This is a genomic window from Aeromonas sp. HMWF016 (genome assembly GCF_963878195.1).
GTDB lineage: Bacteria > Pseudomonadota > Gammaproteobacteria > Enterobacterales > Aeromonadaceae > Aeromonas > Aeromonas lacus.
On record NZ_CAWNWX010000065.1, the window covers coordinates 54,055 to 94,750 of the forward strand.

At 58.6% G+C, this 40,696-nt stretch carries 40 protein-coding genes; 22 read left to right on the plus strand and 18 right to left on the minus strand.

Features of this window, described 5'->3' with window-relative positions; genetic code table 11:
- Nucleotides 1-71: 71 nt before the first annotated feature.
- The 3 genes from AACS24_RS09565 to AACS24_RS09575 all read right to left on the minus strand — a co-directional run bounded on the left by AACS24_RS09565 (nt 72) and on the right by AACS24_RS09575 (nt 2,531).
- The gene (locus AACS24_RS09565) at nt 72-242 is read right to left on the minus strand and encodes a hypothetical protein (protein ID WP_005341999.1); all 171 of its coding nucleotides are present in this window, start codon (nt 240-242) and stop codon (nt 72-74) included.
- 125 nt (nt 243-367) lie between these two features.
- Nucleotides 368-1,864: an aldehyde dehydrogenase gene (locus tag AACS24_RS09570; RefSeq protein ID WP_108573371.1), complete on the minus strand. Its 1,497-nt coding sequence runs from the start codon at nt 1,862-1,864 to the stop codon at nt 368-370.
- A 124-nt stretch (nt 1,865-1,988) separates the two neighbouring features.
- Nucleotides 1,989-2,531 carry a cupin domain-containing protein gene (locus AACS24_RS09575; RefSeq protein WP_041209486.1) on the minus strand — a complete coding sequence of 181 codons (543 nt, stop codon included), beginning with the start codon at nt 2,529-2,531 and terminating at the stop codon, nt 1,989-1,991.
- A gap of 186 nt (nt 2,532-2,717) precedes the next feature.
- Between AACS24_RS09575 and AACS24_RS09580 the strand changes: the two genes are divergently transcribed.
- The 6 genes from AACS24_RS09580 to AACS24_RS09605 all read left to right on the plus strand — a co-directional run bounded on the left by AACS24_RS09580 (nt 2,718) and on the right by AACS24_RS09605 (nt 9,308).
- Nucleotides 2,718-4,049, plus strand: coding sequence for an aspartate aminotransferase family protein (locus AACS24_RS09580; RefSeq protein ID WP_108573373.1), 1,332 nt, complete (start codon nt 2,718-2,720; stop codon nt 4,047-4,049).
- Nucleotides 4,050-4,140: 91 nt separating this feature from the next.
- Nucleotides 4,141-5,637, plus strand: a complete 1,497-nt coding sequence (locus AACS24_RS09585; protein WP_108573375.1) for a CoA-acylating methylmalonate-semialdehyde dehydrogenase — start codon at nt 4,141-4,143, stop codon at nt 5,635-5,637.
- 83 nt (nt 5,638-5,720) lie between these two features.
- Nucleotides 5,721-6,449 carry a glutamine amidotransferase-related protein gene (locus tag AACS24_RS09590; RefSeq protein ID WP_108573377.1) on the plus strand — a complete coding sequence of 243 codons (729 nt, stop codon included), beginning with the start codon at nt 5,721-5,723 and terminating at the stop codon, nt 6,447-6,449.
- Nucleotides 6,450-6,604: 155 nt separating this feature from the next.
- Nucleotides 6,605-7,576, plus strand: a complete 972-nt coding sequence (locus AACS24_RS09595; protein WP_033114758.1) for a LysR substrate-binding domain-containing protein — start codon at nt 6,605-6,607, stop codon at nt 7,574-7,576.
- A 106-nt stretch (nt 7,577-7,682) separates the two neighbouring features.
- Nucleotides 7,683-8,522, plus strand: coding sequence for a PfkB family carbohydrate kinase (locus AACS24_RS09600; RefSeq protein WP_108573378.1), 840 nt, complete (start codon nt 7,683-7,685; stop codon nt 8,520-8,522).
- Nucleotides 8,523-8,855: 333 nt separating this feature from the next.
- The gene (locus AACS24_RS09605) at nt 8,856-9,308 is read left to right on the plus strand and encodes an Rrf2 family transcriptional regulator (RefSeq protein ID WP_033114760.1); all 453 of its coding nucleotides are present in this window, start codon (nt 8,856-8,858) and stop codon (nt 9,306-9,308) included.
- Between the two features lie 53 nt (nt 9,309-9,361).
- Here AACS24_RS09605 and AACS24_RS09610 read toward each other — a convergent pair whose 3' ends face one another.
- Complete coding sequence (locus tag AACS24_RS09610) at nt 9,362-9,883, minus strand: ferredoxin-type protein NapF (RefSeq protein ID WP_033114761.1); 522 nt, start codon at nt 9,881-9,883, stop codon at nt 9,362-9,364.
- Between the two features lie 141 nt (nt 9,884-10,024).
- Between AACS24_RS09610 and AACS24_RS09615 the strand changes: the two genes are divergently transcribed.
- Nucleotides 10,025-10,240, plus strand: coding sequence for a hypothetical protein (locus AACS24_RS09615; protein WP_033114762.1), 216 nt, complete (start codon nt 10,025-10,027; stop codon nt 10,238-10,240).
- Nucleotides 10,237-11,577: a DNA recombination protein RmuC gene (gene rmuC, locus AACS24_RS09620; protein ID WP_108573380.1), complete on the plus strand. Its 1,341-nt coding sequence runs from the start codon at nt 10,237-10,239 to the stop codon at nt 11,575-11,577. Before AACS24_RS09615 ends, rmuC begins: the two co-directional genes overlap by 4 nt.
- 149 nt (nt 11,578-11,726) lie before the next feature.
- Here rmuC and add read toward each other — a convergent pair whose 3' ends face one another.
- The 5 genes from add to glnA all read right to left on the minus strand — a co-directional run bounded on the left by add (nt 11,727) and on the right by glnA (nt 17,539).
- On the minus strand, nt 11,727-12,728 hold the full coding sequence (gene add, locus AACS24_RS09625; protein WP_108573428.1) for an adenosine deaminase: 1,002 nt from the start codon (nt 12,726-12,728) through the stop codon (nt 11,727-11,729).
- A 141-nt stretch (nt 12,729-12,869) separates the two neighbouring features.
- The gene (gene glnG / locus AACS24_RS09630; RefSeq protein WP_108573382.1) at nt 12,870-14,288 is read right to left on the minus strand and encodes a nitrogen regulation protein NR(I); all 1,419 of its coding nucleotides are present in this window, start codon (nt 14,286-14,288) and stop codon (nt 12,870-12,872) included.
- Nucleotides 14,289-14,297: 9 nt separating this feature from the next.
- Nucleotides 14,298-15,353, minus strand: a complete 1,056-nt coding sequence (gene glnL, locus AACS24_RS09635) for a nitrogen regulation protein NR(II) (protein ID WP_108573384.1) — start codon at nt 15,351-15,353, stop codon at nt 14,298-14,300.
- A gap of 80 nt (nt 15,354-15,433) precedes the next feature.
- Nucleotides 15,434-16,015, minus strand: a complete 582-nt coding sequence (locus AACS24_RS09640; protein ID WP_108573386.1) for a DUF4124 domain-containing protein — start codon at nt 16,013-16,015, stop codon at nt 15,434-15,436.
- A 114-nt stretch (nt 16,016-16,129) separates the two neighbouring features.
- On the minus strand, nt 16,130-17,539 hold the full coding sequence (gene glnA / locus AACS24_RS09645) for a glutamate--ammonia ligase (protein ID WP_041209494.1): 1,410 nt from the start codon (nt 17,537-17,539) through the stop codon (nt 16,130-16,132).
- Nucleotides 17,540-17,890: 351 nt separating this feature from the next.
- On the opposite strand from glnA, the gene typA reads away from it, so the two are divergent.
- Nucleotides 17,891-19,702: a translational GTPase TypA gene (gene typA / locus AACS24_RS09650; protein ID WP_033114768.1), complete on the plus strand. Its 1,812-nt coding sequence runs from the start codon at nt 17,891-17,893 to the stop codon at nt 19,700-19,702.
- Nucleotides 19,703-20,189: 487 nt separating this feature from the next.
- Here typA and AACS24_RS09655 read toward each other — a convergent pair whose 3' ends face one another.
- The 5 genes from AACS24_RS09655 to def form a co-directional block, all read right to left on the minus strand.
- Nucleotides 20,190-21,632 (minus strand): TrkH family potassium uptake protein, encoded by a 1,443-nt coding sequence (locus tag AACS24_RS09655; RefSeq protein ID WP_108573388.1) that lies wholly within the window; start codon nt 21,630-21,632, stop codon nt 20,190-20,192.
- 96 nt (nt 21,633-21,728) lie between these two features.
- On the minus strand, nt 21,729-23,105 hold the full coding sequence (gene trkA, locus AACS24_RS09660; RefSeq protein WP_033114770.1) for a Trk system potassium transporter TrkA: 1,377 nt from the start codon (nt 23,103-23,105) through the stop codon (nt 21,729-21,731).
- Nucleotides 23,106-23,184: 79 nt separating this feature from the next.
- Nucleotides 23,185-24,477: a 16S rRNA (cytosine(967)-C(5))-methyltransferase RsmB gene (gene rsmB, locus AACS24_RS09665; protein WP_108573390.1), complete on the minus strand. Its 1,293-nt coding sequence runs from the start codon at nt 24,475-24,477 to the stop codon at nt 23,185-23,187.
- 60 nt (nt 24,478-24,537) lie between these two features.
- Nucleotides 24,538-25,482, minus strand: a complete 945-nt coding sequence (gene fmt, locus AACS24_RS09670) for a methionyl-tRNA formyltransferase (RefSeq protein WP_108573392.1) — start codon at nt 25,480-25,482, stop codon at nt 24,538-24,540.
- 12 nt (nt 25,483-25,494) lie between these two features.
- Nucleotides 25,495-26,007: a peptide deformylase gene (gene def, locus AACS24_RS09675; protein WP_041209500.1), complete on the minus strand. Its 513-nt coding sequence runs from the start codon at nt 26,005-26,007 to the stop codon at nt 25,495-25,497.
- 108 nt (nt 26,008-26,115) lie between these two features.
- Here def and AACS24_RS09680 point away from each other — a divergent pair, with 108 nt between their 5' ends.
- The 9 genes from AACS24_RS09680 (at nt 26,116) to AACS24_RS09720 (ending at nt 32,857) form a co-directional block, all read left to right on the plus strand.
- Nucleotides 26,116-27,207, plus strand: a complete 1,092-nt coding sequence (locus AACS24_RS09680) for a LysM peptidoglycan-binding domain-containing protein (protein ID WP_108573394.1) — start codon at nt 26,116-26,118, stop codon at nt 27,205-27,207.
- Between the two features lie 2 nt (nt 27,208-27,209).
- The gene (gene dprA / locus AACS24_RS09685; protein WP_108573395.1) at nt 27,210-28,325 is read left to right on the plus strand and encodes a DNA-processing protein DprA; all 1,116 of its coding nucleotides are present in this window, start codon (nt 27,210-27,212) and stop codon (nt 28,323-28,325) included.
- Entirely contained in the window at nt 28,318-28,791 is a 474-nt protein-coding gene (locus tag AACS24_RS09690; protein WP_041209503.1) for a DUF494 family protein, read from the plus strand. The genes dprA and AACS24_RS09690 overlap by 8 nt, the downstream gene beginning before the upstream one ends.
- A 55-nt stretch (nt 28,792-28,846) precedes the next feature.
- Nucleotides 28,847-29,404, plus strand: coding sequence for a DNA topoisomerase family protein (locus tag AACS24_RS09695; RefSeq protein WP_108573397.1), 558 nt, complete (start codon nt 28,847-28,849; stop codon nt 29,402-29,404).
- A gap of 74 nt (nt 29,405-29,478) precedes the next feature.
- Nucleotides 29,479-29,982: a 5-(carboxyamino)imidazole ribonucleotide mutase gene (purE, locus tag AACS24_RS09700; protein WP_108573399.1), complete on the plus strand. Its 504-nt coding sequence runs from the start codon at nt 29,479-29,481 to the stop codon at nt 29,980-29,982.
- Nucleotides 29,983-30,103: 121 nt separating this feature from the next.
- Entirely contained in the window at nt 30,104-30,664 is a 561-nt protein-coding gene (locus AACS24_RS09705) for a Sua5/YciO/YrdC/YwlC family protein (RefSeq protein ID WP_108573401.1), read from the plus strand.
- Nucleotides 30,665-30,766: 102 nt separating this feature from the next.
- A complete protein-coding gene (gene hemF, locus AACS24_RS09710) occupies nt 30,767-31,675 on the plus strand; it encodes an oxygen-dependent coproporphyrinogen oxidase (RefSeq protein ID WP_108573403.1) in 909 nt (302 codons plus the stop codon).
- Nucleotides 31,676-31,778: 103 nt separating this feature from the next.
- Nucleotides 31,779-32,600, plus strand: a complete 822-nt coding sequence (gene aroE / locus AACS24_RS09715) for a shikimate dehydrogenase (RefSeq protein ID WP_108573405.1) — start codon at nt 31,779-31,781, stop codon at nt 32,598-32,600.
- Complete coding sequence (locus AACS24_RS09720) at nt 32,597-32,857, plus strand: DUF1488 family protein (RefSeq protein ID WP_108573407.1); 261 nt, start codon at nt 32,597-32,599, stop codon at nt 32,855-32,857. Before aroE ends, AACS24_RS09720 begins: the two co-directional genes overlap by 4 nt.
- Before the next feature lie 775 nt (nt 32,858-33,632).
- On the opposite strand, the gene yihA is transcribed toward AACS24_RS09720, so the two are convergent.
- Nucleotides 33,633-34,289, minus strand: a complete 657-nt coding sequence (yihA, locus tag AACS24_RS09725) for a ribosome biogenesis GTP-binding protein YihA/YsxC (RefSeq protein ID WP_108573409.1) — start codon at nt 34,287-34,289, stop codon at nt 33,633-33,635.
- A gap of 142 nt (nt 34,290-34,431) precedes the next feature.
- On the opposite strand from yihA, the gene AACS24_RS09730 reads away from it, so the two are divergent.
- The 4 genes from AACS24_RS09730 to hemN all read left to right on the plus strand — a co-directional run bounded on the left by AACS24_RS09730 (nt 34,432) and on the right by hemN (nt 38,329).
- Nucleotides 34,432-35,049, plus strand: a complete 618-nt coding sequence (locus AACS24_RS09730) for a c-type cytochrome (protein ID WP_033114784.1) — start codon at nt 34,432-34,434, stop codon at nt 35,047-35,049.
- Nucleotides 35,050-35,890: 841 nt separating this feature from the next.
- Entirely contained in the window at nt 35,891-36,472 is a 582-nt protein-coding gene (gene yihI, locus AACS24_RS09735; RefSeq protein ID WP_108573413.1) for a Der GTPase-activating protein YihI, read from the plus strand.
- A gap of 11 nt (nt 36,473-36,483) precedes the next feature.
- Complete coding sequence (locus AACS24_RS09740; protein ID WP_108573415.1) at nt 36,484-36,924, plus strand: DUF2489 domain-containing protein; 441 nt, start codon at nt 36,484-36,486, stop codon at nt 36,922-36,924.
- Between the two features lie 31 nt (nt 36,925-36,955).
- Nucleotides 36,956-38,329 carry an oxygen-independent coproporphyrinogen III oxidase gene (gene hemN / locus AACS24_RS09745; RefSeq protein WP_108573417.1) on the plus strand — a complete coding sequence of 458 codons (1,374 nt, stop codon included), beginning with the start codon at nt 36,956-36,958 and terminating at the stop codon, nt 38,327-38,329.
- Nucleotides 38,330-39,050: 721 nt separating this feature from the next.
- On the opposite strand, the gene AACS24_RS09750 is transcribed toward hemN, so the two are convergent.
- The 3 genes from AACS24_RS09750 to AACS24_RS09760 all read right to left on the minus strand — a co-directional run bounded on the left by AACS24_RS09750 (nt 39,051) and on the right by AACS24_RS09760 (nt 40,340).
- On the minus strand, nt 39,051-39,419 hold the full coding sequence (locus AACS24_RS09750; RefSeq protein WP_108573419.1) for a CopG family transcriptional regulator: 369 nt from the start codon (nt 39,417-39,419) through the stop codon (nt 39,051-39,053).
- Nucleotide 39,420: 1 nt separating this feature from the next.
- Nucleotides 39,421-40,068 carry an AAA family ATPase gene (locus tag AACS24_RS09755; RefSeq protein WP_033114791.1) on the minus strand — a complete coding sequence of 216 codons (648 nt, stop codon included), beginning with the start codon at nt 40,066-40,068 and terminating at the stop codon, nt 39,421-39,423.
- Between the two features lie 95 nt (nt 40,069-40,163).
- Nucleotides 40,164-40,340: a hypothetical protein gene (locus tag AACS24_RS09760; protein ID WP_181364361.1), complete on the minus strand. Its 177-nt coding sequence runs from the start codon at nt 40,338-40,340 to the stop codon at nt 40,164-40,166.
- Between the last annotated feature and the right edge of the window lie 356 nt (nt 40,341-40,696).

A 40,696-nucleotide genomic window follows, 5' to 3' on the forward strand; every position in this document is an offset into this window, starting at 1 on the left:
CAAAAAATCAGTGTAGCGATCCTTGTGCGGGGAAAGAAGCGAATAAAGCGAAGTCTGGGGGGGGAGGGGGATCAGCCTTTACCGCGGCGGATCTTGTCCACATCCATCAACAGCCACAGCATCAGGGCGATAGCGGAGATCCAGGGGCCCCAGGTCACGTAGGCCTCGCCGTGCCCCAGCACGAAGAACAGCAGGGGCAAACCGATCACCAGAAACAGGACACTTCCCAGAAAAAATAGCATTTTTGTCTTTATATTTAATGGCTTGCTTATTTGATGATTATATCGATTGTGCCGCCTGATGGAAGACCGAAATGCAAAAGGGGGGATTTCTCCCCCCTTGCTGATGATGATGGCTATTTATCCCCTTATTCGAGCTGGATCCAGGTACTTTTCAGCTCGGTATATTTCTCCAGCGCGTGCAGCGACTTGTCGCGACCATTGCCGGACTGTTTGAAGCCGCCAAACGGCATGGTCATGTCGCCACCGTCCCAGTTGTTGACGAACACGGTACCGGCGCGCAGGGCGCGTGAGCCCTTGATCGCCTTGTTGAGATCCGCCGTCCAGATCGCAGCAGCCAGGCCGTAGTCAGTATCGTTGCCGAGCGCGATAGCCTCCTCCAGCGTATCGAAGCCGGTCACAGCCAGCACCGGGCCGAAGATCTCCTCGCGGAAGATACGCATCTGCGGAGTGACTTCATCGAAAATAGTGGGTTCGATATAGAAGCCGCCGCTCACTGTGTTGGTGCGGTTGCCCCCCAGCAGCAGCTTGGCCCCCTCCTGTTTGCCAATTTCGATATAGCGCAGCACCTGCTCCATCTGGATGTGATCCACCATGGCGCCGATGCGGGTAGCGGGGTCGAGCGGGTTGGCCGAGATCCACTCGCGGGCATGGGCCAGCAGTCGCTCCATAAATTGCGGCTTGATGCTGTTTTGCACCAGCAGCCGGGAGGCGGCGGTACACACCTCGCCCTGGTTGTAGAAGATGGCACCTGCGGCGCTTCTGGCGGCAGCGTCCAGATCGGGCACGTCAGCCAGAATGATGTTGGGGCTCTTGCCGCCGCACTCCATAAAGGCGCGCTTGAGGTTGGACTTGCCAGAGCACTCCACCAGATGCTTGCCGATTTTGGTGGAGCCGGTGAAGGTGATGCAATCCACATCCATGTGCATGGCCAGCGCCTCGCCCACGGTGTGACCGAAGCCGGGCAGCACGTTGAACACACCGTCCGGAATGCCCGCTTCCTTGGCCAGTCCCGCGATACGCAGGGCGGTCAGGGGGGACTTTTCAGAAGGCTTGAGGATCACCGAGTTGCCGGTGGCGAGCGCCGGGCCCAGCTTCCAGCAGGCCATCACCAGCGGGAAGTTCCACGGCACGATGGCGGCGACCACCCCGAGTGGTTCGCGGGTCACCAGCGCCAGTGCCGACTCCTCGACCGGCGCGACCTGATCGTAGATCTTGTCGATGGCTTCGGCGTTCCAGGCGATGCAGTTGGCAGCGGCAGGGGCGTCATAGCCCATGGCATCGCCGATGGGTTTGCCCATGTCGAGCGACTCCAGCAGCGCCAGCTCCAGCTTGTTGAGACGCATCAGTTCGGCGAAGCGCTGCAGGATCTGCTTGCGCTGTTTCGGTGGCAGGCCGTTCCAGCGCTTGTCATCGAATGCGGCACGAGCGGCCTGTACCGCCAACTCGGCATCGGCGGCGTCGCAGGCGGCCACTTTGGTCAGCAGCTTGCCGTTGGCCGGGTTGATGCAGTCGAAGGTGGCGCCATTGATGGCATCCCGATAGCTGCCGTCGATAAAGGCTTGCGAGGGCAGGGTCAGGTGGGAGGCCTTGTGTTGCCACTGGGCCAGGGTCAGGTCACTCATGTTCACTCCTTGAACCGGCAAAAGTCACTATCCGCGTATCAATATGCTAAACATCTTGCCGCTTGTAAATCCATTTTGTAACAATTCATTAAACATTGAGCCGTTTTTAACCGATGTCTGTTAGTTAGAAACTGGCGGGGGTGTTGGCCGAAATCAGCACGCACTCCTGCTCGCCCACATTGCGAAAACGGTGGGGGGTACGGCTGTCGAAGTAGTAGCCATCGCCCGGCGTCAGCAGGTAGATCTGCTCGCCTACGGTCACTTCAACCTCGCCCTTGATGACGATGCCGCACTCTTCACCCTCGTGGCTCAGCATGTCGTCACCGGTGTCGGCTCCGGCGGGCAGGATCTCCTGCATCATGCCGATGGCGCGGTTGGCACGGCTGTGGCCCACCAGTCGGTAACTGATGGGATGGGTGCCGAGATCCGGCATATCGGCGGCGCGAAAGACCACTTCGGAGTCCATTTCGGTCTCGTCGGTAAAGAAGCTGGCCAGTGACATGGGGATCCCTTCCAGCACCTTGCGCAGGGAGGCAACCGACGGGCTCACCTGATTTTTCTCGATCTGGGAGATGAATCCGTTGGTCACGCCGGAGCGTTTGGCCAGCTCGCGCTGGGAGAGGCCGGCTTTGGTGCGAACCGCCTTGAGGCGGTGGCCGATATCCATCGATAGACACTCCTTGACTGTTTACTATTATTAAATTTGTGTTAAATATCTTATACCACCCCGTTCAGCACAGCTAGCTGGGGTGAGATCAGACAGGGCCATAATGAGCCCTTTTTTAAGGATTCAGGTGTTTAATTTAATAGGCAATGGCCGATAGTTGCTAAACACCTTAAGGATGAGGTGACCATGAAACCGATCAGCGACATCAATACCCCCTCCGACATGTCCGCCTTCTGGATGCCGTTCACCGCCAACCAGCAGTTCAAGGCGGCGCCGCGCATCCTGAAGTCGGCGGAGGGGATGTATTATCACTCAGAGGATGGCCGCAAGATACTGGATGGCACAGCCGGACTCTGGTGTTGCAACGCGGGCCATGGTCGGCGCGAGATTGCCGAGGCGGTCTCCCAGCAGATTTCCCACCTCGATTTCGCCCCCACTTTCCAGATGGGCCACCCGCTGCCGTTCGAACTGGCCAACAAGCTGGTGGAGATTGCCCCCAAGGGGTTCGGTCACGTCTTCTATACCAACTCCGGCTCCGAATCGGTGGATACCGCGCTGAAGATTGCGCTGGCCTGGCAGCGAGCGCGTGGTCAGGGCACTCGCACCCGGTTGATTGGCCGCGAGCGTGGCTACCATGGCGTCGGTTTTGGCGGCATCTCGGTGGGGGGGATTCCCGGCAACCGCAAGTGGTTCGGCTCCCTGCTGACCGGGGTGGATCATCTGCCCCATACCCTCAACATCGCCAAGAATGCCTTCACCAAAGGACTGCCCGAGGAGGATGTGGCGCTGGCCGACGAGCTGGAGAAGATCGTCTTCCTGCACGATGCCAGCAATATCGCGGCGGTGATCGTCGAGCCTATCGCCGGCAGTACCGGCGTGCTGATGCCGCCCAAAGGCTACCTCAAGCGGTTGCGGGAGATCTGCACCAAATACGGCATCCTGCTGATTTTTGACGAGGTGATCACCGGTTTCGGTCGTCTCGGTTCCCCCTTCGCCGCGCAGGAGTTCGATGTCATCCCCGACATGATCACCTGTGCCAAGGGGCTGACCAACGGCGCTATCCCGATGGGGGCGGTGCTGGTGCAGAAGCACATTTATGACGACATGATGGCGGCAGCTAAGGGAGCCATCGAGCTGTTCCACGGCTACACCTACTCCGGCCATCCGGTGGCTGCGGCCGCAGGGCTCGCGACCCTCGAGATCTATCGCAACGAGAACCTGCTCAGCCGCGCCGCCGATCTGGCGGGCTACTGGGAGGAGGCAGCCCATTCGCTGAAGGGCTGCAAGCATGTGAAGGATGTGCGCAATTACGGGCTGGTGGCGGGCATCGAGCTGGAATCCATGCCGGATGCGCCGGGCAAGCGCGCCTACGAGGTGTTCGTGCGCTGCTTCGAGAAGGGTCTGCTTATCCGGGTGACCGGCGACATCATCGCCCTGTCGCCGCCCCTCATCATCGAGCGCAGCCAGATCGACGATCTCTTCACCCTGCTGCAGGATGCCCTGCAGGCACAACCCTAACCCATTTGGTGGCCCCGCGCTGGCGGGGCCTTGCGTTGCCTCGTTTTGACGAGCGCAGCGCCACCACGACATCAGTCATCACGGAGGATACATGACATACAGGGTCAGCAACTTCATCAACGGCCAGCCGCAGGAGAGTCGCAGCGAGCGCCAGGGGGCCATCTTCAATCCCGCCAGTGGCAAGCAGCAGGGGAGCGTGGGGCTGTCCAGCGCCGCCGAGTGCCAGGAAGCGATCGCCATCGCCGAGCGCGCCTTTGCCGAGTGGTCGCAAACCCCGCCGCTGGTGCGTGCCCGGGTCTTTTTCCGCTTCAAGGAGTTGATGGAGCTGCACAGGGACGAGCTGGCCCAGCTCATCAGCCGCGAGCATGGCAAGGTCTTCTCCGATGCGCAGGGTGAGTTGACCCGCGGGCTGGAGGTGGTGGAGTTTGCCTGCGGCATTCCTCATCTGCTCAAGGGGGAACACTCCCTCAACGTCGGTCGCGGGGTAGACAGCTACTCCATGATGCAGCCGGTGGGGGTCTGCGCCGGTATCACCCCGTTCAACTTCCCGGCCATGGTGCCGCTCTGGATGTTCCCGGTCGCCATCGCCTGCGGCAACACCTTCATTCTCAAGCCCTCCGAGAAGGATCCCTCCCTCTCGCTGCGAATGGCCGAGCTACTCAAGGAGGCCGGTCTGCCGGATGGCGTGCTCAACGTGGTGAACGGTGACAAGGAGGTGGTGGATGTGCTGCTGACCGATCCGCGAGTGGGTGCCGTGTCGTTTGTCGGCTCCACCCCCATCGCCCAGTACATCTATGCCACCGCCTCAGCCCACGGCAAACGCGTGCAGGCGTTGGGCGGCGCCAAGAACCACATGGTGGTGATGCCGGATGCGGATCTCGATCAGGCGGTCTCCGCCCTGATGGGGGCTGCTTATGGGGCGGCGGGTGAGCGCTGCATGGCCATTTCGGTGGCCGTGGTGGTGGGTGACGAAACCGCCGATGCGCTGGTGGCCAAACTGACGCCGCTGGTGGAAAAACTGCGGGTGGGCCCGGGGTTGGGCCAGAGCCCGGAGAACGAAATGGGGCCGCTCATCAGCAAGGAGCATCTGGCCAAGGTGCGCGGCTACGTTGATCAGGGGGTGGCCGAAGGGGCCGCGCTGCGGGTCGATGGTCGCACGCAGAGCCACGACGAGGGTTACTTCATCGGTGGCTGCCTGTTTGACGAGGTGACCCCCGAGATGCGCATCTACCGCGAGGAGATCTTCGGCCCTGTGCTCTCCGTCGTGCGGGTGCCGGACTACGAGACGGCGCTGCGCCTCATCAACGAGCACGAGTACGGCAACGGTACCGCCATCTTTACCTGTGACGGCGACACCGCGCGGGACTTCACGGCGCGGGTGCAGGTCGGTATGGTAGGGGTGAACGTCCCCATTCCGGTGCCGATGGCGTTTCACAGCTTTGGCGGCTGGAAGCGCTCCATTTTCGGGCCGCTCAACATGCACGGGCCGGATGGGGTACGCTTCTATACCCGGATGAAGACGGTGACGGCGCGCTGGCCCCAGAGCCTGCGCAGCGGAGCCGAGTTCTCCATGCCAACCATGAAGTGAGCCCAAGGCTCACTACCATGACTTGATTCTCTTGCCCCCGCAGATCGCTGGTCTGCGGGGGCACTTCTGTAAAGGAGCAACAGATGCGATTGGGAATTCTCGATTGTGACCGGCTGGATCCCGATCTGGCGGATCGTTTTGGCCCCGTCTACTCAGAGATGTTTATCAGGGGATTTCAGCCGCTGGCACCCGAGCTGGAGTTTCGGGTCTGGTCAGCCATCGATGGCGAGTTGCCGGAGGATCTGCACGAGTGTGATGCCTGGCTTATCACAGGTTCGCGCCACGATGCTTATAGCGATATCCCCTGGATCCAGACACTGCGCGGCTGGATCCGTCGTGCCCACGATGCCGACGTCAAGCTGGCCGGGATCTGTTTCGGCCATCAGGTGATCGCCCAGGCGCTGGGGGGCGAAGTGGTGAAATCCACCAAGGGATGGGGGCTGGGGGTATCGGTTCACCCCATGCTGGAAGATGCCCCCTGGATGGCGCCGGCGCGGGATCATATCCGCATTCTGGCGAGCCATCAGGATCAGGTGGCGCTGCTGCCCCCCGGGGCAACCCGGCTGGCAGGCAACGATTTTTGTCCCAACTTCATGTTCTTGCAGGGGGACAACATAGTGGCCATTCAGGGGCACCCCGAGTTCTCGGTGGAGTACAACCGGGCGCTGATCGAACGGCGCCGTGGCTTGCTGCCAGACGAGCGTTACCAGAACAGCCTCTCCTCGCTGGAGGGGGAGGTGGATTCGACCACCATGATGCAGTGGTTGCTGCAGTTTTTGGGGATCCTGCCGCTGCAAGCCGGCGCGGCCTGAGCCCGGTTTGTCAGCGACCCCCTTCGGGTGCTAGATTTTGTAGCAAAATGAAGGATCAAGCGCTGCGATGTCGGGATCGGATGATACACTGGCCGCCCTTTGTGGCGGCCTGTTTGTCTGGCGTGATCGCCGCACCAGCTTGAGAGGGTGAAGCCTTGAAACTACAGCAATTGAAGTACTTGATCGCGATCCGGGACCACAACCTCAACGTCTCGGTGGCATCCGATGCGCTCTATACCAGCCAGCCCGGGGTCAGCAAGCAGATCGGCCTGCTGGAGAGCGAGCTGGGAGTGCGGATCTTCGAGCGCCGTGGCAAGCATCTGCACCGCATCACCCCGGTGGGCGAGGAGATCATCAAGTGTGCCGAGGCGATGCTCAACATCGAGAGCAAGATCAAGGCGATCTCCCGCGAGTATCTGGATCCGACCGTGGGCACTCTCAACATCCACACTACCCATACTATCGCCCGCTACCTGCTACCCAAATCGGTTACCTACTTCACCAAGAAGTACCCCAAGATCTCGTTCCACCTCCATCCGGTGATGTCGGCGAGCAAGGAGCAGATCAGCAAGGGTTACTCCGATTTCTCCATCGTTGCCCACGAAATTGGCTTCGACAAGGAGCTGATCGCGCTGCCCGCTTACCTCTGGACCCTCTCGCTGGTGGTGCCGCAGGATCACCCGCTGGCCAAGGTGAAGAAGCCGACGCTGGAGCAGCTCTGCCACTACCCCATTCTCAGTTACGAGAGCGGTGCCACCGGTCGTCAGGTGCAAGACGAGGTGTTTCAGGCGGCGGGGCTGACCCCGAGCTACTACATGACGGTAATGGATGCCGGAGTGATCAAGCGCTATGTGGAGCTGGGCTTTGGCATAGGCATCATCTCCTCGCTGGTGGCCAACGACACCGACAGCCCCGGGCTGGTCTCCATCAATCTGGAGCACCTGTTCAAGCCCTGCCCGGCCCAGATCTGCTTCAGCAAGAGTATTCTGCTGCAGAACTACATGTATGACTTCATCAGCTCCTTCTCGCCCCACCTCACCAAGGAGGTGATCCAGAGCGTGATGCAGCAGCCGACCCAGGCGCGCATCGACGAGCTGCTAGCCGGGGTGGAGCTGCCCATCTATTGATCCCGATCGGATTCCCGATCGCTGCCGGTTGTCTCTTCTGTCAGGCTGGGCTCTACTCGGGGTTCAGCCTGTCTCTTTTGGGCTATCTCCATCGTCCGAGGTCTCTATGTCCCGCATTCTGCTGCTTGCCAATCTCAACTGTGATCATGTGCTCTCCCTCTCCGAACCGCTGGTGGCGGGGGCTCGGCTGCAATATGTGGATCAGGGGCGCAGGCTGGGCGGCGGCGCCGCCAATACCGGCATCGGGCTGGTGTGGGCAGGTCACGAGGTGACCATCGCCTCCCGCATCGGGCTGGACGAGACCGGCGACTGGCTGCTGGAGCAGGCGGCCGGTTACGGGCTGGATTGCAGCCATGTGGAGCGCTTTGGCGGTGAGACCGGCGAGCTGCTGATTCTGGTGGACTCTACCGGTGAGCGCACCATTCTGCGTCGGCCCCGTCGTCCCGATCTGCCCGGTGATCTGCCGCTGGAGGGGATCGACTGCCTCTACGTGAACTATCCCGGTACCTCCATCATCAGCTACATGCGCCAGATGCTCGGCAAGAGCTTTGTGGTGGCCCAGTATCCCAAGGGGGGACAGGCACGCCGTCCCTGCCACGTGCTGGTGGCCTCCCGTTCCGATCTCGGTGAGGTGAGCGACCCCTGGCAACATGCCCGCCAGCTGGCGGGGGAGCAGCTCGAATGGCTGGTGTTGACCGAAGGCAAGGCGGGGGCGGTGGCTATCCACGGCGAGGAGCAGATTAGAGTCGCCGCCCGGCCGGTCTCGGTGGTCGATACCACGGGGGCGGGAGATGCTTTTTCGGGTGGATTGATCCATGGTCTGGCGCGGGGCATGGCGATCAAGGATGCGTTGCAGTGTGCGGTGGACTGGGGCGCATTTGCCGTCGCCTCCGAGAGCTCCATCCCCTCGGTCGCGCTGAAAAACTGGCTGAAACAGCCTCACTGAAGCTCCGTTCATCCACAGAGCGAAGCGCGATTTCCCCTCTTGTCAGTCTGCTGCGGCGGCGAGGAATTTCGGGAAATTTAGCCGCCAGAATGGAGGTAAACGCCGGGGTAACCCGGCAAGTTTGCGATCAATCAAAGAAAGTGTCGATTTATGTGCATCTTCATCGACACCCGGTTGTGCTGCTCTTAACCTTGTCACTCCGCAACTCAGATTAAGAGACAGGCCCCCCTTCTGGCGAACCAATGGCGAACAGAGGCAAACCGGTTGTCTCCTGCCTCTTAGCTCAATGTTGTCGTCCTGATTCCTGGCTTGTAGTAAGAGGCAAGTGCGACCATGCAACTGACACGATTTACCGACTATGCCCTGCGTACCCTGACCTTTCTGGCGGTGCAGCCGGGCGATCGCCTGTCGACCATTACCGAAGTGGCCGATACCTTCGGCATCTCTCGCAACCACGTGGTCAAGATAGTGCACCAGCTCGGCATCAAGGGTTATATCGAGACGGTGCGTGGCAAGCATGGTGGTATCCGGCTCGGTCGTTCAGCGGTCTCCATCAACCTGCGCGATGTGGTGATGGATATGGAGCATGTGCTCTGCCCGGTCGACTGCAAGCGCGAGAACTGCCGTCTCTCCGGCGGCTGCCGCATTCAGGGCATCCTGCGCCGCGCCATGAACGCTTTCCTTGAAGTGCTGGGCGAGTACACCCTGGCCGATGCGGTGCGCGATCCGAACCGCCTCTGTCACCTGCTGGGCATCGAGCAGGAGTCCATTCTGGCGATGGCCTGATGGGCAGGAAGCAAGAACAGATAGGAAAGGGGCCAGCTGGCCCCTTTTGTTTGTCAGCGATTGCCCGGCTGGCGGATCAGGGTGATGGCGCCGTGCAGACAGGCGAGGCCGCAGGCTCCGCAGCCATTGCAGGCATCCATATTGACGTTGATGCCATCGGCTGTTGCCTTGATTGCCTGCTGGGGGCAGGCATCTTCACAGAGCAGGCAGTAGAAGCCCTGACGGGCCTGACAGCTCTCTTCAATCTGTACCCGGGTCTGCACCTGACGGCCCAGTTGCAAGTCGAGCGCACCGGTCGGACAGGCTCTGGCGCAGCTGCCGCAATAGCTGCACTGGCCGCAGGCGAGATCGAGCACCGGGGTGCCGGCAATCGGGCTCCCCTCGTACTCCTCCTGGGTGGCCGGTTTGAGCAGGCCGCGCGGGCAGGCCTTGAAGCACTCGCCACAGCGGGTGCAGAGGGTGAGGTACTGGGACTCCTCGATCGCCCACGGCGGGCGCGCTTCATGGCAAACCACGGCGGGCTTGCGGGAAGCTTGCCAACCTTGTGTCAGCCAACGGAGGAAATAGTGAGTCATGCTCGCCCCTGATACCTATTAGGGGTTAATTTTATCGAAGTTTCGGGAAGCAGGCCAGAGAATAGCGGCCGTCAGGATCGCAAGCGCAGTTGCCCTTGTGTAAGCTAGGCGGGTCTCTTTTCCGTGGTTGAATGAAAACATATGTGGTTATTTCTCTGGCGTTCTTCCCTGCTCTATATCTTTCCCCTGCTGATGTGGGGCTACTGCCGCATCAAGGGTATCGAGTTCGTCGAGCTCGATACCGGGGTCAACAGCCACAAATGGGTGGTGCTCGCCGCCTACCTCATCTACGTGCTGCTCTGGCTGCTGGCCAACCGCTATCTCGAACTATTCCTGCGCCAGCGGAGCCGTAAATGATCGAGCCCGGGCTCTGGGTCATCCTGCTGCCAGCCGCCCTGCTGGCCCTCGGAACAGGCTGGCTGATTGGTCGGCGCAGCAGCACGGCGCAGGCTCAGGCGCTGCTGCTGGCACAGGAGCGTTATCAGGCACTGCAGGAGCGTTTTGACGAGTTGCAGGATGAGCGACAACAGGGGCAGCAGAAGCTGGATCAGCAGCAGACCCTGCTGATCAAGCTCACCGCCCGCCTCAAGGATGCGGAAGCGACCCTGCGCAGCGAGCGGTTGGCCGCCGCCGAGAAGCTGCAACTGCAACAGGAGGCGGAGCAGCGCCTCAGCCAGCAGTTCGAGAACCTTGCCAACCGGATCTTCGAGAAAAACTCCGGCAACTTCCGTGAATTGAACCAGAACAGCCTCGATCTGTTGCTCACTCCGCTCAAGGAGCAGCTGGAGGGTTTCCGCCGTCAGGTAGGGGAGACCCACGCGCAGGAGACGGCCCAGCGCCACAGCCTCAAGTTCGAGCTGGAGCGCCTCGCCGAGCTCAATGCCCGCATGACCGAAGAGGCCGCGGCACTGACCCGAGCCCTCAAGGGCGACAGCAAGCAGCAGGGCAACTGGGGGGAAGTGGTGCTGGCGCGGATCCTCAGCGAGTGCGGTCTGCGCGAGGGTCACGAGTACCACACCCAGGTCAATATCGAGGTGGAGAAGGGCAAGCGTTACCAACCTGACGTCATCGTCCACCTGCCGCAAGACAAAGACATCATCATCGATGCCAAGGTGTCGCTGACCGCCTACGAGCGCTGGTACAACGCCGATGACGAGCTGGAGAAGGCTGTGGCGCTGAAAGAGCACGTCGCCTCGGTGCGCAACCATATCCGCGAGCTGGGTCGCAAGGATTACCAGCAGTTGCCCGGGGTGCGCACCCTCGACTATGTGCTGATGTTTGTGGCGGTGGAGCCCGCCTTCCTCACTGCGATGGAAGCCGATCCCTCGCTGGTGCGTTACGGTCTCGACAACAACATCCTGCTGGTGAGCCCTACCAACCTGATGGTGGCGCTGCGAACCATTGAAAACCTGTGGCGCTACGAGCGGCAGAATCAGAATGCCCGCCAGATTGCCGAGCGGGCCGGTCGCCTCTACGAAAAGCTGCGGCTGTTTGTCGAGGAGATGCAGCAGATGGGCGGCAGCCTGCACAAGGCGCAGGAGAGCTACGACAAGGCGATGGGACGGCTGGTCAACGGTCGTGGCAACCTGATCGCTCAGGTCGAGCGTTTCCGCGAGTTGGGGGTGGAGGTAACCAAGAGCCTGCCCGAGCCGCTGGTTGAGCGGGCGCTGGAGCGTGACAAGGAGCGGGAGTAGTTTTCCCCGTACAGTAATCAGTAAAAGGCCCAAACCCGGTTTGGGCCTTTTACAATCTACCGTCTGCCCAGCGCTTACCCATCATTAGAAATCCGCAAAGCAAACGGCCCACTTCAGTGGGCCGTTGCTATTTATTCTACCGCTGTTAATCAGCGGCTGGCAGCGCGGGCGCTCAGTTCTGCTTTCTCGCTATCGCTCAGGAAGGCCAGGGTCAGGCCGTTCTGCTGGGCGGTGCGGATCTCGCTCACGGTCATACCCGCGGCCGGGGCGGCCACCTCATATTCGTGGGGCAGGTCGATCCCTTCTACCGCCGGATCGTCGGTGTTGAGGCAGGCCAGCACGCCGGCAGCCAGGAACTGGCGGATCGGGTGCTCAGTCAGGCTTGCCACCGTAGTGGTCTGGACGTTGGAGGTGAGGCAGGATTCGATGCCGATGCGGTGCTCGGCCAGATAGGCCATCAGGGCCGGATCCTGAATCGCTTTGACACCGTGGCCGATACGCTCGGCACCCAGTTCGCGAATGGCCTGCCACATGCTCTCGGGGCCAGCGGCTTCACCGGCGTGCACGGTGACGCGCATGCCTGCATCGCGCACCTTGCGGAAGTGGTCGACAAAGAGTTCACCCGGGAAGCCCAGCTCGTCACCGGCCAGATCGATGGCGACCAGCTTGTCACGGTGGGCCAGACAGGCGGCCAGCTCCTGATTACACTGCTCGGTGCCAAAGGTACGGCTCATGATGCCGATCAGATTGGCCTTGATGCCGAAGTCACGGCTGCCTGCGGCCACGCCGTCGATGATGGCTTCCACCACACCCTGCGGGTGCAGCTTGTGGGCCATCGCCATGTAGGCCGGGCTGAAGCGCAGCTCGGCATAGTCGATACCGGCGCGCAGCAGATCTTCCACGTTTTCGTAGGCAACCCGGCGGCAGGCGTCATAGTCGGCCAGTACGGCCACACCCCAGTCCAGCTTCTTCAGGAAGGCGACCAGGCTCGGCTCGTTCTCGACGATCTGTACGTGAGGGCGCAGCGCCTCCAGCTCGAAGGCTGGCAGCTGAATATTGTGTTGGCGACCCAGCTCGAGGATGGTCTGCGGACGGATGTTGCCGTCCAGATGGCGGTGCAGGTCGGTCAGGGGGAGAGATCTGTCAATCATGATGGCGCCTTCTTCGAGTCGGGTTTGAAAGCCTGCCATTCTAGGCGGGGCTTTCAAAAAAGATACCCCGTTTGCTGGCAAACGGGGTCTTATTGGTCGGTGATTTACCAAGGCGTGATGGGAATCGTTTTTCCCCGGGACTCAGGAGAGATCGAGTTCCTTCAGCTTGCGGGTGAGGGTGTTGCGACCCCAGCCAAGCAGACGGGCGGCCTCCTGCTTGTGGCCATGGGTGTGCTCCAGCGCCGTCTCCAGCATTATCCGTTCGAACTGGGGCATGGCATCGGCCAGGATGTCGGTCTCTCCCAGCGCCAGCTTGCTGGCCACCCACTCCTGCAACTGTTGCTGCCAGCAACCGGGCAACGCCGGTTGGCCGGGCTCGGCGTTGTGGGTGATGGGGGTAAGCAGCTCGGGGGGAAGATCGCTCACCAGCACCTCCTGACCGGAGGCCATCACGGTGAGCCAACGGCAGACGTTCTCCAGCTGGCGCACGTTGCCCGGCCAGGGCAGGCGGCTGATATAGGCCTGGGTATCCGGGTGCAGGCTCTTGGCCTCCACGTTCAGCTCTTTGGCGGCGCGCAGCAGGAAGTGACGAGCCAGCTGGGGAATATCCTCACGGCGCTCCTTGAGGGCGGGGATGTGAATGCGGATGACGTTGAGGCGGTGGAACAGATCCTCGCGAAACTCGCCATCGGCCACTCTTTTCTCCAGATTCTGGTGGGTGGCGGCGATGATCCGCACATCCACCTGCACCGGCTGGTGGCCACCGACCCGGTAGAACTGGCCATCGGCCAGCACCCGCAGCAGCCGGGTTTGCACATCCAGCGGCATGTCGCCGATCTCGTCGAGAAACAGGGTGCCGCCATCTGCTTGCTCGAAGCGGCCGTGGCGGATGTTGTTGGCACCGGTAAAGGCTCCCTTCTCGTGACCGAACAGCTCCGATTCGATGAGATCTTTCGGGATGGCCGCCATGTTGAGGGCGATGAAGTTCTTGTGGGCGCGTGGGCTGTGCTTGTGCAGGGCATGGGCAACCAGCTCCTTGCCGGTACCGCTCTGGCCGTTGATCAGCACCGAGATGCTGGATCGTGACAGGCGGCCGATGGCGCGAAACACCTCCTGCATTGCCGGCGCCTCACCGATGATCTCGGGAGTGGAGGTGGTTTCCTGCTGGCGAGCCTTGCGCTTGGTGCGCTGCTCCTTGAGGTGATTCTCGGCGCGGCGCACCAGTGTCACCGCTTCGTCGATGTCGAACGGTTTGGGCAGGTACTCGAAGGCGCCGCGCTGGTAGGCGTTGACCGCGCTGTCGAGATCCGAGTGGGCGGTCATGATGATGATGGGCAGATCGGCCTGACGGCGGTGGATCTGCTCCAGCAGGCTCAGGCCGTCGATACCCGGCATCCGGATATCGGAGAGGATCACATCGGGCGAGCGCAGCTCAAGGGCATGCAGCAGCGCTTCGCCATCGGCAAAGCTCTCGCAGTTGAACCCTTCGCTGCCGAGAGTGCGCTCCAGCACCCAGCGGATAGAGCTGTCATCGTCGACGATCCACACTTTGGCTGTCATGGTGTTCCCTTACTTGCGAAGCGGTAGAAAAATGGTGAATTCGGTGTGGCCCGGCCAGCTGATGCAGTCGATTTTCCCCTTGTGCTGGTCGATCAGGTTCTGGGCGATGGAGAGGCCAAGCCCGGTGCCGCCCTCTTTGCCGGTGATCATGGGATAGAACAGGGTGTCGCGGATGGCATCCGGAATGCCGGGGCCGTTGTCGATGATCTTGATCTCCGCCGCCAGCCGGTAGCGCTGGCCGTGGATGGTGATCTGGAACGCGGTGCGAGTCTTGATACGGATAAGCCCGGTCTGATCCCCCAGCGCTTCGGCGGCGTTGCGCACTATGTTGAGAAACGCCTGCTGCAGCTGATCCGGCTCCATCTCGAATTCGGGTATGCTGGGGTCGTAATCCCGCTCGATGCGAACCGAAGGGGGCAGCTCCAGCTCCACCAGTCGGCGTACCTGCTCCAGCACAGAGTGGACATTGTGCATCTGGTGGCGGCCGGGGCGCTGGGGGCCGAGCAGCCGATCGACGAGTACCCGCAGCCGGTCGGCCTGTTCGATGATGATGCCGGTATATTCGCGCAGGGCCGGATCCGGTAGCTCCTTTTGCAGCAGCTGGGCTGCACCGCGCAGGCCGCCGAGGGGATTCTTGATTTCGTGGGCGAGACCACGTACCAGCTCCTTGGCTGCCAGCTGCTGGGCATGCTGCTGCTGCTCCTGACTGATCTTTTTCTGCTGGTCGATCTTGCGCAGCTCCACCACCAGCAGGCGCTGTTCGTGGTCGGCCATCGGGGTGGCGCTCAGCTCTACCAGCCGCGGTTCTCCCTCTACCACCAGAGTCACTTCGCTATCGGTAAAGCCCTGCCCTGAAACGAGGCACTGTTTCAGTCGCTGCAGGTCGAGGGAGATATGTTCCAGCAGATGGGGCAGTTCGATGCCGATCAGCCTACGTTCACTGAGGGAGAGCAGCTGTTCAGCCGCCGGGTTGACGAACTGGATGCAGAGCCGCTCATCCATCAGGATCACGGCGGTCAGCAAATTATCCAAGAGTGTTTTGGCGTTGTCCGAGCGGGTTGGCACAGGTTTCTCCCTAAAACGGTGCTGTGCACCTGCAATGCACCGATATGGTGCATTGAGTTTACCCGCATCGGTGCGCTATATCACCCCTGGTTGGCTTTGGGGGTGGGTTTGGGAGCTGGATCCACGCTTGCTCTATGCAGGTAAAAGGTGACTGGAGTCGATTTAGCAAGGATCGTACCGTCTTTGGTGAGCAGTTCGAGCTGGGCCTCGTGGGCTCCGCGATCGACGTTTTCGATCCGGATCGAGAGGCTGTTGCTGACAAGGGGAGCCGCTTTGCCATCCAGTGTCAGCCGGACATCATACTGGGTGGGTGGTTTGGGGCTGATCTGGCCCTGAAAGACGATATTGCCGGTGTTGTCGCGCAGGGTGCTGCCCTGTTCCGGTGAAAGCAGGGCGATGACCAGCTTGGTCGCTTCTTTCTTCTTGTTGGCATCGGCGCCGGTCAGGGAGTTGAAGTTCTCCACCTGTACCGAACGGGGGGCACCGCTTAAGAAGGGGGCCGTGCGCAGATCGACTTCCTTTACCTTCTTGCCGGGAGGTGGTGCATCCGTATAGTGGGTGACGCCATTGCCATCGACCCAGGAGTAGACCTTGGCGGCATGCGTATCAAACGAGGTCAGCAACAGAAGGGCGACAAGCCCGATGCCATACTTGTTGTTCATCCATCTCTCCTTGACGGTATCTTGCTTAATCCTATCAGAGAAAAAACCCGCCAGATGGCGGGTTTTGTCACGATTGGGCAAGCTGGTCCGATTAACTGGACTGCTGTTCCCGGCTTAGACGGAGTAGTACAGCTCGAACTCCAGCGGGTGCGGGGTCATGCGCACACGGTCAACATCCTGCTGTTTCAGTTCCAGGTAGGAGTTGATGAAGTCATCGCTGAACACGCCACCACGGGTCAGGAACTCGCGGTCTGCATCCAGAGCGGCCAGTGCTTCGTCCAGAGAGCCGGCAACGGTCGGTACTTCTGCAGCCTCTTCCGGCGGCAGGTCGTACAGGTTCTTGTCCATGGCATCGCCCGGATGGATCTTGTTGATGATACCGTCCAGACCGGCCATCAGCTGTGCAGCGAAGGCCAGGTACGGGTTGGCAGCCGGATCCGGGAAGCGCACTTCGATACGACGGGCTTTCGGGCTCGGTACCACCGGGATACGGATGGAGGCAGAGCGGTTGCGGGCAGAGTAGGCCAGCATGACCGGTGCTTCATAACCCGGAACCAGACGCTTGTAGGAGTTGGTGGTCGGGTTGGCGAAGGCGTTGATGGCCTTGGCGTGCTTGATGATACCGCCAATGTAGTGCAGCGCCATCTCGGACAGACCGCCATACAGGTCGCCGGCGAACAGGTTGACGCCGTTCTTGGCCAGAGACTGGTGGCAGTGCATGCCGGAGCCGTTGTCACCGAACATGGGTTTCGGCATGAAGGTGACGGTCTTGTTGTAGGCGTGGGCTACGTTGTGGATCACGTACTTCAGCACCTGCACTTCGTCCGCCTTCAGCGTCAGAGTATTGAAGCGGGTAGCGATCTCGTTCTGACCGGCAGTAGCCACTTCGTGGTGGTGAGCTTCAACAACCTGGCCCATCTCTTCCAGCACCAAGCACATGGCGGCACGGATGTCCTGGGAGGAGTCAACCGGCGCAACCGGGAAGTAACCTCCTTTCACGAACGGACGGTGACCCTTGTTGCCATGCTCATAGGCAGTGCCGGAGTTCCAGGCAGCTTCTTCGGATTCGATCTTCACGAAGCTGTGGCCCATGGTATTGGAGAAGGTGATGTTGTCGAACATGAAGAATTCCGGCTCCGGCCCGAACAGCACGGTGTCAGCGATGCCGCTGGACTTCAGGAAATCTTCGGCGCGCTTGGCGATGGAGCGCGGGTCGCGGTCGTAGCCCTGCATGGTGGCAGGCTCCAGCACGTCACACACGATGTTCAGAGTGGTCTCTTCGGTGAAGGGATCCAGCTTGGCGGAGGCGGCATCCGGCATCAGTACCATGTCGGATTCGTTGATGCCTTTCCAGCCACCGATGGAGGAGCCGTCGAACATCTTGCCGTCTTCGAAGAAATCTTCATCAACCTGATGGGCAGGGATGGATACGTGCTGCTCTTTGCCCTTGGTGTCGGTAAAGCGCAGATCAACAAACTTGACTTCGTGTTCCTGGATCAGGGCCAAAACGTTCTGGACTGACATGCTAAATAACCTCCGGTGTTAAAACTCTCTGGGTGAATGCGTCGTCGTATTCACATAAGCCAGTATCGTGCCAAGTTTGTGACAGCCTGATTTCAGGGCAATCCCGTCTCGGTGGTTCCCCAAAAGCAGGCAATCTCGACTGGTGTTGCATCAAAAGGGTGCGACTGTGGATCGTTTTGGTGCACTGAAATAGTGCGCAAGATGCGGTCGCACCCCATATAAGCAGGGTTTACAGACGAGGTCTATGATCCAGATCCGTTGTCATGCGCGAATGTACTGCAATTCTGCTAGGCAGATCACAAAGGCAAGAGTACAATTAGCGCCCAATTTTACCCGGTGATTGAGGCGAGAATGTTAGAGAATTTACGCAATATTGCGATTATTGCGCACGTTGACCACGGCAAAACGACGCTGGTGGACAAACTGCTGCAGCAGTCCGGTACCCTGGACCGCTCCACGGAAGGCCAGGAACGGATCATGGACTCCAATGATCTGGAACGGGAACGTGGCATCACCATTCTCGCCAAGAACACTGCGATCCGCTGGAATGACTACCGCATCAACATCGTTGATACCCCGGGTCACGCCGACTTCGGTGGTGAAGTAGAGCGCGTACTGTCCATGGTTGACTCCGTGCTGCTGCTGGTTGACGCCGTTGACGGCCCGATGCCGCAAACCCGTTTCGTGACCCAGAAAGCGTTCGCTCAGGGTCTGAAGCCGATCGTGGTCATCAACAAGGTTGACCGTCCGGGTGCTCGTCCTGACTGGGTAATGGATCAGGTATTCGACCTGTTCGACAACCTGGGCGCAACTGACGAACAGCTGGACTTCAAAGTGGTTTACGCCTCTGCACTGAACGGTTGGGCCACCATGGATCAGGACGTCGAGTCCGAGAACATGGAGCCGCTGTTCCAGGCCATCGTCGACAACGTTGAAGCGCCGAAGGCTGATGCTGACGGTGGTTTCCAGATGCAGATCTCCCAGCTGGACTACAACTCCTACGTGGGCGTTATCGGTATCGGCCGTATCACTCGTGGTCGCGTCAAGACCAACCAGCAGGTCACCATCGTTGGTGCCGACGGCAAGACCCGCAACGGTAAAGTCGGTCAGGTGCTGGGCTATCTGGGCCTGTCCCGTACCGAAGTTGCCGATGCGCAAGCTGGCGACATCATCGCCATCACCGGTCTGGGCGAGCTGAAGATCTCCGACACCATCTGCGACAACGGTGCTGTTGAAGCGCTGCCGCCGCTCTCCGTCGACGAGCCGACCGTGAACATGACCTTCCAGGTCAACACCTCACCGTTCGCCGGTAAAGAGGGCAAGTTCGTGACCTCCCGCAACATTCTGGAGCGTCTGAACCAGGAGCTGGTCCACAACGTGGCCCTGCGCGTGGAAGAGACTGATGATCCGGACAAGTTCCGCGTATCCGGTCGTGGTGAACTGCACCTCTCCATCCTGATCGAAAACATGCGTCGCGAAGGTTACGAGCTGGCGGTATCCCGTCCGGAAGTAATCCTGCGTACCGTTGACGGCGAACTGCAAGAACCGTTCGAAACCGTTACTGTGGACGTTGAAGAAGCGCACCAGGGTTCCGTGATGGAGCAGCTGGGTCTGCGTAAGGGCGAAATGACCAACATGACCCCGGATGGCAAGGGTCGTGTCCGCCTGGACTTCATGATCCCGAGCCGTGGCCTGATCGGCTTCCAGACCGAGTTCATGACCATGACCTCCGGTACCGGTCTGCTCTACCACACCTTCGACCACTACGGTCCGCACAAGGGTGGCAGCATCGGTGAGCGTCAGAACGGCGTGCTGATCTCCAACGCTACCGGTAAGGCACTGACTTACGCCCTGTTCGGTCTGCAAGACCGCGGTCGTCTGTTCATCGGTCACGCGACCGAAGTGTACGAAGGCCAGGTGATCGGTATCCACTCCCGTTCCAACGACCTGACTGTTAACTGCCTGAAAGGCAAGCAGCTGACCAACATGCGTGCCTCCGGTACCGACGAAGCTCAGGTTCTGACTCCGCCGATCCGCATGACTCTGGAACAGGCTCTCGAGTTCATCGACAACGATGAACTGGTAGAAGTGACTCCGAAGAGCATCCGTATCCGTAAGAAGCTGTTGACCGAGCTGGATCGCAAGCGCTCTGGCCGTGGTTAATCCCATGTGCTGAGTCTCGGTAGCCCTCGCGGCTGCTGACGATTCGCTGATAGAAAGGCCCAAACCTCCGGTTTGGGCCTTTTTTTATCTGCGCTGGGCTGTTCGGTTGCACCTTGCTTTGCGGATAAACGCTGCTGCCGAGCGTGACAGGCTATCAATGGGCATTCGTTTTGGAGTTGTATCTGGCTCGCCATGGCTGGGGCTGTGGGCGTGTTCTGAAAGCAGGGCTCTGCAGATCGGAAGATGGCTTTACCGGGCCTGCTGGCAGGGGCGGGGCCTTATGAGTGAGCCAAATCAATCGCTATAAATTTAATTTATGGATTTAGCCTTAATGGCCCAACTTTATCTTATGCGAACGAATTCGGCTGCCTGAAGCACTCTGCGGCTTATGCCAGGCCGTTACAGGGCTGTGCCCGATCCGGGGGCATAAAAGACGACGCCCTCCACCGGTTGCTATCAACCGGTGGAGGGCGTCGCTACTTGCGTGTTACTGGCGCCAGAACGAGGGGAAGAACAGCACCGCGACCGTCAGGATCTCCAGTCGGCCCAGCAGCATGCCGAACGACAGCAGCCACTTGGCCGAGTCGGGCAGGCTGGCGAAGTTGGTGCTGGGGCCCACCACCGGCCCCATCCCTGGCCCCACGTTGGCAACCGCGGTGATGGAGCTGGAGATGGAGGTGAGGGGGTCGAGCCCGATGGCGGCCAGCAGCGCCGCGATCACCAGAATGATGGCGAAGTAGGCCAGCACGAAGGAGATCATCGAGCGGATGATGGCGTCGTTGACCGTCCGGCCGTTGTACTTCTGGGGAAATACGCCGGAGGGGTGCATCAGCTGGCGCATCTGCTTCTTGAACAGGGCAAAGGCCACCTGTACCCGGAAGATCTTGAGGCCGCCCGCAGTCGAGCCCGAGCAGGCGCCAAGCGCCAGCAGCACGATGAAGGTGATGCTGGCCAGCGGCCCCCAGGTGCCGAAGTCACCGAGGCCAAAGCCCGTGGTGGTGAGCACCGAGACGATGTTGAAGCAGCTGATGCGCAGGGCATCCCAGAAGTCGAACAGGTTCCGCTCCCACAGATAGAAGGTCATGATGACGGTGACCCACACCACCAGCCAGAAGAAGCCGCGCACCTGGGCATCCTTGAACAGGCTGTAATCCCGGTGGTTGAGGCTCTGCACGTAGAGCAGGAAGGGCAGGCCGCCGAGGAACATGAACAGGGTGCCAATCCAGTGTGCCGAGTTGGAGAAGTGGGACATGGATTGATCGGAGGTGGAGTAGCCGCCGGTACTGAGGGTGGTCATCGAGTGGTTGATCGCCTCGAACAGCGTCATGCCGCTGGCCCAGTAGGCCATCATGCAGAGCATGGAGAGCACCAGATAGACCACTACGATGTTGTTGGCGACCGTCTTGGCCCGTGGCGCACTTTTATCCGACCAGTCCGAGCTCTCGGTCTGGAACAGCTTCATGCCGCCGACGTTGAGGTAGGGCAGCACCGCCACCGCCATCACGATAAAGCCGACCCCGCCCAACCACTGCAGGATGGAGCGCCACAGCAGGATGCTGTGAGCCATGTTGTCGAGGCCGGAGAGCACGGTAGAGCCAGTGGTAGTTACCCCGGACATGGTCTCGAAGTAGGCGTCGGTAAAGTTGATGTGGGTGATGAAGACAAAGGGCAAGGCGCCGAAGATACAGGCCACCACCCAGACCGAGGTGGTGAGCAGGAACATCTCCCGCACTCCCAGATGGAACTCCGCCTTGCGTCCGTAATGGAGGCAGAGCAGGGCGGCGCCGTGGGTGATGAGCACCGATTTGAGAAACTCGACGAACCCCTCGGAACCGGTCAGCAGGGCCAGCAGGGTCGGCAGCCACATGAAGAGCGCCAGCTTGGAGAGCACCAGCCCGAGAGTAAAGATGATGGGACGCAGCTTGATCATGTTCGATAACCTGGTCGGTGATTGAAAAAAGACCCGGACCATCCCTCTGGTGGGGCTGAGCCGGGTCTGGCGTGACAGTGAGCGGCCATGGGCCCGTTACAGGAAGAAGGGGCTGGGCTGGAATAGCCGTTCCACTTCCGGGATGTACTTCTTGTCCACCAGGAACATGACCACGTGGTCATCCTGCTGGATCCTGGTGCGATCGTGAGCGATCAGCACCTCATCCCCGCGCACCACGGCACCGATAGTGGTGCCCGGCGGCAGCTTGAGCTCGCCCACCGTCTTGCCGACCACCTTGGAGGTGTTCTCGTCGCCGTGGGCAATCGCCTCGATCGCCTCGGCGGCGCCGCGGCGCAGACTGTAGACGTTGGCGATATCGGCCCGGCGCACGTGGGTCAGCAGGGCCGAGATAGTGGCCTGCTGCGGCGAGATGGCGATATCGATGGAACCGCCCTGCACCAGATCGACGTAGGCGCCGCGCTGGATCAGCACCATGGTCTTCTTGGCGCCCATCTTCTTGGCGAGCAGCGCCGACATGATGTTGGCCTCATCCTCGTTGGTGACGGCGATGAAGACGTCGATCTGGTCGATATGTTCCTCGGCCAGCAACTCCTGATCCGCTGCATCGCCGCAGAAGACGATGGTGTTCTCCAGCAGTTCGGAGAGCTGCTCCGCCCGCTTCTGGTTACGTTCAATGAGCTTGACGCTGTAGCGCTTCTCCAGCTGACGGGCGAGACCGGCACCGATGTTGCCACCACCGACGATCATGATGCGACGGTAGGGGCTCTCGAGGCGCTGCAGCTCCGACATCACGGCGCGGATATGGCCCGCGGCGGCGACAAAGAAGACCTCGTCATCCGCTTCGATGATGGTGGTGCCTTGCGGGCGGATCGGGCGGCCCTGACGGAAGATGGCCGCCACCCGGGTCTCGATGTTGGGCATGTGCTCGCGCAGGGTGGAGAGGGCATTGCCCACCAGCGGGCCGCCGTAGTAGGCCTTGACCGCCACCAGACCGACGCGACCTCCTGCGAAATCAACCACTTGCAGGGCACCCGGATACTCGATCAAACGACGCACATAGTCGGTCACCAGTTGCTCCGGCGCGATCAGGTGATCCACCGGCACCGATTCGGGCAGGAACAGACGATCCCGCTCGGTCAGATAGGCGGGCGAGCGGATCCGCGCCACCTTGTTCGGGGTGTTGAACAGGGAGTAGGCCACCTGACAGGCGATCATGTTGGTCTCGTCACTGTTGGTGACGGCGACCAGCATGTCGGCATCCTGAGCCCCCGCTTCGCGCAGCACCTTGGGGTGAGCGCCATGGCCGTTGACTACCCGCAGGTCAAACTTGTCCTGCAGTTCGCGCAGGCGCTCGCTGTCGGTATCGACGATGGTGATGTCGTTGTTCTCTCCGGCCAGGTTCTCGGCCAGAGTGCCGCCGACCTGGCCGGCTCCCAAAATGATGATTTTCATAGGGAACGTCTACTCACGTTGAGGCAGTAAAGGGGCATTCCGCCAGCATGGCGATTGCCCCGGAAGAAGCATGTCAGCGTCACAGCTTGACCAGCTTGGCGTAGTAGAAGCCATCCATCTCGGCTTCACCCGGCAGGAACTGGCGACCCGGGCAATCCGGGGTGTCCTGTTCGTGCAACGGTACCAATTTGGCATCTTTGGTCGCGGCAAGGAAGGCGCGGATCTGTTCGCGGTTCTCTTCCGGCAGGACGGAGCAGGTGGCGTAGAGCAGGGTGCCGCCGCTCTTCAGCTTGCCCCAGAGGGCGCTCAGAATGCGGCGTTGCAGCTCGGCCAGCTCGCGGATGTCCTGATCGCGGCGCAACCACTTGATGTCGGGGTGGCGACGGATAACGCCGGTGGCGGAGCAGGGGGCATCCAGCAGGATGCGGTCGAACTGGCCCTCCGGCCACCACTGTTCCGGTGCCGCGGCATCGCCGTGGATCACCTTGGCATTCAGGCCGATGCGATCCAGGTTCTCCTGCACCCGCTTGAGGCGGTTCTCGTCGGCATCGACGGCGACTACGCCGGCCAGCTTGGGCTGACGCTCCAGCAGGTGGGCAGTCTTGCCGCCGGGGGCGGCGCAGGCATCCAGCACCCACTCACCCGGTTGCGGGTCGAGCAGGGCGGCGGCCTGTTGTGCTGCGCCATCCTGTACCGAGCAGTCGCCGACCTCGAAGCCGGGCAGCTTGGTCACGTCGCAGGGACGTTCCAGCAGGATGCAATCCTCACCCTCTTCACCGGCCACCGCATTGATGCCGGCTTCGGCCATGCGGGCCAGCATCTGCTCGCGGCTCTGGCGCTGGCTGTTGTTGCGGATCCACATGGGGGGGCGCTGGTTGTTCGCCTCCATGATGAATTCCCACTCATCGGGATAGGCCTGACGCAGGCGCTTGGTGAGCCACTCGGGGTGACCGAGGCGCACGCTCGGCACGCGGTCGATACGCAGCAGAATCACTTCGGCGCTGCGCTGGAAGTTGCGCAGCACGCCGTTGATGAGGCCACGCAGGGAGGTGCCCTTGAGCAGCTTGACCGCGTTGACGGTCTCGGCCACTGCAGCGTGAGCCGGAATGCGGGTGTAGATGAGCTGGTAGAGGCCGACCAGGATGAGGTAGTGGAAGATGCGGCTCTTGTTCTTGAGCGGCTTGTCCATCATCTCGCCGACCGCCGCATCAAGGCGGGGCAGCCAGCGCAGGGTACCGTAGCAGAGTTCTTGCAGGAGGGCGCGATCGCGGGGCGCAACCTTCTCCTGGGCAGCAGGCAGAACGGCGGAGAGGGACTGGCCCTGATCCAGCACCTGTTGAATAACGAGAGCAGCCTGTGCGCGTGTTTTCATAGTGTTACCTTAGATGCGCAAGTCGGGGCCTGGGCCCCGCTTGTGTCAATTCAATCCAGTTCAATTCAATTGCGTGCCGGGTTCAAACCAGTCGCGGCGAGAGTTGAGCAGATCCGTCACGGACATCGCCTTCTTGCCGGGCGGCTGCAGGGTCAGCAGGCGCAGTACCCCTTTGCCGGTGGCGATATCGATCCCCTGCTTGTCGGCCTTGAGCAGGGTTCCGGCGTTCTGGCCATGGTCGCTGTCGATGACGGCGGCTTGCCATACCTTGACGGTCTGGTCAGCCACTTCGAACCAGCTGATAGGCCAGGGATTGAAGGCGCGGATGCAGCGCTCGATGGCAACGGCGTCCATCGACCAGTCGATGCGGGCCTCTTCCTTGGAGAGCTTCTCGGCGTAGTTGGCCAGCGCATCGTCCTGCACTTCGGCCGCGGTGTCGCCGGCGGCCATGGCGTCGATGGTGTCGACCAGCGCCTGCGGGCCCAGCTCGGCCAGCTTGTCATAGAGGCTGGCGGAGGTCTCGTCGGCGGCGATGGGGCAGGTCACTTTGCGGATCATGGCGCCGGTATCCAGCCCCACATCCATCTGCATGATGGTGACGCCGGTTTCGGCATCGCCCGCCCAGATGGAGCGCTGGATCGGTGCGGCACCGCGCCAGCGTGGCAGCAGGGAGCCATGGACGTTGATGCAACCCAGACGCGGGGTATCGAGCACGGCCTTGGGCAGGATCAGGCCATAGGCCACCACGACCATCAGGTCGGCGCCAAGGGCTGCCAGCTCGGCTTGTGCCTCTTCCTTGCGCAGGCTAGCCGGTTGATAAACCGGCAGATTATGAGTCAGCGCCAGCTCTTTGACCGGGCTGGCGGTGAGCTTCTGGCCGCGACCGGCGGGCTTGTCCGGCTGGGTATAAACGGCGACGACCTCGTGGTCGGAAGACAACAACGCCGCCAGGTGACGGGCGGCGAAGTCGGGAGTACCGGCAAAAATCAGTTTCAACTTATTCAACGGGGCAGATCCTCAGAGGGCTTTGCGATCTTCACGGGCCATCTTTTCCAGCTTCTGACGAATGCGCTGGCGCTTGAGCGGGGACAGGTAATCCACAAACAGCTTGCCCATCAGGTGATCCATCTCGTGCTGGATGCAGATGGCGAGCAGGTCGTCCGTTTCCAGTTCAAACGGCTTGCCATGGCGATCCAGCGCGCGGATCTTGATCTGTTCGGCGCGCGGCACCAGAGCACGGCTGCCCGGCACGGAGAGGCAACCCTCTTCGATGCCGGTGCTGCCACACTGGGAGATGACTTCCGGATTGATCAATACCAGAGGGTCTTCACGGTTTTCAGAGACATCGATCACTATGATGCGCTGATGAATGTCCACCTGTGTTGCAGCCAGGCCGATGCCTTCCTCTGCGTACATGGTTTCGAACATATCATCTACAATTTGCTGTAACTCGGGTGTAAAGGTCTCGACAGGGGCTGCGACGGTGCGCAAGCGCTCATCGGGAAAACGCAATACATCTAGAATGGCCATAGTTTTTTCTTTAGTTTCGTATAAATGCAGTCAATATTGGCGTAATTCTAGTCATTTACGCCGACAAAAAACAGCAACACTTTGCGCGCAGAAGTAACAGGGAGTGTTATGTATCTGAAGCGAACCATCCTGGCCTGTCTGCTGGTTGCCGCGAGCCCGACTCTGCTGGCCGACCAGCTGCGGCTTAAAACCGGCTATCCCGAGAGCTATGTCGTGCAAAAAGGTGACACATTGTGGGATATCTCCGGCAAATATCTCTCTGAGCCCTGGCTCTGGCCCCGTCTCTGGAATATCAATCCGCAGATTGCCAACCCGCACTGGATCTACCCGGGTGACGTGCTGCAACTGAGCTGGGTCAATGGCGAACCCCGTCTTGGCAAGGCGATGCAAGGGGGCAAGCAGGTCATCCGCCTGAGCCCGAAAAACCGCTACGAGAGCAAAGCCAATCCCATTCCCACCCTTCCCATCAGCGAGATAGGCCCGTTTTTGCAGACCGACCATATTCTTGCCAACGCTCAGCAGGGGAAGAAACTGCCCTATCTGCTGGGGTCGGATGAAAAACACATCGGCATGCTGGAGGGGGACACCCTCTATGTGCAGGGGACTTTGACCCCTGGCCAGATGTATGGTGTGTACCACCCCGGCGCAATCTATAAGGATCGCGATACGGGCGAACTGCTTGGGCAGGAGGCCGTGCTAACCGGTATCGTTCGCGCAGTGGCGCGCCTGGATGGTGATCGCACCGAAGTGACTCTGACTCACAACCAGAGGGAGGTGTTGCAGGGTGACAAGGTGATGCCGCTACCCGAGCAGGAGAGCATGCCTGCCGTATTCATGCCAAAGGCGGCTCCTGCCATCCAGCCGGGCTATATCGTCGACCTGCCAAGCAAGGCGCGAGGCGGCGGCAAGTTCGATGTGGTGCTCATCAACAAAGGGAGTCGGGATCAGCTGTCGGCGGGTGATGTGCTCGATATTCGCCGTCCCGGTGCGGCACTGGTGACCAAGAACGGTACTGTCCAGTACAAAGAGCTATCGTCGGGCTACAACAAGGTGTTTTACAGCAGCAACAAAAAGGCGCCACTGCCTTCCGAAGCGATTGCCCGGGTCATGCTGTTCAAGGTATATGACAAGCTGAGTTACGGCCTCATCATGCAGAGCAAGGACATGGTGAGTACTGGTTATCAGGTAACTCACTTCTGACCGTGCACTATTCCGACGAGCGCCTTGCCCTCTGGCTTTCGCTGGATGCTGTCGCCGGTATCGGCCCGGTAACAGTAGCCCGTCTGCTGGAGCGGGTTGGCGGCGATATTCAGCAGCTGTTTCAGTGTGACGAAACGCAGTTGCACCAGATGGGGCTGTCGCCAGAGCAGATCCGCCAATTGCGCTGGCCATCACCTGTTGTCGAGCAGAGCCTGATGTGGGCGACCCAGCCCGGCAATACCCTGCTCCCGCAGGATCATTCCGCTTACCCTCCCTTGCTCAGGGAGATCCCTGCCGCCCCCTTGCTGCTCTACTGCCGTGGTGAGCTTGCAGCGCTGTCCCTTCCACAGCTGGCGATGGTGGGAACCCGCCATCCAACCTATGCAGGCAAGGATAATGCAGCCCGTCTTTGTAGCGAGCTGGTTGGTTGCAGTTTGGCGATCACCTCGGGTCTGGCGCTTGGCATCGATGGCGTCTGCCATCAGCAGGCCTTGGCCGCCGGAGGCATGACCCTGGCGGTGCTGGGGTCAGGGCTGGATCAGCTCTATCCCAAACGTCATCAAGCGCTGGCGGCGGCGATACTCGAGCGGGGCGGCGTATTGATTTCCGAGCTGGCGCCGGACAAAGGGCCGCTGGCTGAACATTTTCCCCGCCGCAACCGTATCATCAGTGGCTTATCCCTTGGCACTCTGGTGGTTGAGGCAACCGAGCAGAGTGGCTCGCTCATTACGGCGCGCTATGCGCTGGAGCAGGGCCGCGAGGTATTTGCGGTGCCCGGTGCGCCGCAAAACGGGCAGGCAACCGGGTGCAATAAATTAATTCAGCAGGGGGCCAAACTTGTGTTGAGTGCGGCCGATATAGTGGAAGAGCTGCCCGAATGGGCAGTGCGATTGCCGGAACCGGTCGTATCATCTGAGCAATCGCATAATAGCGAATTGCCTTATGCAGATTTGTTGGATAACGTAGATTACGAGACCACAAGTGTGGATACCGTCGCCGAGCGGGCCCAGCTTCCTGTTGAAGTGGTATTAGGCAGGTTGGTAGAGCTGGAGCTGGCCGGAGCAGTGATGGCGGTCGCCGGTGGATACGTCAGAGCGAGGAGGGTGAATCATGTTTGATGTATTGATGTACCTTTTCGAGACCTACATCCACAGCGATGCAGATGTGATGGTCGAGCAGAATGAACTCACCGACGAGCTGAGCCGTGCCGGCTTCGACAAGGAAGAGATCGACAAGGCGCTGACTTGGCTGGAGCGGCTGGCCAATCTGCATGACAGCGAGCGGGAGGTCTATGTAGCCGCCAGCGCGCAAGGCTCTATGCGAATCTATGCTCCGCAAGAGCTGGCTCGTCTCAGCACCGAGTGCCGCGGTTTCCTGCTGTTTTTGGAACAGGCTCAGGTGCTTAACGCCGAGACCCGCGAGATTTGCATCGAGCGCCTGCTTGAGCTGGATAAGCCGGACATCGAGCTGGATGACCTCAAGTGGGTCGTCATGATGGTACTATTCAACGTGCCGGGCAGTGAAAATGCCTACCAGCAGATGGAAGAGCTGGTGTTTGACGAGTCAGACGGCGTCATTCACTGACAGTCCGGTGCCGCGCTGGTAGAATTCAGACCATCTGGATTTCAAGGCGCGGCCCATGTCAAAAATCGATCATCACCTCTTTTCAGCCCACGAAAATGCCTTCGAGCGCGAGCCGTGCCTGCAGTGCGGGGCCGAGCTGGTGATCCGTCAGGGCAAGCATGGCCCCTTTCTCGGTTGTTCTGCCTACCCCGCCTGTGACTATATTCGCTCCCTGACGCCATCCGGCCGCGATATCGAGAAGGTGCTCGAGGGCTCAGCCTGTCCTGAATGCGGTCAGCCGCTGGCGATCAAGAAGGGGCGTTATGGTCTGTTTGTCGGCTGTACTCACTATCCGGCCTGCCAGCATATCGAATCCCTGCAGGAGAGCGACGATACCCAGATCCTCTGTCCGGAGTGTGGCAAGGGCCATCTGGTAAGCCGCACCTCCCGCTACGGCAAGCAATTTTACTCCTGTGATGGTTATCCCCATTGCAAATATGTGGTGAATGACAAGCCGATCCCGATGCCTTGCCCGGAGTGTGGCTGGGGGATCATGGTCGAGAAAAAGGTGAGGGGAACGCTGCGCTGGGTCTGTCCGCAAAAGAAATGCGGCCATCAAAGTGAGCGGGTATAATCCCGCCGCCTTAAGCGAATTCAAACGTTTTCGGTGAACTTCAACCCCCCACTTGGAGTAAGGAAATTCCCACCATGAATAAACCCTTTGTTGCCGTATTGATGGGCTCTGATTCTGATTTTCCCGTGATGCAAACCACCCTTGAGGTGCTCAAGTCGTTTGATATCACAGTGGAAGTCAAAGTGACTTCAGCCCACCGGACTCCGGCTGCGACCCACCAGTATGTGACCGATGCCGAGGCCCGTGGCTGCAAGGTATTTATCTGTGCTGCCGGTCTGGCTGCCCATCTGGCAGGGGCAGTTGCAGGTATCACCACGCGTCCCGTGATCGGGGTGCCAATCGATGGTGGCCCGCTGAAAGGGCTGGATGCACTGCTCTCTACCGTGCAGATGCCGGGCGGCGTACCGGTAGCGACCGTTGCCATCGGCAAGGCGGGCGCGAAGAATGCCGGATATCTGGCTGCCCAGCTGCTGGCTGTCGCTGATGACGAGCTGGCCGCAAGAGTGCGTGCCGAACGCCAGAAGAGCGCCGAAGAGGTGATGGCGAAAGATGCTGCCCTGCAGGCGCAGCTCAAGTAAGTTTCAAGGTGGCCGCCTGTTGCACGGTGCTTCTCTCCGGAATGCCGGGTTTGCAGCGGCGGCCATTGTGTTGATAGCAACCCAATGATGAGGCGGCAGCTGGACTGCCGCATTTTTTCTGATGCAAAACGAATTTGAACAAGCGGTTGCCGCGCTCAACAACGAAGGGGTGATCGCCTATGCAACCGAGGCGGTCTTCGGTCTGGGTTGTGATCCGGATTCTGAACTGGCCGTGCAGCGTCTGCTCGATATCAAGCAGCGCCCGGTGGAGAAGGGCTTGATCCTGATTGCGGCCGAACTGGGGCAACTGCTCGATTATATCGACCTGAGTCAACTCACTGCAGAGCAGCTGGCTCGGGTTGAGGCCAGCTGGCCAGGCCCTTTTACCTGGATCATGCCTGCCAAGCCCGACACTCCCTCATGGCTGACCGGTCAGTTCGATACGCTGGCAGTGCGGGTCACGGCGCATCCGCAGGTACAAGGGCTGTGTCGGGCCTTTGGCAAGCCGCTGGTCTCTACCAGTGCCAACCTGACTGGCGAAGAGCCGGCTCGCCGCGTGGCCGATATCGGCGAACTGCTGGCAAGCAAGCTGGCCTATATCCTGCCGGGTGAGGTGGGTGGACAAGCCAACCCCTCCGAAATCAAGGATGCCAGAAGCGGCGCAATCATCCGCCCTTCCTGAGTGGCAGACCGCTTTGCGGCCATGCCGGCGGGCTAGCCCGCCTGTAATATCACTATAAAAAATGAGCGGGACTCTGTAGATCCCGCCTGAGCTGGAGACAAGATGAGCAAACCGGATGTGGCCCGGGTCAAGGCCTTTCTGCTGCAGTTGCAGGACGAGATCTGCCGTGGCCTGGAGCAGGCCGATGGCAGCGGACACTTTGTGGAAGATGCTTGGAGCCGTGAAGGCGGTGGTGGTGGGCGTACCCGCGTGCTGCGCCATGGTGCAGTGATCGAGCAGGGTGGGGTCAACTTCTCCCATGTGTATGGGGATGCCATGCCGGCTTCTGCCACCGCTCATCGACCCGAACTGGCCGGTCGCAAGTTCGAGGCGATGGGGGTCTCTCTGGTGATCCATCCGCACAACCCCTATGTGCCGACCAGCCATGCCAACGTCCGTTTCTTCATTGCCGAGAAAGAGGGCGAAGAGCCCATCTGGTGGTTTGGCGGTGGTTTTGACCTGACGCCTTTCTATCCGTTCGAAGAGGATGTTCGCCACTGGCATCAGGTTTCTCATGACCTCTGTCAGCCGTTTGGCGCAGATATCTATCCGGAATTCAAATCCTGGTGCGATCGCTACTTCTTCCTCAAGCATCGGGACGAGACGCGCGGCGTCGGTGGCCTCTTTTTCGACGACCTGAATCGCTGGCCCTTTGCCGACAGCTTCGCCTTTATGCAGGCGGTGGGTAACGGCTACCTTGCGGCCTATCTGCCGATTATCGAGCGACGCAAAGATCTTGCTTATGGCGAGCGGGAGCGGGAATTCCAGCTCTATCGTCGCGGACGTTATGTGGAGTTCAATCTGGTGTTCGATCGGGGCACCCTGTTCGGGTTGCAAACCGGTGGCCGTACTGAGTCGATCCTGATGTCGATGCCGCCACTGGCTCGCTGGGAGTATGACTGGCAACCGGCAGCAGGCAGTCCGGAAGCCTTGCTCTACAGCGATTACCTCAAGCCACGCGAGTGGTTGTGAACGAAGGGGCCATAACGGCCCCTTTTTGTTGGCCGATATTCGACTTGTTCCTGCAGGGGAAAAACCGTTAAATCGGGAGATTGCCCTATAAAGGAACTGTTTGATGGATCGTTATCTGGTTTTTGGCCACCCAGTGCGCCACAGTAAATCCCCTTTCATTCACACCCTGTTTGCCAGACAGACCCAGCAAGAGCTGGAGTATGGGCTGGCTGAACCTGCGGTGGATGAATTTGCCCGCACTCTGCGGGACTTCTTTGCTCGGGGCGGCAAGGGCTGCAACGTCACCGTGCCGTTCAAGGAACAGGCATTCGCGCTGGTTGATCGGCTGAGCCCAAGGGCCAAACGGGCGGGGGCAGTCAATACCATCAAACTGACCGATGACGGTGTGCTGCTTGGGGATAACACCGATGGTGCCGGGCTGGTGGCGGATCTCAAGGCACATGGTGTGACATTGACCGGCAGCCGTATCCTGCTGCTGGGGGCTGGAGGAGCCGCTCGAGGTGCTCTGGCACCGCTGCTGGCCGAGCATCCGGCCGAGGTGGTGATCGTCAACCGCACCCATGCCCGGGCTGAACAACTGGCTGCCGAATTCCACGATCTGGGTAGTGTCAGTGCCTTGACGTATGAACAGCTGTCCGGTCATTTCGATCTTGTTGTTAATTCCACGTCTGCCAGTCTGCAGGGTGAGCTGCCGCCGCTGGCTCCCGGTCTGATCCACGCCGATATTGCCATCTACGACATGATGTATGGTGCAACGGATACCCCCTTCATTGGTTGGGCCAAGCAACATGGGGCCCGTCAAACCATGGATGGGCTTGGCATGCTGGTCGAACAGGCTGCCGAGGCGTTTACCGTGTGGCGTGGAATCCGTCCCGGGACTAAACAGGTATTGAGAGAGTTGAAGCGTAACTTGGGGGTGATATGAACCAGGGTATTCTGTTTCCTGATCTGATGGAGTGGCAGGCCCAGGAGATGCGGTTGCATTTTCCTGCCCAGCAGATGGGGGCTCTGATCAACTGCTATATCAGTCTGCGTCGGTTGGAGAAGATGACTGGCCTGGCTTTGAGCCGAGAGGATGATATCCTGCGAGCATTCGAAAGCGTGCGTTTTGATATCGAGGATTTGGCAGAAAAACTCATTGAAGAACAATCATTTGCTGAAGATGGTGCCATCTATCTGTAGATCTTCAAAGTTTTTTTCCTTTGCGGCGGAACTTCGTCGATTTTCTGCTGACTAACTTGATAGTTGAGGAAGTGCTAGCTAGTCACCTTTATAACTCCCCGGTATTCGTACTGGGGATTTTTTTATCTGTTTGAAATAAAAGTGTTTTTTATAAAGTAAAAAATCGTGAAACTAAATTACATAAATTACTTTCACTTTTTGCTGCTTTGCTGTACAGTTGTCTGCGTAGGGTACAGAGGTAAGATGTTCTATCTTTCAGACCTTTTATTTCACGTAATTGAATGTGGCTGAATAGCGGCCCCGATGAGTTTCTCGTCGGGGTGTTTTTTTATGCGCAGCATTTAGAGCAAAAGCTTTAAATTGTCGATGCATTTGCTAAAATGGGGTCGATTCTTGAGGTACACCGGTCGTCTGGTGCTCGAGATTCAGCTTCTTCCCAATTTTTGAACTTATTGTTTAAGGCTGGATGGCAGAACTGTCGTCCGGCCTCATTTTTATCCCTTCTCTGCCAGACCTGTAATTAAATTTCATTTTTGGTTGTTTTTGGTGATTTTCATCCCCTATATGGGGGCAGATATGAAAACGATATCAAAAACATGAAAGGTTAATTCTTGTCGAGAATTAATTTCCTATCTATATGAATTTCAACCACTAACTCGCTCTTGCCAAGAGTGATATCTGATGTGTTGGCTGGATTGTGAGGGCTGTAGGGATCTGAAAGTCTTTCAATCAGCGGAGGGGGACTCCGCCAATTGCGAGACTAGCGAGGAGTGGATCACTCCCCGGCGGGTTCTTGCTCATCCGTTGCGATGTGAGAGTCATCGGCTCCGGCGACATACCAGTTGGTCAGGGTCTGGGCCAGTTTTTCTACCCCGATATTGCTGAGGGAAGAGAAGGCTTCAACCTGGATCTGGGAACCCAGACTGGCGACGGCCTGGCGCACCTTGATCACCTGATTGTTGCGCGGGCCAGGGCTCAGCTTGTCGGCCTTGGTCAGCAGCAGCATAACCGGCAGTTCGCGATGAGCGCTCCACTCCAGCATGTTCATATCGGTATCTTTGAGCGGATGACGGATATCCATCAGGATTACCAGCCCTTTCAATGACTCACGACGCTGCAGGTATTCTGCCAGTGACTTTTGCCACTTGAGCTTCATTTCCAGTGGAACCTGGGCATAACCATAGCCCGGCAGGTCGACCAGACGTTTGCCCGGTTCCAGCTCAAACAGGTTGATGAGCTGGGTGCGGCCGGGGGTTTTACTGGTTCGAGCCAGGTTCTTGTGTTTGGTTAACGTGTTCAATGCAGATGACTTACCGGCGTTGGAACGGCCAGCAAACGCAATCTCGACACCCCCATCATTCGGCAGGTGGCGGATGTCGGGTGCGCTGGTCACAAAATGCACCTTATTGAAATTGAGAGTTTGTGTATCCAACGTAAATTCCCCATGGAGATAGAGGGTTATAGAGTTACTTTTTTGTAAAAAGGTGTAAAATGGCGTCGCTTAAACGCGTTTATTTTAACATGCCTTCAGCGGCATGGGATCTGGAAGCCTAATAACTAAAAGTTGGAACGCCATGAAGAACCTAGTCATTACTCTTGCTCTGATGGTTGGCGTAACGGGGATGGCACAAGCCAAAGGCGATGCCGCTGCGGGACAGGCCAAGGCTGCAGTTTGTGCGGCTTGTCATGGACCGGACGGAAACAGCCTGATTGATATGTACCCCAAAATTGCTGGTCAGCACGCATCATATATCAAAAAGCAGTTGGTTGAACTGAAGGCTGCCGCTTCTGGCCAAATTGGTCGGGTTGCGCCCGTTATGGGGCCGATGGCTCTGCCTTTGTCGGATCAGGACATGGATGACCTGGCGGCTTACTTCTCCAGCCAGAAAGTGACTCCGGTGGCCGTTCCTGATGACGTTGTTGCTGCAGGCAAGGCGCTTTATATGGGTGGCGACATGAGTCGCGGCCTGCCAGCCTGTACTGCTTGCCACGGACCGCGAGGTTCCGGGGTTGAGCAGGCCAAATATCCCAGTCTCTCCGGGCAGCACCCTGCCTATATCAAAGCGCAGCTGACCGGTTTCCGTGCCGGTACTCGGGACAACGACCCGAATGGCATGATGCGCGACGTTGCCAAGAAGCTGACTGATCAGGATATCGATGTGTTGTCCAAGTATGTTGCCGGACTGCACTAAGCTGATTGCGTTACCTGCAATTGATGAGAAACGGGGAGCTTGGGCTCCTCGTTGTTTTTATGGTTTCCACGTCATTCTCGGTTTAATCCTCTCGTTATGTAAGAGATCCTCCATTTTCGCAGCAGGCCAAGGCTCATAGATTTGTATAAAATTTTAAATAAATTATATTTATCAATCTGTTATGCTTTTCTTGCGGTTTTCTGCGGTATTGGGATCTATTCAGGTAGATTGAGCGCCTTTATAGAGCTGATACATTAAGTTCAATGGATTTATCCACGGAATGGATAGTGGTTTCACAGTGGGATGCTGTGAGCACAGGATGTTTGGCATGGCGGGATGCCATGGGTTCGCAAGAACTGGCAAGGGATTGAAATATCAGGATGGTGACCATCTCCGGAGCGGGATGGGGTTGCGGGATGCAGGCTCCCCGGCACGATGGCAGGATGCGGTCGGAGCGGGTCAAACAGGCACACGCACATTCAGGAACGACCACAAGAAGGTCAGGATGACCATATAAAGATATGATGTGGCAACAAGTCGTCATGGACGGGACAAAACAGACTGTTTTGCCATTCAGGATGATCCTCACACAGACATATCAAGGCAGCTTCGGCTGCCTTTTTTCTTATTGGGTCATTAACCCGATCAGCCTTTCTGTGTCAAAATACCAGCAATATGCCCAGAGGATACCGATCCTGCGGTGTTCAGTGGCCCTAAAGGGCCGGATTGATGCGGGATCCTGCTGATGTTCCGGTTTCACTGTTCCCCAGAATTGCATCCCGCCGGGTGAGATCATCCCGGAGTCGGGCTCAATCCAGTTATTTTTCGGAGTTATCCATTCATGTCTGCCAAACAACCCAATCGCAAGCCTGCTGGCAAGCGCAAAGAATCAGAAGCCAGTGCTCAGGAAGGTCGTGAGCGGAAACGTGCGGCCAAGCGCAAGGGCTTGAAAGCGGGCTCTCGCCAGCAAGTCGAGCAGCAGAAAGGCAAGTCAGCCGGCAAACAGGCCAAGGATCCGCGTATCGGCTCACGCAAGCCGGTCGCTCTGATTGTTGAAGAGAAGGGCGCCAAGTCCACCGTATCCAAGGCGGTAAAAGAGAAGAAGCTGGTGATGACTCCGGAACAGGAGCTGGCATCCATCGAGAATGATGACCGTCTCAATGATCTGCTGGATCGTCTCGATGCCGGTGAAACTCTGGAGGCGGCCGAGCAGGCCTGGGTTGACCAGCGGGTTGATCGTTATCAGGAGCTGATGGATGAGCTCGGCATCATCGACAACGACGATGATGAAGAGGCTGACGAAGCCTTCGAGGAGAGCGACTATGAAGAGTCGTTCCAGCCGGCTTCTGAAGATGAGCTGTGGGATCGCTTTACTCAGGTCGATTATCAGCCCGAGACCAAGCCTGAGCCGAAGAAGAAGTGATGAGTGGATGGATGCTGGCCGCCCTGTCGGGCGGCCTGATTTTGTCCGGGCTGGCCATTTATGCAGGTATGCTGCTGGCTAGACTCCGACGCCAGCAGGCGATGCAGTGGCAGGCCATTGCAGCTCGCAATGAACGAATCCTGGAGAGCGTGCGGGTCATTGCCCATGCGGTGCAGGAGGGGCAGTGCGACTACTCCGAAGGAGCCATTCGGCTGACCAATCTGCTGGATGCGCTGCAGATCAAGGATGGGCGCCCTTTTGCCAGCGAATTTCCCGGTCTCTACGGGTTATACGAGAAGGTGAAGGATATGCCGACCCATGAGGCGCGGCGTGCACTCAAGCGCAATGAAGTGATGAAGATGGATTTCGAGCTCAGCGGTTATGAGGCCGAGCTGGAAGCCCAGATCCTCAAGGATGTGGCACAACTGAAGGATTTTCAGTTAAGCCGATAAGCCATTGATAACAAAAAGAGAGGAAGCGAGCGTGCAAGCAGGACAGATTGTGTGGGATCAGGCCCTGATCGAAAAATATAACTACAGCGGCCCGAGATATACCTCCTATCCCACGGCACTGGAGTTCAACGAGAACTTCGGTTACCCGGATTTTGTTCGCGCTGCCGGGCAGTACCCCGAGCGTCATCTTTCTCTCTACGTTCACATCCCCTTCTGCCACAAACTTTGTTACTACTGTGGCTGCAACAAGGTCATAACCCGTCATCAGCACAAGGCTGACGAGTATCTCGACTATCTCGAACGGGAGATCAAGGCGCAGGCTCCGCTATTCAAACAGCGGCTGGTGACCCAGCTGCACTGGGGCGGTGGCACTCCTACCTATCTCAATGAAAGCCAGACCCGGCGTCTGATGGCCATGCTGCGTGAGCACTTCCATTTTGCCGATGAGGGCGAATTCAGTATCGAAGTCGATCCGCGCGAGATAGAACTTTCGATGCTGGATGTGTTGCGAGAAGTCGGTTTTAACCGTATCAGCCTCGGCGTACAGGACTTCAACAAGGATGTGCAGGTCGCCGTAAATCGCGAGCAGGATAACAACTTCATTCGCGCCATGCTGGAACGAGCTAGAGAGTTGGGCTTTCGTTCAACCAACCTTGACCTTATCTATGGTCTGCCGCATCAGAACAGGGAGAGCTTCCACCATACGCTGGAAGAGGTGCTCAAAACAGATCCAGCGCGCCTCTCCATCTTCAACTATGCCCATCTACCCAGCCGCTTTGCTGCGCAGCGCAAGCTGAAGGAAGAGGATATGCCTGCTCCGCAGGAGAAGCTGGCTATGTTGCAGGGGACTATCGCGTTCCTTACCGGTCGCGGTTACCAGTTCATCGGCATGGATCACTTTGCCAAGCCGGATGATGAGCTGGCTGTGGCACAACGCGAAGGCAGGCTGCATCGCAACTTCCAGGGCTATACCACCCAGGGGGATTGTGATCTGCTTGGGCTGGGCGTCTCCTCCATCAGCATGATCGGCGATGCCTATTCGCAGAATCAGAAAGAGCTCAAAACCTATTACGCTCAGGTTGAGGAGTTGGGGCATGCGCAATGGAAAGGGTGCTCGCTCAATCAGGATGACCTGATCCGTCGTGAAGTGATCAAGCGGCTTATCTGCGACTTTCGTTTGAACTTCGCCACCATTGAGCAGACATTTGGCTTGGATTTCAAAGAGTACTTCGCCGAGGATCTCAAGCTGCTACAGACCTTTATCGACGATGGGCTGGTGCGTATGACGGATGCCGGGCTTGAGGTATCTTCCACAGGGCAGCTGTTGATCCGAAATATCTGCATGTGCTTCGACGTCTACCTGCGCAACAAGGCTCGCCAGCAGCAGTTCTCTCGCGTGATATAAGGTTTGCTTGCCGGTCAGAAAACAGAAAAGGGCGCCATCAGTGGCGCCCTTTTCATATGTAGTGTGCTTGAACTGTGACTCTGGAAGGTCTTGGCAAGAGGGCGCGGCGGTGGGACAAGCGATTGGCCGGTGAAACGCAGATAAAAAGATGGGGGCGACTTGCGTCGCCCCCGGTAGTCGTATCGCTCATATCCTTGAACGAAGTTGCTCCCTGCAATCCCTGACTTTTTACCTCTTCCTTTAGGTTTCCCCTTCCCAATCCTTTGGGGTGTCCTTTAGCCATCTTGGCCTGACGAGTCATCCTTTCCCGTCGCACTTTCTCCGTCCTGGGAGGTGTCCTTTGCCACGTCCTGTGACTAGTCCATTTGCCCAACCCTGGCAGCCAGTCTTCCTGACCGACTTCATTGCGTCCGTGCATGAGTAACTATAAGGATTTTCCGAGAGGCGACAATGGCAAGCTGGAAAACGTTTTTGTGTTGATAGTTAACGAAAGTAATCTCTTTCGATTTATTTGATATAAAACATTATGTTATTAAAGTTTACTGCTGTTTTTAAGACGCTATCTTCCGATTATTTCGAGAATATTTTGAGCGAATTGCTCACATATTTAATGGCTGATCTCTTACGCGGCATTATGGTTGCTTTAGAAACAAATATGTCGTCCTGATGGTGGTGTCTTTCACCAGCAGGAAAAGGGGAATTTGGGCAAGAAAAGGCGGGGTCAGAAGCGCTGATTGAGGCGCTCGTAGATGGTCTGACGCTCTTCCGGAGTGAGCGAAGAGAAGTAGTGGGTAAAGAGGCGCAGCAGCAGGGATTTGTTCATGCCGTCCTGTTGGGTCAGATTACCCAGCTCATCGATGGCGACGGTACTCATGGAAAAGGTCGCCTTCTTGTAACTGGGCTTGAGGTGTTCACCGCTCTCGATGAAGGCCAGTGCCGTCAGGGCTTCATCCCGGTGCAGGCTCAGCTCCAGACTGACCACCTTGGGCTTGCCTTTGGCGTAGAACTCCGCATCTTCGATAAACTCGTCGACGGTAAAGTTCTTCTGGTGGTGCAACTGGTGCTTCTTCTTCAGATCGGCCAGACCCATCTCACACCCCCACTTGCAGGAACTCTTTAGCAATGGCTCGGATCTCTTCGGCGGATTTGCCATCCGGCTCGATCTCCATCACCGACAACCCCTTCTCCTCGCTGTCGTCGTAGACGTTGCGGCCATAGGTGATGGCATTAAGCACATCTACCCCAAAGGAGGAGCAAACCTCTTTCGCTTCCAGAATCCGTTTCACCTGATTGGGCAGGGAAGGGCACTGGGTCAGCACCACAGCCGCATTGAGCGTCGGGTTGACCATCTTGCAGGTGGTGATGAGATCTTCCATGTGGGGCAGGGTCTTGAGATCCCGGCGTTTGGGGCGCAGCGGTATAAGAGCGTGGGTGGCGACTGCCATGGTAGAACGTAGCGCCCGGTTGTCTTGACCACCACAGTCGACGATGACGTAGTCGTAGCGGTTTTTCAGGCTGAGCAGGTCGTTGCGGATATTGCCGTAGAGCTGGACGCAGTTGATTTGTGGCAGTTCCGGATTGTCGTTGCGCTCCTGGATCCAGTCGGAGGTGGTGCGCTGGGGATCGCAGTCGACCAGCAAAACTTCCCCCTGAAACTGGGATCTGAGGTAGACCGCCAGATTTTGCGCCAGGCAGCTCTTGCCACTCCCTCCTTTTTCTCCGCCCACCAACAAGATCATGACGTTCCCCTATCCATGAGAAAACCGCTGTTTTCAGTATAGGAGGGGCTGCTCTCATAACAAGGCAGGAGGTGGTTTGCCTCCCGCCCAATCTATTAGTAGTGCTGACTACCGCCGCTGGAGCGGCACACATAGTCGGGTACCAGCGTCTGGGGGGCCTTGTCGACATGGCATACCACCATGGGCACGGCCGGGGCTCCTTCGGCCTGCGTGAGGCTGGGTACGAGAGGCAGCAACAGGGTTGCGAACAGCAGCATGGACTTCATTTTCATAACAACTCCTTGGTAACACCATTCATACGTGATCTGGATCACTTTTTGAGTTAAGCCGAGGTTCGACCCAGCGCAAGGAAGAGCGAATAAATTCTGGCAATGAAAAAACTCTCAAAAGGAACCTGATGTCAGGCTCTGAATGTCTGGCGGCCAAGATGCTGACTTTTTGCATATTAATGAACAGCAGATAAACGATGGGGAGTGATATAAGCCGCAGTGCGACCACGCTGGCGTGAATGCCATGATCTGGGACAAGAAAACAATTATGCAGAGCGAGAAATGGGGGTGACTTTTTATTTATTGGATAGGGGAGGTTAGAGGGTGACATTATTCATTTAAATGCATAGTAAATTCAT

Bases quoted from the DNA above. Each gene is read 5' to 3' on its own strand.
- AACS24_RS09565 (WP_005341999.1), bottom strand. From the start codon at position 242: ATGCTATTTTTTCTGGGAAGTGTCCTGTTTCTGGTGATCGGTTTGCCC.
- AACS24_RS09570 (WP_108573371.1), bottom strand. From the start codon at position 1,864: ATGAGTGACCTGACCCTGGCCCAGTGGCAACACAAGGCCTCCCACCTG.
- AACS24_RS09575 (WP_041209486.1), bottom strand. From the start codon at position 2,531: ATGGATATCGGCCACCGCCTCAAGGCGGTTCGCACCAAAGCCGGCCTC.
- AACS24_RS09580 (WP_108573373.1), top strand. From the start codon at position 2,718: ATGAAACCGATCAGCGACATCAATACCCCCTCCGACATGTCCGCCTTC.
- AACS24_RS09585 (WP_108573375.1), top strand. From the start codon at position 4,141: ATGACATACAGGGTCAGCAACTTCATCAACGGCCAGCCGCAGGAGAGT.
- AACS24_RS09590 (WP_108573377.1), top strand. From the start codon at position 5,721: ATGCGATTGGGAATTCTCGATTGTGACCGGCTGGATCCCGATCTGGCG.
- AACS24_RS09600 (WP_108573378.1), top strand. From the start codon at position 7,683: ATGTCCCGCATTCTGCTGCTTGCCAATCTCAACTGTGATCATGTGCTC.
- AACS24_RS09605 (WP_033114760.1), top strand. From the start codon at position 8,856: ATGCAACTGACACGATTTACCGACTATGCCCTGCGTACCCTGACCTTT.
- AACS24_RS09610 (WP_033114761.1), bottom strand. From the start codon at position 9,883: ATGACTCACTATTTCCTCCGTTGGCTGACACAAGGTTGGCAAGCTTCC.
- AACS24_RS09615 (WP_033114762.1), top strand. From the start codon at position 10,025: ATGTGGTTATTTCTCTGGCGTTCTTCCCTGCTCTATATCTTTCCCCTG.
- rmuC (WP_108573380.1), top strand. From the start codon at position 10,237: ATGATCGAGCCCGGGCTCTGGGTCATCCTGCTGCCAGCCGCCCTGCTG.
- add (WP_108573428.1), bottom strand. From the start codon at position 12,728: ATGATTGACAGATCTCTCCCCCTGACCGACCTGCACCGCCATCTGGAC.
- glnG (WP_108573382.1), bottom strand. From the start codon at position 14,288: ATGACAGCCAAAGTGTGGATCGTCGACGATGACAGCTCTATCCGCTGG.
- AACS24_RS09640 (WP_108573386.1), bottom strand. From the start codon at position 16,015: ATGAACAACAAGTATGGCATCGGGCTTGTCGCCCTTCTGTTGCTGACC.
- glnA (WP_041209494.1), bottom strand. From the start codon at position 17,539: ATGTCAGTCCAGAACGTTTTGGCCCTGATCCAGGAACACGAAGTCAAG.
- typA (WP_033114768.1), top strand. From the start codon at position 17,891: ATGTTAGAGAATTTACGCAATATTGCGATTATTGCGCACGTTGACCAC.
- AACS24_RS09655 (WP_108573388.1), bottom strand. From the start codon at position 21,632: ATGATCAAGCTGCGTCCCATCATCTTTACTCTCGGGCTGGTGCTCTCC.
- trkA (WP_033114770.1), bottom strand. From the start codon at position 23,105: ATGAAAATCATCATTTTGGGAGCCGGCCAGGTCGGCGGCACTCTGGCC.
- rsmB (WP_108573390.1), bottom strand. From the start codon at position 24,477: ATGAAAACACGCGCACAGGCTGCTCTCGTTATTCAACAGGTGCTGGAT.
- def (WP_041209500.1), bottom strand. From the start codon at position 26,007: ATGGCCATTCTAGATGTATTGCGTTTTCCCGATGAGCGCTTGCGCACC.
- AACS24_RS09680 (WP_108573394.1), top strand. From the start codon at position 26,116: ATGTATCTGAAGCGAACCATCCTGGCCTGTCTGCTGGTTGCCGCGAGC.
- AACS24_RS09690 (WP_041209503.1), top strand. From the start codon at position 28,318: ATGTTTGATGTATTGATGTACCTTTTCGAGACCTACATCCACAGCGAT.
- AACS24_RS09695 (WP_108573397.1), top strand. From the start codon at position 28,847: ATGTCAAAAATCGATCATCACCTCTTTTCAGCCCACGAAAATGCCTTC.
- purE (WP_108573399.1), top strand. From the start codon at position 29,479: ATGAATAAACCCTTTGTTGCCGTATTGATGGGCTCTGATTCTGATTTT.
- AACS24_RS09705 (WP_108573401.1), top strand. From the start codon at position 30,104: ATGCAAAACGAATTTGAACAAGCGGTTGCCGCGCTCAACAACGAAGGG.
- hemF (WP_108573403.1), top strand. From the start codon at position 30,767: ATGAGCAAACCGGATGTGGCCCGGGTCAAGGCCTTTCTGCTGCAGTTG.
- aroE (WP_108573405.1), top strand. From the start codon at position 31,779: ATGGATCGTTATCTGGTTTTTGGCCACCCAGTGCGCCACAGTAAATCC.
- AACS24_RS09720 (WP_108573407.1), top strand. From the start codon at position 32,597: ATGAACCAGGGTATTCTGTTTCCTGATCTGATGGAGTGGCAGGCCCAG.
- AACS24_RS09730 (WP_033114784.1), top strand. From the start codon at position 34,432: ATGAAGAACCTAGTCATTACTCTTGCTCTGATGGTTGGCGTAACGGGG.
- yihI (WP_108573413.1), top strand. From the start codon at position 35,891: ATGTCTGCCAAACAACCCAATCGCAAGCCTGCTGGCAAGCGCAAAGAA.
- AACS24_RS09740 (WP_108573415.1), top strand. From the start codon at position 36,484: ATGCTGGCCGCCCTGTCGGGCGGCCTGATTTTGTCCGGGCTGGCCATT.
- AACS24_RS09750 (WP_108573419.1), bottom strand. From the start codon at position 39,419: ATGGGTCTGGCCGATCTGAAGAAGAAGCACCAGTTGCACCACCAGAAG.
- AACS24_RS09755 (WP_033114791.1), bottom strand. From the start codon at position 40,068: ATGATCTTGTTGGTGGGCGGAGAAAAAGGAGGGAGTGGCAAGAGCTGC.
- AACS24_RS09760 (WP_181364361.1), bottom strand. From the start codon at position 40,340: ATGAAAATGAAGTCCATGCTGCTGTTCGCAACCCTGTTGCTGCCTCTC.